At 60.6% G+C, this 57,671-nt stretch carries 48 protein-coding genes, 1 tRNA gene and 3 pseudogenes (2 of these 52 only partly in view); 38 read left to right on the forward strand and 14 right to left on the reverse strand.

Annotated features, from left to right (window positions below; translation table 11 throughout):
• The 3 genes from BREU_RS07375 to BREU_RS07380 form a co-directional block, all read left to right on the forward strand.
• Nucleotides 1-162 carry the 3' end of an HAD-IIA family hydrolase gene (locus tag BREU_RS07375; protein ID WP_044088716.1) on the forward strand. 885 nt of this gene lie to the left of the window's left edge, so the window shows 162 of its 1,047 coding nt (coding positions 886-1,047); its start codon lies off the left edge, out of view; its stop codon occupies nucleotides 160-162.
• A complete protein-coding gene (locus tag BREU_RS12165; protein ID WP_169740245.1) occupies nucleotides 159-335 on the forward strand; it encodes a hypothetical protein in 177 nt (58 codons plus the stop codon). The genes BREU_RS07375 and BREU_RS12165 overlap by 4 nt, the downstream gene beginning before the upstream one ends.
• Nucleotides 336-416: 81 nt before the next feature.
• Nucleotides 417-1,208: a TlyA family RNA methyltransferase gene (locus BREU_RS07380; RefSeq protein ID WP_044088577.1), complete on the forward strand. Its 792-nt coding sequence runs from the start codon at nucleotides 417-419 to the stop codon at nucleotides 1,206-1,208.
• A gap of 32 nt (nucleotides 1,209-1,240) precedes the next feature.
• Here BREU_RS07380 and BREU_RS07385 read toward each other — a convergent pair whose 3' ends face one another.
• The 3 genes from BREU_RS07385 to BREU_RS07395 form a co-directional block, all read right to left on the reverse strand.
• The gene (locus BREU_RS07385; RefSeq protein WP_044088576.1) at nucleotides 1,241-1,918 is read right to left on the reverse strand and encodes a bactofilin family protein; all 678 of its coding nucleotides are present in this window, start codon (nucleotides 1,916-1,918) and stop codon (nucleotides 1,241-1,243) included.
• A gap of 173 nt (nucleotides 1,919-2,091) precedes the next feature.
• Entirely contained in the window at nucleotides 2,092-2,754 is a 663-nt protein-coding gene (locus BREU_RS07390; protein ID WP_044088575.1) for a potassium channel family protein, read from the reverse strand.
• Nucleotides 2,755-2,817: 63 nt separating this feature from the next.
• Nucleotides 2,818-4,296 (reverse strand): TrkH family potassium uptake protein, encoded by a 1,479-nt coding sequence (locus tag BREU_RS07395; protein WP_044088574.1) that lies wholly within the window; start codon nucleotides 4,294-4,296, stop codon nucleotides 2,818-2,820.
• 182 nt (nucleotides 4,297-4,478) lie between these two features.
• Between BREU_RS07395 and BREU_RS07400 the strand changes: the two genes are divergently transcribed.
• Genes BREU_RS07400 through BREU_RS07410 form a run of 3 tightly spaced genes read left to right on the forward strand, consistent with a single transcriptional unit; the run spans nucleotide 4,479 to nucleotide 7,905 of the window.
• A complete protein-coding gene (locus tag BREU_RS07400; RefSeq protein WP_044088715.1) occupies nucleotides 4,479-5,474 on the forward strand; it encodes an NAD kinase in 996 nt (331 codons plus the stop codon).
• Nucleotides 5,474-7,237, forward strand: a complete 1,764-nt coding sequence (recN, locus tag BREU_RS07405) for a DNA repair protein RecN (RefSeq protein ID WP_044088572.1) — start codon at nucleotides 5,474-5,476, stop codon at nucleotides 7,235-7,237. Before BREU_RS07400 ends, recN begins: the two co-directional genes overlap by 1 nt.
• An 8-nt stretch (nucleotides 7,238-7,245) precedes the next feature.
• The gene (locus BREU_RS07410; protein WP_044088571.1) at nucleotides 7,246-7,905 is read left to right on the forward strand and encodes an HAD family hydrolase; all 660 of its coding nucleotides are present in this window, start codon (nucleotides 7,246-7,248) and stop codon (nucleotides 7,903-7,905) included.
• Nucleotides 7,906-7,973: 68 nt separating this feature from the next.
• Here the strand turns inward: BREU_RS07410 and BREU_RS07415 are convergent, their stop codons facing one another.
• The gene (locus tag BREU_RS07415; RefSeq protein WP_081886606.1) at nucleotides 7,974-8,594 is read right to left on the reverse strand and encodes a GNAT family N-acetyltransferase; all 621 of its coding nucleotides are present in this window, start codon (nucleotides 8,592-8,594) and stop codon (nucleotides 7,974-7,976) included.
• Between the two features lie 246 nt (nucleotides 8,595-8,840).
• On the opposite strand from BREU_RS07415, the gene BREU_RS07420 reads away from it, so the two are divergent.
• The 8 genes from BREU_RS07420 (at nucleotide 8,841) to BREU_RS07455 (ending at nucleotide 17,004) form a co-directional block, all read left to right on the forward strand.
• Entirely contained in the window at nucleotides 8,841-10,892 is a 2,052-nt protein-coding gene (locus BREU_RS07420) for a cation:proton antiporter (protein WP_044088570.1), read from the forward strand.
• Nucleotides 10,893-11,002: 110 nt separating this feature from the next.
• Nucleotides 11,003-12,124: an ABC transporter ATP-binding protein gene (locus BREU_RS07425; RefSeq protein ID WP_202962224.1), complete on the forward strand. Its 1,122-nt coding sequence runs from the start codon at nucleotides 11,003-11,005 to the stop codon at nucleotides 12,122-12,124.
• The gene (locus BREU_RS07430) at nucleotides 12,124-12,933 is read left to right on the forward strand and encodes an ABC transporter permease (RefSeq protein ID WP_044088569.1); all 810 of its coding nucleotides are present in this window, start codon (nucleotides 12,124-12,126) and stop codon (nucleotides 12,931-12,933) included. The genes BREU_RS07425 and BREU_RS07430 overlap by 1 nt, the downstream gene beginning before the upstream one ends.
• Before the next feature lie 12 nt (nucleotides 12,934-12,945).
• Nucleotides 12,946-13,776: an ABC transporter permease subunit gene (locus BREU_RS07435; protein WP_044088568.1), complete on the forward strand. Its 831-nt coding sequence runs from the start codon at nucleotides 12,946-12,948 to the stop codon at nucleotides 13,774-13,776.
• A gap of 425 nt (nucleotides 13,777-14,201) precedes the next feature.
• Nucleotides 14,202-14,576, forward strand: a complete 375-nt coding sequence (locus BREU_RS07440; RefSeq protein ID WP_044088567.1) for a GntR family transcriptional regulator — start codon at nucleotides 14,202-14,204, stop codon at nucleotides 14,574-14,576.
• A gap of 45 nt (nucleotides 14,577-14,621) precedes the next feature.
• Nucleotides 14,622-15,545 carry an ABC transporter ATP-binding protein gene (locus BREU_RS07445; protein WP_414133021.1) on the forward strand — a complete coding sequence of 308 codons (924 nt, stop codon included), beginning with the start codon at nucleotides 14,622-14,624 and terminating at the stop codon, nucleotides 15,543-15,545.
• Nucleotides 15,545-16,261, forward strand: a complete 717-nt coding sequence (locus BREU_RS07450) for an ABC-2 transporter permease (protein WP_044088564.1) — start codon at nucleotides 15,545-15,547, stop codon at nucleotides 16,259-16,261. The genes BREU_RS07445 and BREU_RS07450 overlap by 1 nt, the downstream gene beginning before the upstream one ends.
• Before the next feature lie 5 nt (nucleotides 16,262-16,266).
• On the forward strand, nucleotides 16,267-17,004 hold the full coding sequence (locus tag BREU_RS07455; RefSeq protein ID WP_044088712.1) for an ABC-2 transporter permease: 738 nt from the start codon (nucleotides 16,267-16,269) through the stop codon (nucleotides 17,002-17,004).
• Nucleotides 17,005-17,301: 297 nt separating this feature from the next.
• Here BREU_RS07455 and thrC read toward each other — a convergent pair whose 3' ends face one another.
• Complete coding sequence (thrC, locus tag BREU_RS07460; RefSeq protein ID WP_044088563.1) at nucleotides 17,302-18,792, reverse strand: threonine synthase; 1,491 nt, start codon at nucleotides 18,790-18,792, stop codon at nucleotides 17,302-17,304.
• Nucleotides 18,793-19,148: 356 nt separating this feature from the next.
• Between thrC and glyA the strand changes: the two genes are divergently transcribed.
• The 14 genes and pseudogenes from glyA to BREU_RS07525 all read left to right on the forward strand — a co-directional run bounded on the left by glyA (nucleotide 19,149) and on the right by BREU_RS07525 (nucleotide 37,123).
• On the forward strand, nucleotides 19,149-20,456 hold the full coding sequence (glyA, locus tag BREU_RS07465; protein WP_044088562.1) for a serine hydroxymethyltransferase: 1,308 nt from the start codon (nucleotides 19,149-19,151) through the stop codon (nucleotides 20,454-20,456).
• Between the two features lie 195 nt (nucleotides 20,457-20,651).
• Nucleotides 20,652-22,037, forward strand: a complete 1,386-nt coding sequence (locus BREU_RS07470; RefSeq protein ID WP_258184886.1) for a glutamate-5-semialdehyde dehydrogenase — start codon at nucleotides 20,652-20,654, stop codon at nucleotides 22,035-22,037.
• A gap of 20 nt (nucleotides 22,038-22,057) precedes the next feature.
• A complete protein-coding gene (locus tag BREU_RS07475; RefSeq protein ID WP_044088710.1) occupies nucleotides 22,058-22,603 on the forward strand; it encodes a hypothetical protein in 546 nt (181 codons plus the stop codon).
• A 56-nt stretch (nucleotides 22,604-22,659) separates the two neighbouring features.
• A complete protein-coding gene (gene nadD, locus BREU_RS07480) occupies nucleotides 22,660-23,322 on the forward strand; it encodes a nicotinate-nucleotide adenylyltransferase (RefSeq protein ID WP_375137533.1) in 663 nt (220 codons plus the stop codon).
• Nucleotides 23,323-23,559: 237 nt separating this feature from the next.
• On the forward strand, nucleotides 23,560-26,808 hold the full coding sequence (locus BREU_RS07485) for a UPF0182 family membrane protein (protein ID WP_044088559.1): 3,249 nt from the start codon (nucleotides 23,560-23,562) through the stop codon (nucleotides 26,806-26,808).
• Nucleotides 26,809-27,035: 227 nt separating this feature from the next.
• Nucleotides 27,036-27,215, forward strand: a pseudogene (locus BREU_RS11585) (N-acetyltransferase family protein); the annotation flags it as partial.
• A gap of 210 nt (nucleotides 27,216-27,425) precedes the next feature.
• A pseudogene (locus BREU_RS11590) lies at nucleotides 27,426-27,737 on the forward strand (N-acetyltransferase family protein); the annotation flags it as partial.
• A gap of 165 nt (nucleotides 27,738-27,902) precedes the next feature.
• Entirely contained in the window at nucleotides 27,903-28,502 is a 600-nt protein-coding gene (pth, locus tag BREU_RS07495; RefSeq protein WP_044088556.1) for an aminoacyl-tRNA hydrolase, read from the forward strand.
• A gap of 16 nt (nucleotides 28,503-28,518) precedes the next feature.
• Nucleotides 28,519-32,106, forward strand: a complete 3,588-nt coding sequence (gene mfd, locus BREU_RS07500) for a transcription-repair coupling factor (RefSeq protein WP_044088709.1) — start codon at nucleotides 28,519-28,521, stop codon at nucleotides 32,104-32,106.
• Between the two features lie 169 nt (nucleotides 32,107-32,275).
• Entirely contained in the window at nucleotides 32,276-33,205 is a 930-nt protein-coding gene (locus tag BREU_RS07505; protein ID WP_044088555.1) for an aldo/keto reductase, read from the forward strand.
• 303 nt (nucleotides 33,206-33,508) lie between these two features.
• Nucleotides 33,509-34,807, forward strand: coding sequence for a phosphopyruvate hydratase (gene eno, locus BREU_RS07510; RefSeq protein ID WP_044088553.1), 1,299 nt, complete (start codon nucleotides 33,509-33,511; stop codon nucleotides 34,805-34,807).
• 88 nt (nucleotides 34,808-34,895) lie between these two features.
• On the forward strand, nucleotides 34,896-35,513 hold the full coding sequence (locus BREU_RS07515) for an FtsB family cell division protein (RefSeq protein WP_044088552.1): 618 nt from the start codon (nucleotides 34,896-34,898) through the stop codon (nucleotides 35,511-35,513).
• The gene (locus BREU_RS07520) at nucleotides 35,510-36,076 is read left to right on the forward strand and encodes a DUF501 domain-containing protein (RefSeq protein ID WP_044088551.1); all 567 of its coding nucleotides are present in this window, start codon (nucleotides 35,510-35,512) and stop codon (nucleotides 36,074-36,076) included. The genes BREU_RS07515 and BREU_RS07520 overlap by 4 nt, the downstream gene beginning before the upstream one ends.
• Before the next feature lie 42 nt (nucleotides 36,077-36,118).
• Nucleotides 36,119-37,123 carry a Ppx/GppA phosphatase family protein gene (locus BREU_RS07525; protein WP_044088550.1) on the forward strand — a complete coding sequence of 335 codons (1,005 nt, stop codon included), beginning with the start codon at nucleotides 36,119-36,121 and terminating at the stop codon, nucleotides 37,121-37,123.
• Between the two features lie 102 nt (nucleotides 37,124-37,225).
• On the opposite strand, the gene BREU_RS07530 is transcribed toward BREU_RS07525, so the two are convergent.
• Nucleotides 37,226-37,305 (reverse strand) — tRNA-Leu (locus BREU_RS07530).
• Between the two features lie 178 nt (nucleotides 37,306-37,483).
• Between BREU_RS07530 and BREU_RS07535 the strand changes: the two genes are divergently transcribed.
• The 4 genes from BREU_RS07535 (at nucleotide 37,484) to BREU_RS07550 (ending at nucleotide 40,818) form a co-directional block, all read left to right on the forward strand.
• Entirely contained in the window at nucleotides 37,484-38,077 is a 594-nt protein-coding gene (locus BREU_RS07535; RefSeq protein WP_044088549.1) for a hypothetical protein, read from the forward strand.
• Between the two features lie 127 nt (nucleotides 38,078-38,204).
• A complete protein-coding gene (locus BREU_RS07540; protein WP_044088548.1) occupies nucleotides 38,205-39,665 on the forward strand; it encodes an L-serine ammonia-lyase in 1,461 nt (486 codons plus the stop codon).
• A gap of 170 nt (nucleotides 39,666-39,835) precedes the next feature.
• Nucleotides 39,836-40,243 (forward strand): FKBP-type peptidyl-prolyl cis-trans isomerase, encoded by a 408-nt coding sequence (locus tag BREU_RS07545; RefSeq protein ID WP_044088547.1) that lies wholly within the window; start codon nucleotides 39,836-39,838, stop codon nucleotides 40,241-40,243.
• 95 nt (nucleotides 40,244-40,338) lie between these two features.
• Complete coding sequence (locus BREU_RS07550) at nucleotides 40,339-40,818, forward strand: GreA/GreB family elongation factor (RefSeq protein WP_044088546.1); 480 nt, start codon at nucleotides 40,339-40,341, stop codon at nucleotides 40,816-40,818.
• Between the two features lie 272 nt (nucleotides 40,819-41,090).
• Here BREU_RS07550 and trhA read toward each other — a convergent pair whose 3' ends face one another.
• A complete protein-coding gene (trhA, locus tag BREU_RS07555) occupies nucleotides 41,091-42,005 on the reverse strand; it encodes a PAQR family membrane homeostasis protein TrhA (RefSeq protein WP_044088707.1) in 915 nt (304 codons plus the stop codon).
• A gap of 148 nt (nucleotides 42,006-42,153) precedes the next feature.
• Between trhA and BREU_RS07560 the strand changes: the two genes are divergently transcribed.
• Complete coding sequence (locus tag BREU_RS07560; RefSeq protein WP_044088544.1) at nucleotides 42,154-43,641, forward strand: sensor histidine kinase; 1,488 nt, start codon at nucleotides 42,154-42,156, stop codon at nucleotides 43,639-43,641.
• Nucleotides 43,642-43,736: 95 nt separating this feature from the next.
• Here BREU_RS07560 and BREU_RS07565 read toward each other — a convergent pair whose 3' ends face one another.
• The 3 genes and pseudogenes from BREU_RS07565 to BREU_RS12090 form a co-directional block, all read right to left on the reverse strand.
• Nucleotides 43,737-44,015 (reverse strand): WhiB family transcriptional regulator, encoded by a 279-nt coding sequence (locus BREU_RS07565; RefSeq protein ID WP_003835265.1) that lies wholly within the window; start codon nucleotides 44,013-44,015, stop codon nucleotides 43,737-43,739.
• Nucleotides 44,016-44,165: 150 nt separating this feature from the next.
• Nucleotides 44,166-45,937 (reverse strand): annotated as a pseudogene (locus tag BREU_RS07570) (FtsK/SpoIIIE domain-containing protein); the annotation flags it as partial.
• Between the two features lie 280 nt (nucleotides 45,938-46,217).
• A complete protein-coding gene (locus tag BREU_RS12090) occupies nucleotides 46,218-47,624 on the reverse strand; it encodes an LCP family protein (RefSeq protein WP_081886609.1) in 1,407 nt (468 codons plus the stop codon).
• Between the two features lie 280 nt (nucleotides 47,625-47,904).
• Between BREU_RS12090 and BREU_RS07580 the strand changes: the two genes are divergently transcribed.
• The 3 genes from BREU_RS07580 to BREU_RS07590 all read left to right on the forward strand — a co-directional run bounded on the left by BREU_RS07580 (nucleotide 47,905) and on the right by BREU_RS07590 (nucleotide 52,967).
• Nucleotides 47,905-48,204: a WhiB family transcriptional regulator gene (locus tag BREU_RS07580; RefSeq protein ID WP_044088543.1), complete on the forward strand. Its 300-nt coding sequence runs from the start codon at nucleotides 47,905-47,907 to the stop codon at nucleotides 48,202-48,204.
• A gap of 123 nt (nucleotides 48,205-48,327) precedes the next feature.
• Nucleotides 48,328-51,429, forward strand: coding sequence for a glycosyltransferase family 2 protein (locus tag BREU_RS07585; RefSeq protein ID WP_044088542.1), 3,102 nt, complete (start codon nucleotides 48,328-48,330; stop codon nucleotides 51,427-51,429).
• Nucleotides 51,426-52,967 carry a DUF5719 family protein gene (locus BREU_RS07590; protein WP_044088540.1) on the forward strand — a complete coding sequence of 514 codons (1,542 nt, stop codon included), beginning with the start codon at nucleotides 51,426-51,428 and terminating at the stop codon, nucleotides 52,965-52,967. Before BREU_RS07585 ends, BREU_RS07590 begins: the two co-directional genes overlap by 4 nt.
• A 98-nt stretch (nucleotides 52,968-53,065) precedes the next feature.
• Here BREU_RS07590 and BREU_RS07595 read toward each other — a convergent pair whose 3' ends face one another.
• Nucleotides 53,066-53,494, reverse strand: a complete 429-nt coding sequence (locus BREU_RS07595) for a metallopeptidase family protein (RefSeq protein ID WP_044088538.1) — start codon at nucleotides 53,492-53,494, stop codon at nucleotides 53,066-53,068.
• A gap of 86 nt (nucleotides 53,495-53,580) precedes the next feature.
• Between BREU_RS07595 and BREU_RS07600 the strand changes: the two genes are divergently transcribed.
• Both BREU_RS07600 and BREU_RS07605 read left to right on the forward strand, forming a co-directional pair.
• A complete protein-coding gene (locus BREU_RS07600) occupies nucleotides 53,581-54,384 on the forward strand; it encodes an HAD-IIB family hydrolase (RefSeq protein ID WP_044088537.1) in 804 nt (267 codons plus the stop codon).
• A gap of 86 nt (nucleotides 54,385-54,470) precedes the next feature.
• Complete coding sequence (locus BREU_RS07605; protein WP_044088704.1) at nucleotides 54,471-55,211, forward strand: ComF family protein; 741 nt, start codon at nucleotides 54,471-54,473, stop codon at nucleotides 55,209-55,211.
• On the opposite strand, the gene BREU_RS07610 is transcribed toward BREU_RS07605, so the two are convergent.
• The 3 genes in view from BREU_RS07610 to glgB are tightly spaced (at most 30 nt apart) and all read right to left on the reverse strand, a layout consistent with a single transcriptional unit that may run on beyond the window.
• The gene (locus BREU_RS07610) at nucleotides 55,186-56,268 is read right to left on the reverse strand and encodes a sensor histidine kinase (protein ID WP_044088536.1); all 1,083 of its coding nucleotides are present in this window, start codon (nucleotides 56,266-56,268) and stop codon (nucleotides 55,186-55,188) included. The genes BREU_RS07605 and BREU_RS07610 overlap by 26 nt on opposite strands.
• Nucleotides 56,268-56,990, reverse strand: coding sequence for a response regulator transcription factor (locus BREU_RS07615; RefSeq protein WP_044088535.1), 723 nt, complete (start codon nucleotides 56,988-56,990; stop codon nucleotides 56,268-56,270). Before BREU_RS07615 ends, BREU_RS07610 begins: the two co-directional genes overlap by 1 nt.
• Before the next feature lie 30 nt (nucleotides 56,991-57,020).
• Nucleotides 57,021-57,671 carry the 3' end of a 1,4-alpha-glucan branching protein GlgB gene (gene glgB / locus BREU_RS07620; RefSeq protein WP_044088534.1) on the reverse strand. 1,602 nt of this gene lie beyond the right edge of the window, so 651 of the gene's 2,253 nt are visible here — the last part of the coding sequence; its start codon lies beyond the right edge, outside the window — the gene reads right to left on this strand; its stop codon occupies nucleotides 57,021-57,023.

Consider the following 57,671-nt stretch of genomic DNA (forward strand, 5'->3'; position numbering starts at 1 on the left):
AACGCCTGCGCCTGGTTCGAGAATGGTGCCGTGCACGCAAGCGACACCACCAGTATGGATGCATTACGTGCGGCCATGTGCGCGGCATGGGAAGCCGAGGACAAGGGCGCGATGCTCGAGCCGAGCACCGTGCCTGCATTCGAGTTCAGGCGAGGGCAATGAACGGGCCGTCCAACGACACGGATGAGGGTACGGATACGAAGGATGACGCGCCGATTGTGCAACGGTATCCCGAGCTTGCCGACATCGATCGATTGAGCGATGACCGCAAGCTCGAGGTGTACCGTTCGGTGCTCGAATCACTGCAGCGCGAACTTGACTCCAGCCGCGAGTAACGGCCGCGGAACAAAGGAGCAAAAGAATCGTATCGGCTGGATCGCTGACTGCCGCTGGCGGAAGCGGTGAAAGGATGAGCTATGGTCACGCAGCCCATTGACCCTGCGACGCCGCTTGATCGTCTTGACATGATGCTGGTGGCTTCCGGGCTGGTCGAATCACGCGCCAAGGCGCAGCGACTCATCAAGGGCGGTCATGTACGTGTCGATGGCATGACGGTCACCAAACCGTCGTATATGGTCAAAGCCGGACATGAGGAACTCGCCGTAGACAAAGGTGACGACTACGTCTCCCGTGGCGCGTACAAGTTGCTGGGCGCGTTCCAGGCCTTTGCGGCCCAAGGACTTACTGGTCCCCGTGGCCTGCGTTGCCTGGACATCGGTGCCTCCACCGGAGGGTTCACCGATGTGCTGTTGCGTGGGGGAGCCGCCGCAGTCGTGGCGCTTGATGTCGGCCACGGACAGCTCGACCCCCGCATATCCGCCGATGCCCGCGTTACGGAGATGAGCGGCGTCAACATTCGTGACGTCGAGGCAGATGATCTGCCATGGCGTCCCCAGATGATCGTATCCGATGTCTCGTTCATCTCACTGACCTATGTGATCCCGGTGATCGCCCGCATAGCCGCACCGGATGCCCATGTGGTGCTTCTGGTCAAACCGCAGTTTGAAGTCGGCCGCACCGGTCTGGGCAAGAACGGCATCGTCGAAGACCCGGCATTGCGCAAGCAGGCGCTCGATACGGTCGTCGATTGCGCCAATCGCCATAGGCTTGCCGTGAGGGCCACCGCCGACAGCCCCATCGAAGGTACGCACGGCAATGCCGAATACCTGCTGTATGCGGTTGCAGGCAATGGTCCGCGACCGTTATAAGTCGGCAGGCATAGCGCATGGCGCGAATGGAGTCAGGAGACAGCCCTGAGATGGGTTCTCCGGCAGGCTCCGGTCAGCAGCAGCACGCTTGATGTGCGGTCTATGCCCAACGAAGTCGAACAGGCGGCACTTTCCACGGAAGTGCCGTTCCTCAGCGTCGCGGTGTCAACCGTCATCGTTCTGCATGTCAGCCGTGAAGCATCCACATTGCTGACACTGATGGCGTCCGCGTGGCTGCGTGCCTGATAATCCGGCATACCGAACCTCGAGAACATGGTGCTGTGCAGAGGACGGACGGTGAAGGAACGGCCATCGATGTCGTTGCCATGCAGCACGCCGCTGAGTTGCATCTCATCGGCGGTGATGCGATGCGCATTGCTGAGAGTGCCGGTCATCTCCATATTTCCGGAGCAGTAGATGTTGCCGTCGGAAACCAGGCTGCCGGTCAATTGGATGCTGTCACAGACGATATCGCCTTTGACCTCGAGCGTCCCGCATCCGGCTATGCGTTTGACACGTATTTTGCCTGAACATCGCACTACGCCTTTGTTGATGATGAGGTTCTCACCTTGGATGTTCGGTGCCTGCAGGCTCCCTTCCACCATCGTGGTGCGGAATCTGACCGCGTCGGCGAATGTGGCGTTATGCTCCACATCGATGAGGTCGTAGTCGCCGTTGTGTATCAATGAGCAGTCCGTGGACTTATGCATGGTAATACCCCCTTCCGGGACTCTCAGGGTTCAGCCTAGGCGCAGATTACCTGGCCGGGGAGCCGATGTCCGCAGAGTAGCGGGGGTATGTGCGAACAGGGGGTGTTCTTATGGTTGCCGATTTTCTGAGGGATTGATGCGGTCCGCCTCGCTAGTGGTTTGTCTTTCACGCATCATCCCTGAATGAAGTGGTCGATCTGGTCCTGCTTGCCCATGATGATGAGTTCGTCATTGCGGTGCATGACCAATTCCCGTGAGCCGTATTGGAACTCCTTGCCGGGGGCCTTGATGCCCACCACGGTCACACCGTATTTGTCATGCACCTGCACTTCCTCGATGGAGCGTCCGACCGCATAGAGCGGCGTGTGGATCTTCACGACCGTGTACGGGCCATCGATCTCGATGTAATCCAGGTAATTGCCGGCCACCAGATGTCCTACACGTTTGCCGGCGTCGGTCTCCGCGTTGATGATGTGCCGTGCGCCGATGCGCTGCAGGATGCGGGCGTGCTCCTGGGACACGGATTTCGCCCATAGGTCGGAGATGCCCGCGTCGAGCAGGTTGCCGGTGATGATCACGGACGCTTCGATGCTGTCGCCTATGGCCACGACAGCGGTGTCGAATTGTGCCGCGTCGATTTGCTCGATGGCCATCACATCAGTCATATCGGCCTGGATGGTGGGAAGATGGGCGGACCAGCGCGCCACGATCTCGGGGTTCTTGTCCACCGCCAGCACATCCTGTCCCATGGCATCCAGCGTGGATGCCACAGCCCCGCCGAATCGTCCGAGACCGATGACCAGTACGCTTTTGCCGCTGTTCGATTTTGATGCCATGATGACCCTTTCCTGAAATGTCAATGGTAGTTGGATTGGACGTATGCATGTGGATTGGATGTGTCAGCCGACGATGATGTTCTCCTGCGGATATCGGATGGGCTCCGGCGCCATCGGCCTGCTGATGGAATAGGCGATGGTCAACGGGCCGAGCCGTCCGACGATCATCTCAGCCGAGAGTATGAACAGGCTCGCCGGATTGCCGGCGCTTGCCACGCCGACCGAATACCCGCCCAGCGAGAACGCCGAGGACGCTTCGAATATGGCGTCCACGAAATCGCACCCGGTGACGAACATCAGCGCCACGGCACCGATCAATACCAGCGCGGAGCACGCCGTGGTCACCGATACGGCTGTCATCTGGATGCGTCGGGGGATGCGTCGCCGGAACACGGTCACATCCCTATGGCCGGTGAACGACGCCGCGCAGATCAGCACGATCACCGCGAACGTGGTCACGCGTATGCCTCCTGCGGTGGAGGATGAGCCGGCGCCGATGAACATGAGCAGGCTCATGAACACCTTGGTCTCATTGCTGACATCCGGCACCCAGGAGATGTCGAATCCGGCCGAGCGAGGCATGACGGCGGCGGACAGGGCCCGGCGCAGCTTCATGCTTGCGTCGTCGGCGGGAAACAGTGTGGCGTTGTCCCATTCGACCGCCAGAAACCAGATCAGGGAGGCCACGACCAGTATCGCAGTGGTGGCCAGAGTGAGTTTGGTGTGCAACGTCCAACGCTTCGGACTGATGCGCCGGTATGCGCATTGCACGACATTCAGGACCACGGGGAAGCCGAGGGTGCCGACGAATGCGCTGAGCAGAATGGGCAGTCCCACGCCCCAACGGTTGATATGCAGTCCGGTGGCGTCCGGCGTGAATCCTGTGTTGTTATACGCGGACACTGCGTAGAACAGGGCCTGCCAGAGAGTGCGGCCGACCTGTCCGTTGTTGATGCGGAACAATTCTGGCAAGAGGAGCGCGAAGGTGAGCACCTCCGCGATGACGAACGTGCCGATGGCCACGGACAGCACGCTTTTGATTTCCGAAAGCTTGGTGGTGCCCAGTTCGCTGGCGGTGAGGATGCGTTGGGAGACCTTGAGTCTGCGGGATGCGCCGAGCGCCACCATGGATGCGAAGGTCATCACGCCGAGGCCGCCGAACTGAATGGACAACAGGATGACCACCTGCCCGAACATGGACCAGTATTCGCCGGTGTTCACCACCGGAATGCCGCAGGTGGACAACGCGGAGACGGCGGTGAAGAACGCTACGGGGAAGTTGGTGAACACCCAGCTCCGGGTGGAGATCGGCAGCAGCAACAAGCCGGTGACCACCACGATAAGCACGAGGAAGTAGAGGATGGACAGCCGTCCGGGATGATTCAGCAGCCGATCGGTCAGACTGATGCGGCGGATACGGCGTGCCTTGCGCATGCCCTCCTTGTCCCGCTCATTCGCGCCAGTCGAAAAGTTGGCGAACCACCAGGACAGGCCTTGCGAGGATTTCCGGTTGAGGAAGGATTCATCGAAGTCGTTGGACATGGTTCCCGTGCTTCCTCAAACTGCTCGTCGTCACTGGTTCATCCGCCGCGGCTGGAAGGCGAATCAGGGCCATTGTAGGACGTTTTGCCGGGATATGCGATTCCCAATGGCGTGCATGGCGGTTAGGATGGTCAATGGTGCAGTGCGAATGCGATGCATCAGCCGGCGAACAGGAGGATGGCATGGCCAAGCGCAATGCGGTTGTGGTGACGCATACCAGGCTCAGGCAGTCCGGGACCGTGGTGTCCGAAGCGGTCAGCCAGCTTCGTGTGGCAGGGTTTGCGGTCTCCATCATCGACAACACGGAAGCACCGGATTTCGGCGTGCAGCCGCCGTGCGTGCCGGATGATACGGAGATAGTGGTGGTTCTGGGAGGCGACGGCACCATTCTGAGGGCCGCGGAACTGGTGCATTGCACGCAGGTGCCTATTCTCGGCGTGAACATGGGGCATGTGGGATTCCTCGCCGAATTCGAGAGCTTCCAGATCGATGAGGCTATTCGCAGGGTCGCCGAGCATGATTACTCCATTGACGAACGCATGATCGCCCATGTCGATGTCTGGCTGCCTGGCGCCAGCGCCCCGCTCGAGGATTGGGCGCTGAACGACATCACCCTTGAGCGGGCCGATCGCGGCAAGATGGTGGAACTGTCCATCCAGGTGGATGGCGTCGAGATGAACTCGTTCGGCGCCGATGGAGTGATCGTCTCCACGCCCACCGGTTCCACGGCGTATGCGTTCTCGGCAGGGGGTCCGGTCATATGGCCGAACGTCAAGGCATTGCAGCTGATTCCATTGGCCGCACATGCCCTGTTCGCCCGTCCGCTAATCATCGGTGCCGGCTCCACATTCACCATTGATATTCTGGACGAATCGATGTCCGAAGGCTGGATCTGCTGCGATGGCCGCAGGCAACGCGCGCTGCCGCAGGGGACCCGTGTGATCGTCCGCGAATCGCGTGACACGCTACGTCTGGCACGGCTGTCGGGTGTGCCGTTCACCAACCGTCTGGTTTCCAAATTCGATCTTCCGGTAGTCGGGTGGCGCGAGCATGCACGTGCGGAATCCACAGGCCAGGCCACGGAGCATCATCCCGGTACCGCCGCATCCGGTACCGTCGCATCCGGTACCACCGCATCGTCAGCTGAGGCCATGCGACCCGGCGAGGTGGCCCGCTGATGCTGGAGGAACTCGATATCCGCAATCTTGGCCCCATCCACGAGGCCACCATCACACCGGCGTCGGGCATGACCGCCATCACCGGCGAGACCGGTGCCGGCAAATCCATGCTGTTGTCAGCATTGAGCCTCATTTCCGGAGGACCGGCGGATGCCGGTCGCGTGACCGTCGGCGCCGACGAGGCCTGGGCGCAGGGCATCTTCGCCGTCGCCGATGATGCAGTCGCTGCGGGCGTGGCGCACGAGGCCGGTGTGGATGTGGAAGACGGGGAACTGTTCCTTGCCCGTACCGTCAAGGCGGCCGGCAGGTCGCGTGCGGTACTCGGCGGCAAAAGCGTGCCCAAATCCGTGCTTGCGAACGTCGCCTCCGCATTGGTCACCATCCATGGCCAGGCCGAGCAGCTCAACATCGCATCGGCGTCGCGGCAGCGGGAGTTCCTCGACCATGCATCGGACGACGGGGAACAGCTGGAGGCCTACCATGCGGCATGGCGCGCATTGCGTGACATGGATGACCGGTTGGAGCGTCTGCGCTCCCAGGAATCCTCGGCGCGTCAGCGCGCAGACTATCTGCGTGAATCGGTGGGGCGCATCAACGAGGTCGACCCGCACCCCGGTGAGGACGAGGACCTCAAGGTCAAACGCGACCGGATTGAAAACGCGGCGGATATCGCCGAAGGCGTATCGCACGCGCTCGCGGCGTTGGATTCGTCGCAATTGGAATTCGACGCCTCCACCGAGACCACCGGTGCGTCCGACCTGCTGTTGCAAGCCGCCCAGGCGTTGCGTGGCATCCATGCAGCCGGCGAATTCCAGGAGCTCGCCGACCGTCTCGAATCGTTGAACGCCGAACTGCAGGATGTGGTATTCGCCTTGTCCAAACATCTTGATGAGGACTTCGGCGATGCGGATCTCGACACATTGAACGCCCGCATCCATGAACTCTCAGAGTTGACCCGCAGATGGGGGCCCACGTTGGCGGATGTCCTCGAATGGCGGGACAAGGCATCATTCGAAATCGAGGATCTGGACGCCTCGCCGGAAAAGATCGCCGAACTCGAAGCCGAGCGCGAAGGCCTGTATCGCAAGGCCGTGGCAGCGGCGGATGAGCTCACCGAGGCGAGGTCCAGGGCTGCGGCGACACTTGCGGGCAAGGTCACCGCCGAGTTGGAGTCCTTGGCCATGCCCGGAGCGTCATTGGAGATCCGGGTGACGCGCCGAAGCGGCGAATCTGAAGACGCGCTGGACGCCAATGGCGGCGATGACATCGCCTTCCTGTTCACTCCATATGAGGGGTCCGCCCAATTGCCGATGGGCAAAAGCGCCTCAGGCGGTGAACTGAGCCGTCTGATGCTCGCGTTGGAGCTGTCTGCCGCGGATATGCATGCCGGTGAATCGTCGCAGGGCCAGCAGGATGCGGAATCCGGCATGACCTTCATCTTCGATGAGGTGGATGCCGGTGTGGGCGGCAAGGCGGCAGTCGAACTCGGCAGACGGCTGGCCCGTCTGGCGCGTACGTCGCAGGTCATCGTCGTCACGCATCTGGCTCAAGTGGCTTCCTGGGCGGACAGTCAGTTTGTGGTGACGAAGATTCCGCCGGATGCCGATGACGATGCCGTGGGTGTGATTACGACGGTGCAGCAGGTGCGGGATGATGCCCGTATCCGGGAGGTGGCACGCATGCTGTCTGGTTCGGAATCCGAAGCGTCGCTCGACCATGCGCGCGAGCTGCTGGCCGATTCTCGCTTGAATGCCGGTGAGTGAGGAGCAAGATGGTAGTGAGTCCCGTCAAAGCCGCCATTTTCGATCTGGATGGCACGTTGCTTGATTCCATGGGCGTGTGGAACCAGATCGACATCGATTTTTTGGGTAGGCGGGGCATCGCCGTGCCTGATGACTATATGTCCACTGTGGCGTCGATGCAGTTCAGGCAGATTGCCGAATACACCATCGCACGGTTTGCATTGCAGGAGACGCCCGAACAGGTCATGGCCGAATGGGATGAGATGGCGCACGCCGCCTACGCCACCCAGGTCATGCCGAAAGCTGGGGCCATCGCTTATCTCAACGAGCTGAAACGATCCGGTGTGAAGCTCGGCGTGGCTACGACGCTATTGCCGAAACTGCGTGAAGCGGCACTCGCACATCTCGGTATCGCTGAATGCTTCGATGCCGTGGTTTCGGTGGACGATGCAGGTGGCGTGGGCAAAAGCAAGCCGGACGTATACCTGCTGGCCGCCCGTCGTCTGGGTGCAGAACCCTCTGATTGCATAGTGTTCGAGGATCTTCTGGTCGGCATTCGTTCGGCCAAGTCGGCGGGCATGCGTGTGTGGGCCATGTATGATGATTCGTCAAGCGCGGATTGGCCCGAAATCGAACGCCTCGCCGACGGTGCCCTCCATGACTTCCATGAAGCCCCGCGCAACTGGTGATGCCGCTGCGTGGGACTTCACTAAAGCGAACACGGAGCAAACACGGTGGATTCTGATCTGAAGAGGATTCAGAAGACCGAGAGCAGGTCGGCGGAACGATTCGATGCGAACCGCTGCCGTTCCAACTCCTCGCCTTCCCGGCGCTCCACCTCTTCGGAGGATATGCGCTGCAGCAGCACCTCCACGGGTGCGCGGTAGGTCACTTCATCGAACGAATGTCCATCGCGTTCCACGGCGTCGCTGCGACGGGAAACCTCCTTCAGCCCGAAGGATTCCGCCATATGGCGTGCACGCAGGTTGAACGACCATACGTTGACGGTGATCGTTGACGCGCGCAACTGCTCGACCGCGAGTGTGATGCCGAGCTTCATCGCCTGATTGCCGAAGCCCAAACCCTGATAATAAGGACCGATGAGCAGGGCCATCGTCGCGTCGCGTTCCGGATCCGTGCAGCCCCAGGCGGCGAGGTGGCCGATGGGCTGGCCGTGCTGGTCGAGCACGGTGCGACCGAACTGATGGTCGTCGTCCGTATCGCTGGCATTGTGGAACAATGTATCGATCTGACCGTTGGTCAATGTTTCCAAGGTGTTTCGGCATGCGTCAGCTATGGTGTCTGTATTCCACCAGATCTCGAAATACCGGTAGTCATCGGGTTCGGTGATGCGCAATGTAACGGCGTTGTCGGGCATGGCTGCTCCCTTCCATCTGCATTATAGGCATGGAGGATGTTACGGCTTATCGCAGCGGCGGGATTCGGCTGCGTTGTTCGTCTGAAGTTCATCCAAGCTGCTTTGCCATGAGGCCATGCATGAGAAAATCGTTAGGGAAACGCCGTCGTGCGCAGAGAAAGCCGTATGTCTTTCGTAAGGGATGGTTGCGGCGTGAGGTCGGCTGATTACATTCAATTCCATATAGACTGGGGGAAGGCGGCAACGATGGAGAACGCGATACTGGTCACGGAGATTCTGTTCGCGATTCTCATCTCCTCGTTCCTGAGCCGGTTCCTGCCGAAGATCTCCACGCCGCTCATCCAGATAGCCTTCGGCGTCGCATGGTATTTCACCCCTGGATTGCGCAACATCCAGTTCGAGCCGGACATGTTCATGCTGCTGTTCATCGTCCCGCTGTTCTACCTTGAGGCGCGCAACATCGACCGCAAGGCGCTGCGCAAGGACCTGAGCCTCTCGTTGTCTCTGGCGGTGGGCCTGGTCATGGTCACGATGGCGCTGAGCGGAGTGGCCCTGCATGAATTGTGGCCGGCCATTCCGATGATGGCGGCAGTGGCGATGGGCGCGATCATCAGCCCCACCGATGCGGTGTCCGTGGCGCAGCTGGGTGGCGTCGTCAAACTGACGCCGAGACAGCAGTCGGTGCTGCAAAGCGAAAGCCTGCTCAATGATCCCGTCAGCCTGGTCGGTTTCCAGACCATGCTGGTGGCGCTCGCCACGGGTCATTTCTCGCCTGCGGGGTTTGGCTGGCAGGTGCTGATGAGCTTCGTGCTGGGCACCCTGATCGGTGCCGTGGTGGGTTGGCTGTTCGACCGTCTGGTCCTGTTCATGCGCAAGCATAACTTCGAGGACGTCACCACGCGCATGCTGATGGAATGCTTCCTGCCGTTCGGCGTATACCTGCTCTCCGAACATGTGGGTATCTCCGGCCTGCTGGCCGTGGTGGCATGTGGCGTGGTCATCACGTTCCCCCGCACCGGCGTGGGCGGGGATGTGGCGCGCGTCAATCTGGTCTCGAACTCCGTATGGCATTTCGTGGACTTCACACTGAACGGCATGGTGTTCGTGCTGCTCGGTATCGAACTGCCGATCGCGATGCGTGCGATCTGGGATGATCCACGTGTCGATTTGGGAGCGATGATCGGTCTGGTGCTGTTGCTGACGCTGCTGACGTTGGTGCTTCGATTCATCTGGTGCGTGGGCACGTTGCGGTGGGCCAAGGATCTGGCCACGGGCAAGCGCCGCAAGATGACGCGTGAACGCTGGCATTCGGCGGTGGTGATGACCTTCGGCGGACCGAAGGGCGCGATTTCGCTGGCCATGGCGTTCTCGCTGCCGTATTCAGTGGACAATGGCGCCTCGGTGCCGGTGCGCAACATCATATTGTTCATCGTCTCCGGCTACATCGTGCTGTCCATCGTGATTTCGAATGTCATGCTTCCGTTGCTGTCGCCGAAGCCTGCCGACACGTCGAAGGAGGAGTGGGCCAAGCGCGATATCGAGATGCTGCGTCGCACCATCGCCAAGATTGTGGACAACGAGACGCCCGAGACCCATGCCGCCGTGACGCGCGTGCTCAAAAGCTATAATGACCGCATCGAACGTGTGGAGGCGAACATGCCGTCCGCGTCTCCTCGCGAGGCGAACGAGCTGCGGATCCGCACGCTCAGGTGGGAGAGGGACTGGCTCAACAAGGCGATTGCCACCCGTGAGAACGTCGTCAATCCCGATCAGGAGACCATCACCCAGCTCACAGGTGCACGCTACCTGCTCGAACATGTCGAAAGCGTGTTGGAGCGATTGACTCCTGAGGGGGGTTCCGGGCACGGGCTCAGATTCAATATGGCCAAATTGCGCCGTCGTTTCATGCCTGTCATCCGGCGGTTCTGGGAAGGCATCGCACGCCGCACGCCGGGTCTGGAAGCCGAGCGCACACGTGCAATCCGGGCGGTGCAGGTGCCGCTGTACAACGACATCATGGAACGGCTGCAGGATCTCATCCTCGACCATGTCTACGATGCCGAGCTGGTGGCCGAGCTGCTCATCGAATACCGCAGGGCGCTGAACCAGATCCTCGACAACTCCATGTCCCCTCTGCATGCGGCTGACAGCTCGAAGGTCGAGGCAGTGCGCGCCAATGCGCTGCGTATGGAGTTGGACACCATACGAGAAATGCTCGAGGCCAAGGAGATCACCCGTGAGGATGCTCGCCTGATGCGCTCGAACGTGTACCTCATGCAGGCCGAATCGGTGGTCTAGTGATGTGCGTGCGCATCCGGGGTCTGGCCGGCGCGCCCGCAGTGGAGCCGGGCACATGGTGATGTGTGATGACGGATGTGAGCGTATCCGAGAACAGATGAGGGGAGAGAATGATGATGACAGGGGCTGACAGGAGCGATGCAACTGCGCGCGACGGCCATGGCGGTGAACATGAGTCTGCGATTGTCACTCGTCATTTGACCAAACGTTACGGCAAAGCGAGAGGCATCACTGATGTGGACCTCGTCGTGAAGAGGGGAGAGATCTTCGGCTTCGTCGGTCCCAACGGCGCAGGCAAATCCACGACCATCCGTTGTCTGCTGGGCCTGATCCGTCCGACGAGCGGCTCTGCATCGATTTTCGGGCTCGACAGCATGCGCGACCGGGTGCGGATTCTCGAGAACGTGGGGTATCTGCCCAGCGAGGTGTTCTACTACGAGGGCATGCGCGCCCGCGACCTGCTCGCCTATGCTGCGAGTTTCTATCACAGGGACTGCTCCGCCCGCATCATTGAACTCGCGCAACGGCTTGACCTGAACCTCGACCAGAAGATTGAGGACATGTCGCTCGGCAACCGCAAAAAGGTCGGCATCGTGCAGGGACTGCTACATTCGCCGAAGCTGGTGATACTCGACGAGCCGACCAGCGGCCTTGACCCGTTGGCGCAACGCGCGTTCTTCGATCTCATCCGCGAAGAGAATCGCGAGCATGGCGTCACTGTGCTGTTCTCCTCACATATCCTTTCCGAAGTGCAGCGCATGTGCGACCGCGTGGCAATCATCCGCGAGGGCCGGATTGTGGCGGTGAAGGATGTCGCAGAGCTGCGCCGCTCGTCGGTCAAACGGGTGTCGCTGGTACTGGGTGGATGCGGTGCGCGCGCCGATGGCGATGACGGCACCCGATCGGTGGGCGTCCCCGGTGCGAGTCGAGATGAGCATGCTGATGCCGTGTCCGCCCGTATCGAGGAGATGCTGTCCGGCCTTCCGGGCGTGCGTTCGCTGACGGTGGGTGACAGCTCGTCCGAGGACGTGAGTTTCCTGTTCGAAGGCGACTGTAATGCACTGCTCGACACGCTCGCCGGTCTCGACCTCGCCGATGTATCGATCACCGAGCCGACGCTCGAAGAGGTGTTCATGCACTACTATCAGCCGGATGCGTCGGGGGAGTCTGAATCATCGGGCGTCGCGAGTGATGCGGATGTGTCGACGGCGCCGCGAGGGAAGCGGGACTGATGAACGTCTACCGTTTTGAGTTCGGTCGCCAGTTGCGCGGGTTTCTCGTAGGCGAGGCGGTGCTGCTGGGTGTTGCCGTGCTGCTCATGGTGGGAGCCTATCCGATCTATCGCGACGCCAAGGAGGCGGTCGAACAGGTGCTCGAGGGGTTCCCTCCGCAGTTCGCCGCGCTGTTCGGGGTCTCCGACGGCATGTTCTCCTTCGGTGGCTTCTACCGATTCTGCTCGCTGTATTTCATGCTCATCGTGGCGATTATGTCCTGTGCATGGGGATTGTCGGTATTCGGTCGCGAACGGCGTACCAAGTCGTCCGATTTCCTGTTTGTCATGCCGATTGGTCGGATGCGCCTGTATGCGGAGAAACTCGCCGTGTGCCTCACGATGGTAGCGGCCACTGGTGCGCTGTTCACGGCGGTCATGGCGATGATCTACCGGGGGTACGGCGATGACCCCACTGCGGCCTCCATCCCGTTGCCGAGGATATTGCTCGCCGCATGCTCGCTGGTCGGCGTGCAAATGGTATTCCTCGCATTCGGTGTACTCATCGCGGTGCTGTCACGGCGTGCCATCGGGGTCTCCGGCACGTCCACGATGGTCGGCATATTGGGGTTCGTGCTGGTCTCGCTGCCTGAAATGACCGGGGAGGACGGTTGGCGGCTTGTCTCCCCGTTCACCTGGTTCAATGTGGACGAGGCCTTGAACCATGGTCGTTATGAGGTCGGGTATTCGATGCTGGCGATGATCGTTGCCGCGGTTTGCTTGGCAGCCGCTGCGGTGGTGTACGCACACGCCGACGTGCGCAATAGGTGAGGGGGGCTGGCGATGAATATTCTGATTCGGGAATTGAAATCGAATGCCAAGCCACTGGTGATATGGAGCCTGGTCGTCATCCTGTTCAACGTGGCGGGCGTGATGAAGTTCGAAGGCATCGCCGGCGGCGATCCGCAATCCGTCCGCCAGCTGACCGAGGCATTCCCTAAGGTGGCGCTTGCGGTCATGGGCATCTCCGATTTGGATATGACGACATTTGCCGGATATTACGCGGTGCTGATGTTCTACGTGGGCATCATGGCTGCGGTGTATGCGGTCGCGCTTGCGGTCCATGCGGTGTCTCGCGAGATGATGGACGGCACCTATGAGTTCCTGTTCGTCCGTCCGGTGTCTCGGGCAGTCATCCTCACCTGCAAGCTGGTTGCGGCACTGATTGATGCCGTGATCTTCACGGTTGTCGATCTTGTCTCGGCTCTGTTGTGCCTGCCCATGCTGGATGGCTTGTCCGATGTGTCCGGCAGCGCGATGGTGATCGTCCGATTCGCCATATGGATGCTGGCGATGATGCTGGTGTTCGGCGCGCTCGCAGCCTGTGCGTGTGCCGTATGTTTGGGCGCGGAGCATGGCCTGGAACGCGGCTCTCTGATTGGCAACTCCGCCGTGGTGGTGGCCTATTGCGCGGGTGTGGCCTATGACATGTTCTCCGACCATGACGCGTCGGTGGTCGCCCGCGTACTGTCGCCCTTCCGGTATGCCACCCCGCAGGACGTGATCGACGGGCGGATCCCGGTGCCGTTCGCCATACTGGGCGTGGTGATTGTTGTGGTCTGTTTTGCGGTGTCTTATATCGCATTCCTTCGCCGTGACCTTACGTCCCGGTGACGTGCCTTCGGCTCCCCAGCCAGCTTTTCTGACACGCAGTTATGTATCCCTCCCTCCCTGCTGAGAGAGTCGGACAGGGTGGGTGGTGTCCCTTCGGCTCCCCTCTCTGAGGGGAGCTGGGCGGATGGGGTGGTCGCCGATCCGCAGGCGTGGGCATCCTCTCATCAGGAATGAAAAGCAGGTGTGGCGACCTGCCCCTTCGGCTCCCCTCTCTGAGGGGAGCTGTCAGCGGAGCTGACTGAGGGGAGCGGTTCGTCGCTATATCTCCCTGTTCTACCAAATCACCAACCGCTGCACTACTGTTCAACTGTTATGCAACACACCTTGACAGTTTTGCCAAACAGTTATACTGTTATATATAACAGCTGAACAACCGACGGGTGGGGAGGCTGGAACCCAATCAATAACCATCGAAAGGGGCATAGATGAAACTGATCATCTCATCCGTGTCCGGTGAACCGATCTACGAGCAGATCAAAACCCAGATCCGCACCGCCGTGCTGGATGGCGACCTCAAGGCCGGCGAGGCGTTGCCCTCGCTGCGCAAACTCGCCAAGGAACTGCGCATCTCCGTACTCACCGTCACCAGGGCGTACAACGAACTGGCCGACGAGGGCGTGGTGCAGAACATCCAAGGCAAGGGCACGTTCGTGATGGACAAGGGCAACGAGCTCATGAAACAGCAGCTCGAGGCCCAGGTTCGCACGAATCTCGCGGAGGCCAGCCGCGCCGCCAAGGCCGCAGACATGCCGCTGGAGCGGTTGGGGGAGATGCTCGTCGAAGAGTACCGAGCGAACTGATGCATACGCCTGATCGGCATATGCAATGCAACAGGCGAAAGGAGTATGGCGATGACCGCCTTCACACCGCAATCCACGCCGACGGCACTGTCCGTCACTGGCGTGACCAAGCATTACGATTCCGGCTTCACATTGGAGGACGTGACCTTCGACCTGCCGGCCGGATACATCATGGGTCTCATCGGTCCAAACGGCGCCGGCAAATCCACGCTCATCAAGCTCATCCTCAACATGATCCGCCGCGACGCCGGCGACATCCATGTGCTAGGTCTTGACAACCTTGAGGACGAGGAAGCCGTCAAGGAACAGCTGGGCGTGGTGTTCGACTCCAGTTATCTCTACGAGCAGTGGAAGGTGAAAGACGTAGAGAGGATCGTCGCACCGCTGTACCCCACGTGGAACCATGATCTGTACCAGCGTCGGCTTGTCGACTTCGGGCTTGCCGGCAAGGAAAACGGCAGCAAGCGCATCAAGTCGCTCTCCCGCGGCATGCAGATGAAGCTCATGCTCGCGATAGCCCTGAGCCATGACGCCAAGCTGCTCATCCTGGATGAGCCGACCAGCGGATTGGACGTGCTGGCCCGCGACGAGCTCATGGACCTGCTCCATGCCTATATCGAGGATGGCGAGCATTCGGTGCTCTTCTCCACGCATATCACCGCCGATCTTGAGCGCGCCGCCGACTTCATCACCTACATCACCGGTGGTCGGCTGTACTTCACCGGCCCCAAGGATGAGTTCGAGGAATCGTTCAAGCTGGTCAAAGGCGGTCCGGACGAACTCGCGCAGTTGCCGGCGGACATGGTGCTCGGCTCGCATGTCTATGAGACCGGCTTCGATGCACTGGTCCGTGGCGAGAACCTTGCGACAGTCATGCGGGCCGTGCCGGGGCTCGCCGTGGAACGTGCATCCATCGACGACATCATCCGCCTGACCAATACCCGCCATGACAACAAGGGGGTGCTGTGATGAGCAGCGTGGCTCGCGGCGCTCGTGCCGACATGCAATCCCGGGGACATGCGCTGATATCGGCGATGCGTCTTGATCTCGTCTACCTGTTCGCCGAAGGTGTCTTTCAATATCCACTCATCATCCTGATGCCGTTCGTGTTCCTCTTGGCGTTCCGGAACGACTTCGGGTATATGCTCAGCGTCTCGATGGAAACGTATTCGTTTGGCGCGCTGATCGTCACGATGGCGGTCGTCGATGTGCAGAGCGGCTATCGTCTGCGGGCGCTGATGCCGGTTGCTCGACATATCCAGGTGCTGTCGCGATATGTCTTGGGCTTGATGATGGCGTTGATCGCGTCCGTGATGGTTGCATTGCTCAATCTCGTGCAGTCGTTGGCGGTGTCTGACTGGTCGTTGGCGGCCAACATGCCGATGACAGTGGGCGCGCTGCTCATTGTGCTGGCCATCGTGACGATATGGATACCGCTCGGGTATCGTTCGAACAGCGTCAACGGATTGCAGGTAGGGCTTCTCGTGGTGTATGTCATATTCCTTGCGGTGCTCCTGATGTGGAGCGAGCTGCCGCACGGATTCACTGCCAGTGTGCTTGGCGTGTTCGCTGTTCTGGGCTCCCATGCGGTTCCGGTTGCTGTGGTGGGTTTGGCGATTGCGGTGGCGCTCTATGCGGTGTCCTATGCAATCAGTGCACGTATCTATCAACGGAAGGAATGGTGAGCATCATGGGCAAGGATGTTCTGGTCTCCCGACGGACTGTATGGCGGTCGTCATTGGCTCAGATGCGATTCGATGTCGCCCGTGGCTCGTCCGATTTGGGCTATGAGCTGGTCATGGGGGCAGTGCTCCTGTTCTCCGTAGTGGTCGGCGTGCTGGTGCGATTTGTCGGCATGGATGCCAGAATGGCTGGCGGGTTGATGGGCGGTATCACCGGGTTGGCCGTGGTGGCTGGATGGATGATGGCATTGGTTCCGTCCATGATGGAGGATCAGGACGGTCATCGCGCGATGGCGGGGCTTGTCCCGATTGCCCGCACGCCGCAGGTGGTCGGCAGGTTCCTGTATCTGCTGGCCTCGGCGGTGGCGTGGAGCGTGGAGGTGGTTGTGTGCCGCATCGTCTTCAACGTGCTTGCCGATGGCGTCGTGGATGGCATTGGAGTCGCCGCCGTAGCTGCGACAGTGTTCGCGATGTCGATGATTGTCGGGTCCGTCATGCTGGCCTGCACTTATCGGTTCGGCATCCGCCAGCTGATGATCGTGTTCGCCGTCATGATGGGCGCGCTGTATCTGCTGGCTGCGCTGGTCTCCTTCCTGCCGATTCCGTGGGAGCCGATTATCCTGACGGTCTTCGAGTTCCTGTCGGTGCCCTGGCGCAGCGTATTGGTCGGTGCGGCGTTCTGCTTCGCTGTATACGGCGTGTCCATGGGCATCGCCGTCCGCATCTTCAATGCCAAGGAGCTGTGACACCGTCGGTATATGCGTCGCCGGCTATGGCACAGGGTGGGAAACGGGTCGAAACATAACTAAACGACGATGTCGGGTTATGGTTCGACCCGTTCTGCATATATGAAACGGGTCGAAACATAACCCATTGTCGTGAAATACTTATGTTTCGTCCCATTACCGGACCGATGCAACGTTGATCGGATCTGTAGATCAGACCGTCGGCACGACGAAACAGGGGGTGATGGCAGGCAGCCATCACCCCCTGTTATGGTTCCCCAGAGTATTTCTATTCCCCAGAGGATGCCTGACGGAACGTTACAGCGATTCGGCGGCATTCGCCACGAAACGTTCCATGCCGTCGATCGGCACGACGCTCGCGAACCGCACTTCAGCGGTCTCCAGCCCGCGCAGGGCGGCCGGAGCGGTGGTGCCGGTCTCGCGGGAGAGCACGTCCATGCATTCGAAGTCGGTACCGGTGGCGTCGAAGCCCAACGCCTCGTTCACCACGCGCGGGAACTTGTAGGGGCTCGCGGTAGAGAGCAGCACGCGCGGGGTCAGCGGGTCGCGCGGCATCTGCTCAAGCAGGTAGTAGCCGCAGGCGGTGTGCGGGTCGATGACGTAGTGGTTCTCATCCCAGCAGTGTTTGATGGACTCGCGCACCTGATCTTCGTCGGCCCAGCCGGTACCGAAGATCTGGCGGATCTTGGCCAGCAGCTCCTCCGGAACCTCATACGTGCCCCACTTGTTGAGGTCGTTCATGAGCATGGCGATCAGTCGTGTATCACCCTCGGAGAAGTAATACAGCATGCGCTCGAGGTTCGAGGAGATGAGGATGTCCATCGACGGCGAGATCGTCTGGAAGAACGGGCGCTGACGGTTGTAGGTGCCGGTGGTGAGGAAGTCGAACAGCACGTTGTTCTTGTCGGAGGCCACCACGAGGTGCTTGACCGGCAGACCCAGCAGCTTGGCGTAGTAGCCGGCAAGGATATCGCCGAAGTTGCCGGTCGGAACCACGAACTCCACTTCGTCGCCCACATTGATGACCTGCTGCTCCAGCAGCTGCGCGTACGCGGAGAAGTAGTAGACGACCTGCGGCACCAGACGGCCCACGTTTATTGAGTTCGCGGAGGAGAGCACCACATGTGAGTCGGCGGCGAGCTTCTTGGCGAGCACTTTATCGCCGAAAATTCGCTTGACCGCGGACTGGGCGTCGTCGAAATTGCCCTCGACGGCGGCGACGTTCACATTCGAACCGGTCTGCGTGGTCATCTGCAGTTCCTGGACCTGGCTCACCTTGCCTTCCGGGTAGAAGACGGTGATGGCGGTGCCCGGGGCGTCCGCGAAACCGGCCAGCGCAGCCTTGCCGGTGTCGCCCGAGGTGGCGGTCAGGATCATGATCTTCTCGTCCGCATCGCCATCGGCCGGAGTGGTGTGAGCCATGAAACGCGGCAGAATCTGCAGCGCCACGTCCTTGAAGGCGGAGGTCGGACCGTTGAACAGTTCGAGGATATAGTCGTCGCCCAACGGCTTGAGCGGCGTGATGCGTTCGTCGGACCACTGCGGGCCATAGGCATCAGCGATGCACTGGTTCAGTTCTTCGGCGGTGAAGTCCGGCAGCAGCGCGCTCAGCACATCCGCGGCGATCTGCTGGTAGGTCTTGCCGGCCAGTTCGCCGATTTCCACCTTGGTCTTGCCCAGGTCGTCCGAGACGAACAGTCCGCCGTCATCGGCGATGCCCTTGCGAATCGCCTGCTTGGCGGTCAGCGAGTCGGTGGTGGAACGGGTGGAATGGAAGGTGGTAGCCACGGTTGAAATCCTTAGTCTGTGAATGACGAACGGCCTTATCGAGGGGTGAATCGAGTCCCCACCATTCTAGCGTCCGGCATGGGCGTAGGCGGTGCGACGTCTCGCATGACAGATTGTTCGACATGTCGTTCGACAGATCGGCATCGAAGACACGTTTCGCGAATCGGGGAGATGCGTGGTCAAGCCCATGCGGTCAAGTCCATATCTCGAGACGGCATGTCCCGTGGTTTTCTGCCAATCATCGGGAAAATTCGTTCGATTCGGCGTATGAAGGAAACAGCACGGCCACAAACACGTCGTACACTCGACGCCCAAACGGCATGCCAGTCGTTGCCCGCACCGACAAAGGAGCACAGATGACCGCTTCATCACTCGCCCAGACCCCAACCGATGTCTTCAACTCGCCCATAAGCGAGACCGATCCCGAGATCGCCGCACTGCTCGACGACGAACTGCATCGCCAGCAGGGCGGTCTGGAAATGATCGCATCAGAGAACTTCGTGCCGCGAGCCGTACTGCAATGCCAAGGTTCCGTGCTCACCAACAAGTACGCCGAGGGCTACCCCGGACGCCGCTACTACGGCGGCTGCGAATACGTGGACCAGATCGAGACCATCGCCCGGGAACGCGCGAAGGCCCTGTTCGGCGCCGAATACGCCAACGTGCAGCCGCACTCCGGCGCACAGGCCAACGCCGCCGTCTATCAGGCGCTCGTCAAGCCCGGCGACACCGTGCTCGGTCTTGCGCTTGACCATGGCGGCCATCTGACCCACGGCATGAAGATCAACTTCTCCGGTCGCTTCTACCACGCCGAAGCCTACGGTGTGAATCCCGAGACCTTCCGCATCGACCCGGAAATCATCCGCCATCGCGCGCTCGAAACCCACCCTGCCATGATCATCGGAGGCTGGTCCGCCTACCCGCGCATCGAGGACTTCAAGGCCATGAAGGAGATCGCCGACGAGGTCGGCGCCAAGTTCTGGGTCGACATGGCCCACTTCGCCGGTCTTGTCGCTGCGGGCCTGCATCCGAGCCCTGTGCCGTATGCGGACGTGGTCTCGTCGACGGCCCACAAGACGCTCGGCGGCCCGCGTTCCGGCTTCATCCTGGCCAAGCAGGAGTACGCCAAGAAACTCAACTCCTCGGTGTTCCCTGGCCAGCAGGGTGGCCCACTCATGCACGTGGTGGCAGGCAAGGCCGTGAGCTTCAAGGTCGCCGGCACCCCCGAGTTCAAGGACCGCATGCAGCGTACGCTTGACGGCGCGAAGATCCTCGCCGACCGTCTTCTCGCTGACGACGTCAAGGCGAACGGCATCACCGTGCTCACCGGCGGCACCGACGTGCATCTGGTCATGGTCGACCTGCGCAACTCCGAGATGGACGGCAAGCAGGGGGAGGACCTGCTCGCCGCCTGCGGCATCACCATCAACCGCAACACCGTGCCGTTCGACCCGCGTCCGGCCTCGGTCGCCTCGGGCCTTCGCATCGGCACCTCCGCGCTCGCCACGCGCGGTTTCGGGCCGAAGGAATACGAGGAGGTCGCCGACATCATCGGCACCGCGCTCGCCGCCGGCCCTTCCGCCGACGTGACCGCGCTCAAAGCCCGCGTGGACAAGCTCGTCGAGGACTTCCCGCTCTACCCGGACCTCGACCAGATCCACTGACCGATTCGCCGATCGGCCCCGCGCATCGACTCATGCGGCCGGTTTGATGCCGGATTGGAGCGGCGGCCCCTCGATAATGAGGAGCCGCCGTATTTGGTTGGATCGCCGGTATAAGTCAGGCTGCTCGTTGTGCAGAGCCTTTCCAGAGCTGACCTCCACGGATTGTATGCTAGCGGCGAGCATTAGGACCCATGTATGGACGCCGCTGCGGTCGCGCTATTATTTGTGCCGCAAAATCGAGTCGTGGCAAGAATTGCGCCGTGTTCTGAGCTACCCTTGACTGTTATGAGCGATGCTTTGAATCCGGAGATATTCCGCGCCGTCTGCGATCAGGCCGATCATGCCTCCCGCGCGCAGGAGGCGCTGGCCCGTGCGAACACCGAGTCCAAGAACGAACTGCTGCTCGCCATCGCCGATGCGCTTGACGAGCATGCCGGTGACATCGAAGCGGCGAACGGCCTCGATATGCTCGAAGCCAAGGAAAGCGGCATGGATGCAGGCAAGCTCGACCGCCTGCTGTTCAATGTGCCGCGGGTGGCCGCAGCCGCGCAAGGAGTACGGCATGTGGCCACGCTGCCTGATCCGGTGGGGCAGATCGTGCGGGGCTACAACCTGCCGAATGGATTGCGCCTGACGCAGACCCGCGTGCCGATGGGAGTCATCGGCATGATCTACGAAGCCCGGCCGAACGTCACCGTCGACGTGGCCAGCCTATGTCTGAAATCCGGCAACGCCGCGCTGCTCAGAGGCGGCCATGCGGCGGAACGCACCAATGCCGCCACGCTCAGTGTTATCGCCCCCGTACTGGAAGCGCATGGTTTCGATGCCGCCTTGGTTCAATCGGTCGACCAATACGGCCGGCCCGGCGCCACCGCCATGATGGAGGCGCGTGGCCATATCGATGTGTTGGTGCCGCGTGGCGGAGCGGGTCTGATTCAAGCGGTGGTACGGAACTCGAAAGTCCCCGTCATTGAGACCGGTGCCGGAAACGTGCACATCTACATCGACAGGTCCGGTGACCTCGCCAAGGCGATTCCCATCATTCTCAACGCCAAAACGCAGCGTGTCGGCGTATGCAATGCAGCCGAAAAACTGCTGGTGCACAAGGATGTGGCCGCCGAGTTCCTGCCCGCCATCGCCACGGCCCTTGCGCAGGCGAACGTGGTGCTGCAGGCGGATGCCGTCTCCTATGACATCATCGAAGGCGCCGCGATTGAAGGCGTCGCGCTCAACCACGCCACCGACGAGGATTGGGACACCGAATACCTGGCGCTCAAAATGGGCGTCAAAGTCGTGGACTCCCTTGATGATGCCATCGCGCATATCAACCGCCACTCCACGGGACACACCGAATCGATCATTGCCGAAGACTACGAAGCCATCGAGACCTTCACCAAGCGTATAGACTCGGCAGTGGTCATGGTCAACGCCTCCACCCGCTTTACCGACGGCGGCGTGTTCGGCTTCGGCGCCGAACTCGGCATCTCCACCCAGAAGATGCATGCCCGAGGGCCGATGGGATTGCAGGAGATGACCACCACCAAGTGGATCGGCTACGGAACAGGACAGGTGCGTGCATGAGCGAGAACGCCGAGAATACCATGAACGATGCCATTTCCGGCTCGAATGACGGTTCGAAGGCCGATGATTGGCAGATCGGGCTGAAGATCGCCGCAGAACGTCTGAGCATTGTACGCTACGTATTTCTGGTGCAGATCGAAGATGGCATAGCCTCCGCCGCTCAACGCGCCTCACTGGAATATGCCGATGCGGTGCTGATCGGGTGGCCCGAAATCGATTCGCCTGAAGTGGTCGAGCTCACCGAAGCCCAGGCGAAGGTGGTTCGCGAGCACATGGAGCTCATGGAGAGCTACATCGCCAAGTTCAGCCAGATGGAGCATGACGGCGACATCGATGGCATGACCGATACGCTGATCCGCATTACCGAACGCGTGGCGGAAGTGCGCAGACTGTATCAGCCGGAGTTTCCTCTCCCCACTTTCGCGGAGATTCGCCGCGTGGTGCAGGAGGAATGGGATGAGGACATGGGTAAGATCGATCCGCAGGAAAGCGATCCCACTGCAGACGAAATCGAACGGGAGACGGAAAGCGCCGATGATGCCTCAGGCGAAGGCGGTCAGGCATGAGCGGCAATGAACCCACCGATCTCATCGCGATTTCGCATGAGGAACAAACTCGGCGCATGTCGGATCTGTCCGACCGGTTCACCGGGACCCGTGGCCATGATCGGCTCTCCGCGCGTGGCAACTGGCACACCCGCCCTCGTATCGGCATCATGGGCGGAACGTTCGACCCGATTCACAACGGCCACTTGGTGGCGGCATCCGAAGTCGCATGGGTGTACGATCTGGACGAAGTGATCTTCGTGCCCACCGGCCGGCCCGTGTTCAAGCTCGACAAACATGTCACCAACGCCGAAGACCGGTATCTCATGACGGTCATCGCCACGGCATCGAACCCCAAATTCACCGTATCGCGGGTGGACATCGACCGGCCCGGCGTGACCTACACCATCGACACGCTGAAAGACATCCGCAGCCAACATCCCGATGCCGAACTGTTCTTCATCACCGGCGCCGACGCAGTGGCGGAGATCATGCAATGGAAGGATGCCGAACAGATGTGGGACCTCGCCCACTTCGTCGCCGTGACCCGTCCCGGGTACTCAAGCCCTGAAGGGGTGAGGCTGCCGGAAGGCAAAGTGGATACGTTGGAGATTCCCGCCTTGGCCATATCCTCGACCGACGTGCGTCGCCGCGCCGAGCATAACGAGCCGGTCTGGTACCTCGTGCCGGACGGCGTGGTCCAATACATCGGCAAACATGGCCTCTACTCGCGCGGTTAGTTTTCCGCTGCTCTTCCTCAAATGACAATGAAACCGCTACCGCCTTGTGCGGTCCATCCTGGGAGTCCTTCTCTGAAGGGAGCTCCCGAGCGGTACGCGGCTGAGGGGAGCAAGCCCCAATCAGGTACCTAATGATCCGTCTCGTAATGTAAGAGGCAGACCACCAAGATGTCCTGACGGCTCCCTGTGCGCTGGCGGCATAACTCCCGTTCGTGGCCTGTCTGTACGCTGGGAGCCATGTCTTTCAACGATCCTTTTTCCATTTTTTTCGGCAATGGCGACGCAGATGGTCGCGCCCGCAAACAGTCGGACGACGATCCGATCATCCTTGACGTTCAGGCCGATGGGGACGGCCCCGCTTCAGGCAATGGCGCGCCACATGCCTCCAATGGGGGAGGTCGTCCGCCGCGCGGGCCGGCCGGTCCGCGACTGACGTCCCGCCCGGACTCCGGCGCTGCTGGAGGTTCGCGCGGCACCAGGATCATGATCGGCGTGGTGCTCGCGGTGGTTGTTGTCGTCGGATTGTTCTTCGGCCTGTCCCAGTTCATTACCGATCTGATGTGGTACGGACAGCTTGGATTCCAGTCCGTGGTCTGGGTGCAGTTGGGAGTCAAGGTCGGATTGTGGGTGGCATATGCGTTGCTCATGGCATTGACGGGATTCGTGGCCGCATGGTTGGCCATCCGGGCACGGCCCGACTCCTCCGACGGCTCCACGATCCGCATCAACGGTGACGTGGTGGAAGTCGGCAAGTCGTTCAGCTCGAAGACCGCACGCCGTGTGGCGGTGGTGGTATCGCTGATCGTCGGCGCGATTTTCGGTGCACAGTTCAATGCCAACTGGAGCGAGATCCTGCTCATGTTCCATGCGCAGAGCTTCGACACTGTGGATCCCCAGTTCGGTCTTGACAACGGGTTCTATGTGTTCGTGCTGCCTGGCCTCAAACTTGTGCTCGCCGCGATTTCCATGTTGCTGGGTGTGGGGATCGTGTTCTCGCTGATTACCCATGTGCTCATGGGCGGCATTCGAATCACGATGCCGGTCAATGGCCGTGGACTGTTCACCATCACCAAGCGCACCCGCCGCCAGCTGGGTATCTGGCTGATACTCAACATGCTCGCATGGTCGGCGCGTCAGGTGCTGGGCGTCTTCGATCAGCTCACCGTGCAGGGCTCCCGCATCACCGGCGCTTCATACACGGCGGTCCACGCCAACATCCCGGTCACGTTCATCATGGCCGCGCTCACCGCCATCCTCGGCGTGGTGCTCGGCGTATGGCTCATGCGCTCCCATGCGCTTGAGGGGCCGGCTTCCCTGGGCGTGCGCGCCTCGGCGGCGCTGAAGGCATGGCGTATCCCCGTTATCTCCATCTCCGCCACGGTGGTCGTCGCGCTGGTGCTCACTGTGGCATGGCCGGTGCTGCTGCAGCGGTTCCGCGTCAATCCGAACGCCCAGGAGATGGAATCCACGTACATCCAGCGCAACATCGACGCCACACGTGCGGCCTATGGCCTCAACAAGCTCAAGACCGAGCAATATGAGGTCACCAGCAAGGGCGAGCAGGGCGCGCTGGCCAAAGAGGCGGACACCACCGCGCAGATTCGTCTGCTCGACCCGCAGGTCGTCAGCCCCACGTTCAAGCAGCTGCAGCAATCCAAGCAGTACTACACATTCGCGGATACGCTCGCAGTCGACAAGTATGAGATCGATGGCGTCTCCCAGGATACGGTGATCGCCGCACGTGAGCTCGACCTCGATGGCAACGACAACCGCAACTGGGTCAACGACCACACCGTGTACACCCACGGATATGGCGTCGTTGCCGCCTACGGCAACAAGGTCACGGCCGATGGCCAACCGGAATTCTTCGAATACGGCATCCCGACACAAGGCAAGCTCACCGAAACCCAGAAATACGAGCCGCGCATCTACTTCTCGCCGAACGCCACCGAATACTCCATCGTCGGCGCCCCCGAGGGCACCAAGTCGTGGGAGTTCGACTATCCGACCGGTTCGGAAGGCGCCCTGACCACCTTCAAGGGCGACGGCGGCCCCTCGGTGGGCAACCTGTTCTCCCGTATCCTCTATGCGATTCGCTTCGGTTCCGACCAGATTCTGTTCTCCGACCGAGTGACGTCGGCCTCGCAGATCCTCTATGACCGCTCCCCGAAGGAACGTGTGGCCAAGGTCGCGCCGTATCTGACACTCGACGGCCGCGTCTATCCGGCCGTGGTCGATGGTCGCGTCAAGTGGATCGTGGACGGATACACCACATCCGACGCCTACCCGTATTCGCAGATGACCAACCTCGGCACCTCCACGCAGGATTCCACCACGGTCTCCTCCTCGACGGTCTCCTCGCTGGGAGCCAAGCAGGCCAACTACATCCGCAATTCGGTCAAGGCCACCGTGGACGCCTACGACGGTTCCGTGGATCTCTATGTCTGGGACACCTCCGATCCGGTCATCAAGGCATGGGAGCAGATCTTCCCCGGCCAATACCATCAGCTCAGCGAGATCTCCGGCGACCTGATGAGCCACATGCGCTATCCGGAAGGCTTGTTCAAGGTGCAGCGCGAACTGCTGTCCAAGTACCATGTGACCTCCGCCAACCAGTACTACTCAGGTGAGGATTTCTGGCAGACCCCGGTCGATCCGACCGAATCCCAGGCCCAGCAGGATCAGGATATTCTCCAGCCACCGTACTATCTGACATTGCAGACCGGAGGCACTGAGGAACCCATCTTCTCCCTGACCTCCACCTATATCCCGGCAGGCCAATCCACGCGTGAGATTCTCACCGGATTCCTTTCGGTCGATTCCGACGCCGGCAACCAGAAAGGTGAGATCGGTTCCAACTACGGCACCATCAGGCTGCAGGAATTGCCCAAGGACTCCAATGTCCCAGGCCCCGGTCAGGCGCAGAACAACTTCAACGCGAACGCCGATGTCTCCAAGGAGCTCAACCTGTTGCAATCCGGAGACACCAATGTGGTGCGCGGCAACCTGCTCACACTGCCGCTCGGTGGCGGCTTGGTCTACGTGCAGCCCGTATACGTCAAGTCCAGCGGCGCCACATCCTTCCCGCTGCTGAAGAAGACCCTGGTGGCCTTCGGCGATCAGGTCGGTTTCGCGGACACGCTTGATGAGGCGCTCGACCAGGTGTTTGGTGGTGATTCCGGCGCCAACGCCGGAGACGCCGCCAACGCCGATGGCTCGGATGCCTCCGACTCCGCAAAGACCGACAACAAGGGGACTACCGATAACTCGGCAGGCTCCGACCAGTCCGATCAGCCCGGTCAGTCCGATTCCGGCACTCAGTCCGGCACTGCGCGCAGTCCTGAACTCCAGCAGGCGCTGAACGATGCCGCACAGGCCATGAAGGACAGTCAGACCGCCATGAAGAACGGCGACTGGACTGCCTACGGCGAGGCGCAAAAGCGACTCGAGGACGCCCTCAACAAGGCCATCGAGCTCGACAAGTAGCTCCAGAGACCCAAGCCCGACTTCATGGAATTCTGGGCATAATCGGGCCGGTTATTCTGGGCATGCACGGTCCTTATACGACATTCTGGGCATATGCGTGTCAGATACAGGCGATTTTTGAGCCATATCTGACACGCATATGCCCAGAACCGTTATTTGGCGTCGGTACATGGCCGGTATATGCCCAGAACCGACCTCTTCGCGCGCGGCGATGCTAGGCTGTGCGCATGTCCTATACGTATATGTTCCGACCGGCCGTCGAATCGGACCTTCAGGCCATCACCGACATCTACAACGCCTCTGTCATCGCCGGTGGGTCCACCGCCGACCTCACCCCGCGCAGCCTCGACCAGCGCCGGACATGGGTCGAATCGCATCAGCCTCCTTACGGCGTCTTCGTGGTGGAGGCATCGACGACCGAAAGCGGTGACGCGGCGGGCAGCGGCGGCGAAGCGGGGAACGGCGTCGGTTCCGAAGGCATCGCATCGAAAGTCGTTGTCGATTCCGGAGACGATACCGGGGCGACGCCGTCGGTGGCCGAAGACCGCGGCGGGATGGATGACGATGCCAACCCCGAGGACAGCACCGATTCCGAAGAGGGCACGGGTGACGGAACGGAGGTCGTCGGGTTCGGTGCGTTATCGGTCTTCTACGACCGTGCCGGCTATGACGGCGTCACTGATCTGGCGTATTACATCGACACCGACTGGCAGGGCAGGGGAGCGGGCACCTTCCTGCTTGAACAGCTGCTCGACGAGGCCCGGGCCCGTCATATGCGCAAGGCCTGCGGCATCATCTTCGCCGACAACGCCGGCTCCATAGCGCTGATGAACCGCTTCGGCTTCACCCGGTTCGGGCTGATGCCGGCGGCCGCTACCGACTCCACCGGCACCATGCGGGACATGTCCTACTGGTACCTCGACCTGTAGGCCGTTACGGGTCGCCGTGGTCCGTGCCTGTGCGCGGCGAAGTACCGTGGTGAAGTCGAGGTGGGCCGAGTACAATTCTGAAGGTTGATTTGCCGCCCCGCCACATGCCGATTGCGCGACGCCGGGTACGGCAACGGAAGTGCGTGAGAAGCAGCGAGGAGCGACATGGCATCGGATTTTTGGCTGATTGCAGGACTGGGCAATCCCGGCAAGAAGTATGAAGGCACCCGTCACAACATGGGCTTCATGGTGGCGGATGTGCTCGCCGAACGATGGTCGGTGAACTTCGCCGACCACAAGGGCCTGGCCATGCTGGGCAAAAGCACGATGAACCTCGACGGACGCACCGTCAAGTTCTTTCTGGCCAAGCCCTTGACATTCATGAACGAGTCGGGCAATGCCGTGGCCTCCATCGCCGCCTACTACCAGATCGAACCGGATCATATCGTGGTGGTCCACGACGACATGGATCTTGAATTCGGCCGCATCAAAGTCAAGGCGGGCGGCTCCGCAGGCGGACATAACGGCATCAAATCCATAGACCGTTCGCTCGGCACGCCGAAATACGCCCGCGTACGCATGGGTGTCGGCCACGCCAAGCGAGGCCCCAATGCGCACGACAACACCGTGAACTGGGTGCTCGGAGGATTCGGTCCCGATCAGCGCAAGCAGCTGCCTGAATTCCTTGCGGATGGCGCCGACGCCGCCGAAGACATCATCTTCAAGGGGCTCGCCAAGACGCAGGAGCAGTTCAATGGCCGCTGACGCCGCGAAATCGTCCATGACCTCCGCATCCTCCGCAGCCGCTGCGTCCAACGGGCAGCCCGTTGACGGATCCCTTGTCGGATTGCTGGACGAGCTGAATCGGGACCCGAATTTCCTCGCCCTCGCCGCAGGCGAGATCGACCCCGATGCGGCTGCCGCGGATCCGTCCGTATTGGCCGGAATGCCGGAAGGACTGCGGCCGGCGTTGGTCGCGGCCATCGCACAGGGCGTACGCGGCAACCCAGGCAAGCCGGTGGTCATGGTCGTGGCCTCCGGACGAGAGGCCGAGGAGACCGTGGGAGCGCTGCGCTCCTGGTATGACGGTGACCCGAATGACATTGCACAGCTGGAAGCCTGGGAGACTCTGCCACACGAACGTCTGAGCCCGCGCGCCGATACCGTGGCCAGCCGCATGGCCGTATTCCGCAGGCTCAAGCATCCTGATGCCGACAACCCGATGTTCGGCCCGATTCGCATTCTGGTGATGCCGATCCGCTCGCTGATACAGCCGGTGGTCACCGGTTTGGGCGATGTGGATCCACTTGTGTTCACCGTGGGGGAGGAGCTTGCCCTCGATGAGGCAGCCAAGCGATTGATCGAGAACGCCTACACGCGCGTCGAGTTGGTAATGGACCGTGGCGAATTCGCCGTGCGTGGCGGCATTCTCGACGTGTTCCCGCCCACTGCACCGCATCCGGTGCGTATCGAGTTCTTCGGCGACGAGATCGACTCCATCAAGGAGTTCCATGCCTCCGACCAGCGCACGTATGGCAACGGCATGCACACCATCTGGGCCACGGCATGTCGTGAGCTGCAGCTGACCGATGACGTGCGGGCGCGGGCCAAGTCGTTGATCGGTTCGATCCCCAACGCCGAGGACATGCTGGAATCCATCGCCAACGCCATTCCCGTGGAAGGCATGGAATCCCTGATGCCGGCTTTGGTGGATCATCTGGAGCCGGTCGCCTCCATGCTGCCCAAGCATGCGGTGGTCGTGCTGAGCGACCCGGAGAAGTTGCGCCGATCCGCCGAAGACCTCGCCAAGACCGCCAATGAGTTCCTCGCCGCCAGCTGGCATGTGGCGGCCGCCGGGCACGGCGCCGGTGCGCCCATCAGCTTCGACGAGGCAAGCTTCCTTGACTATGCGGAGACCATCAGTTCGCTTGAGTATTCCGAACATGATGTGATTCGTCTGACCAGCTTCGGTGTGGACGCCACGCTTCCGGGCCATGTGCAGCTCGATGCGCAGAACCCGGCCGAGTTCCGCGGCGACGAATCCAAAGCGGCACGTGGCATCGAAGGACTGATCGACGCCGGCTTCCAGGTGACGATCACGGCTGCGGCCGCCGGCACCTTGGCCAGACTCAAACGTGCGGTCAACACCACGGGCGTCGCCTCATTCGACACCATCCGGTCGCAAGCCATCGACGGTTTCGTCGACGGCGCCGCAAAGGTCGCGCTGCTGACCGAACGCGACCTGACCGGTCGCACGTCGGCCGTGGCCGTTGCCAAGACGCCGAAACGCCGGCGCAAGGCCATCGACCTCGTGGAGCTCAAAAAAGGCGATTATGTGGTTCACGAGCAGCACGGCATCGGACGATTCGTCGAAATGCGCCAACGCACCATCGGCACCGGGGCGAACAAGACCACGCGCGAATATCTGGTCATCGAGTACGCGCCATCCAAGCGGGGCGCCCCGGCCGACAAACTGTTCATTCCCACCGACCAGCTCGATCAGGTCAGCAAATACATCGGCGCGGAAACGCCGAAGCTCAACAAGCTCGGCGGTTCCGACTGGGCGGCGACCAAGGCCAAGGCCAGGAAGCACGTCCATGAGATCGCCGACGATCTGATCAAGCTGTATTCGGCACGTCAGCGCGCCAAGGGATTCGCCTTCAGCCCTGACACCCCATGGCAGAAGGAACTGGAGGACGCGTTTCCGTATCAGGAGACCGCCGACCAGCTCACCACCATCGACGAGGTCAAGGCCGACATGGAGAAGCCGGTCCCCATGGACCGGCTGATATGCGGCGACGTGGGCTTCGGCAAAACCGAAATCGCCGTACGCGCCGCCTTCAAGGCCGTACAGGACGGCAAGCAGGTGGCGGTGCTCGTACCCACCACGTTGCTTGTGCAGCAGCATTACGAGACCTTCACCGAACGTTTCGAAGGTTTTCCGGTCGATGTCGCAGCCATGAGCCGGTTCCAGACCGCGAAGGAGACCAACGCCACCATCGAGGGACTGGCGGCAGGCTCGGTGGACGTGGTCATCGGCACCCATAAGCTGTTGAACCCGAAAATCAGGTTCAAGGACCTGGGACTTGTCATCATCGACGAGGAGCAGCGCTTCGGCGTGGAACATAAGGAGACACTGAAGGCCCTCCGCACCAATGTGGATGTGCTCTCGCTGTCCGCGACGCCTATCCCACGCACGCTGGAGATGGCTGTCACCGGCATCCGCGAGATGTCCACGCTCGCCACCCCGCCCGAGGACCGTCTTCCCGTGCTCACCTATGTGGGCGCCTATGAGGACGCGCAGATCACCGCCGCCGTACGCCGCGAGCTGCTGCGCGGCGGCCAGGTGTTCTATGTACACAACCGCGTGCAGGATATCTCCCACATCGCGGATAAGATCCATACGCTTGTGCCCGAAGCCCGTGTGGGCATCGCGCACGGCAAGATGGGGGAGAAGCAGCTCGATCAGATCATCCGCGACTTCTGGCATCGGGACATCGACGTATTGGTGTGCACCACCATCATTGAAACCGGCCTTGATATCTCCAATGCCAATACGCTGATCGTGGATCATGCCGACCGGTTCGGCCTCTCCCAACTCCATCAGCTGCGCGGTCGAGTCGGCCGCGGCCGCGAACGCGCCTACGCATACTTCCTGTATGACCCGTCGAAGCCGATGACCGAACAGTCGCATGACAGGCTCGCCACCATCGCTCAGAATACGGCGCTTGGCTCCGGCTTCGACGTGGCCATGAAGGATCTGGAATTGCGAGGCACCGGCAACCTGCTGGGAGACGAGCAGTCCGGACATATCGAAGGTGTCGGCTTCGACCTCTACGTGCGCATGGTCTCCGAAGCCGTCGAGAAATACAAGGAACCCGAGGAGACCGTCGAGCCGATCGCGGTATCCGTCGACCTGCCCATCGAGGCCTCCATCCCGGTGGAGTACATCGATTCGGACAAGCTGCGGCTCGAAGCCTACCGCAAGCTTGCCTCCGCACGGAACGAAGCCGATCTCAAGGACCTGCAGGAGGAGCTTACCGACCGTTACGGCAAGCCGCCGGTGGAATTCGAGACGCTGTTCGACGTGGCCCGCCTCAAGTTCAAGGCCCGCAAGCTTGGCATCTCGGAGATCCTCGCCCAATCGAACCGTGTGCGCATCGGCCGCATCGACCCACCCGAATCCGTCCAGATGCGCATGGCCAGGATCTACAAGGGCACTCAGTACCGTCCCGTCACCCATCAGCTGCTGGTTCCGGCACCATTCAACGGGTCTCTTGGACAGCAACCCATGACCTCCGACCAGATTGTGCTATGGGCGAACCAGCTCCTTGACGATCTGGCTTGGAGGCCGGGGCATCAACACTGAGCCGCGCGGTGGACGACAATGCGCCGGATGGCGCGCATGTCCGGAATCGTCCGGGTCTTTCGCCAAGGCATGGAGCTACTCCTCGATCAAGGGATACGACGAGCTCCATGCCGAACCCTGCGGAGCGATGCACTCTGCTCTGTCCAACCCCAAGGATTAAGTGACGGCTATGAGCGATGAATCCCTGAATCCGACTAATATCGGCACTCTTGCAGGCCATACCATTCCACGTCTCGGCATGGGTACGATGGCGCTCGCCATCGAAGGCCGTCCGGAAAGCCGGGAGCAAGCCATCGAGACGATCCATGCCGGGCTGGACGCAGGCGTGCGCTATCTCGATACCGCCTGGTCCTACTACCTTCCCAGCAAGCCAGGCACTGGGGAACCGGAGGACATGGGGTATGGCGAATACCTGGTGCGAGATGCGCTCGCCACGTGGAAAGGGCCACGGGAAGACGTGCTGGTGGCCACCAAAACCGGCTGGCTGCGCACGTTGGACAACGATGGCAAGTATGGCTGGCAAGCTGACGCACGGCCTGAAACGATGATCGCCAACGCCAAGGAATCAGCCCGCAGACTCGGCGTCGAGACGCTTGACCTGCTGTATTCGCATTGCAACGATCCTCAAGTGCCATATGTCGAGCAGATGGAAGCCCTGAAGCAGCTGGTGGACGAGGGGGTGGCCAAAACCGTCGGCATCTCCCGCATCGGGGTCGAAGAGATCGAACTGGCCAGGACCATTCTGGGAGACAGCCTCGTGGCGGTGCAGAACCAATTCTCCCCAGTGCATCGCGACCCCGATCATACGATGGAGGTCTGCAAGCGTTTGGGACTCGCGTTCGTGTGCTGGTCGCCGCTTGGCGGATTCCTCGATCCATTCGACCGGTGCCTGTTCGACAGGTTCCGCGAAGTGGCGCAACGGCATCAATGCTCATATCAGCGCGTCACGCTTGCCTGGGAGCTGTCTCGATACGACGGCCTGTTCACCATTCCTTCCGCAAGGAATCCGCAGGAGATCGAGGATTCGTTCCAGGCCGTGGCGCTGAAGCTGAGTGCGGACGAGCTCGCCTATCTCGACGAGGAGACTCCGGAACTGTGACGTTACGGGCACTGTGAGGATGCCGGCGCTGCGCACGCTGATTTCGTGGAGCCGTCCTGCTCCCAGTAGAGCCTTGTCTCCCGGCGATATCCGCGGATGAGGGAGGGATGATGATGATGAGTGGCATCCTTGTCGTCATCCGTGATTCACCGTCAGTTGTGCAAGGATTCCGTCAGTGTTTCATTAGCGTTCCGTCAGGAATGTGAGCGCTCACACCATTTTTGGGCGTGTCGTTCACAACGTCCACAAATCGCACTAGTCTTAGGACTGTCATTAGATACACAACCGTTTTAAGGAGTAGTTGTGGCAGCAATTGAAAGCGTGTACGCGCGCCAGATTCTCGATTCCCGTGGCAACCCGACCGTCGAGGTCGTCCTCGACACCGAAGACGGCGCTGAGGGCCGCGGCCTGGTTCCGTCCGGTGCTTCCACCGGTGAGGCTGAGGCTTGGGAGCGTCGCGATGGCGACAAGTCCGTCTACGGCGGCAAGGGCGTTCTGAACGCCGTCAAGGCCGTCAACGAGGAGATTGCTCCGAAGGTCATCGGTATGGATGCCTCCGACCAGCGCGCTCTCGATGACCTGATGATCGAGCTCGACGGCACCCCGAACAAGGGCCGTCTGGGCGCCAACGCCATCCTGGGCGTCTCCCTGGCTGCCCTGTACGCCTCCGCCGAGTCCGCAGGCCTGCCGCTGTACCGCTACATCGGCGGCACCAACGGCCACATCCTGCCGGTCCCGAACATGAACATCATGAACGGTGGCGCCCACGCTGACTTCGCCACCGACATCCAGGAGTACATGATTTCCCCGTACGGCTTCGACACCTTCCACGAGGCTCTGCGCGCCGGCGTCGAGGTCTACCACACCCTGAAGAACGTCCTGAAGAAGGAAGGCCTGAACACTGGCCTCGGCGACGAGGGCGGCTTCGCCCCGAAGCTGAAGTCCAACAAGGACTCCCTGAACTACATCGTGGACGCCATCTCCGCCGCCGGCTACGAGCCCGGCAAGCAGATCGGCATCTGCCTCGACGTGGCCTCCTCCGAGTTCTACAACAAGGAGACCGGCCTGTACCACTTCGAGGGTGGCGAGCGTGACGCCGAGTACATGCTCAACTTCTACGAGCAGCTCATCGACGAGTACCCGATCGTCTCCATCGAGGATCCGTACCAGGAAGAGGGCTGGGAAGACTGGGCCAAGATTACCGCGAAGCTCGGCGACCGTCTGCAGTTCGTCGGCGACGACCTCCTGGTCACCAACCCGAAGCGCCTGCAGAAGGGCATCGACATGGGTGCCGCCAACTCCCTGCTGGTCAAGCTGAACCAGATCGGTTCCGTCACCGAGACCCTCGACGCCATCGAGCTGGCCACCGCCAACGGCTTCACCTCCATGGTCTCCCACCGTTCCGGCGAGACCCCGGACACCACCATCTCCGATCTGGCCGTCGCCAAGAACACCCGTCAGATCAAGACCGGTGCCCCGGCCCGTGGCGAGCGCGTTGCCAAGTACAACCGCCTGCTCGAGATCGAGGAGGAGCTCGGCTCCACCGCTCAGTACGCCGGCTACAGCGCCTTCAAGGCCTGCAAGAAGTACCTGGCCAAGTGAATCGAAACGCCTGTGAAGGCGTGACATTCAGCTGAAGCTCGATACCCGTCGCATTCGCCAAGTCGAATGACGGGTATTTTCTTGGAATATGAACAAGACGTCCCGTGCCACCGACAACGGCAAAGCCAAAGGCAAAAACAAGGCTAAAGCCAAGAAAAGCAATGCAACGGGACCTATTGCGTTCTTCGTCTCCCTGTTCATCATTGCCCTTGGCGCCATCCAATTGGTGTCCACTTTCCACACGTACGCCTTGAACCTTGCCGAGCTCAACAGTCTGAAGCGTGAGGAAGCCTCACTCGTCGCCAAGAAGCAGGAGCTTGAAAACAATATCAAGCGTTGGGATGACAAGGCCTATGTGACCGCGCAGGCACGAGAGCGTCTCGGCTTTGTATTCCCGGATGAACAGGCCGTCCGCGTGCTGCATCCGGAAGCGGTGACCGGTGACGAAACGCCATCGGACCAAAGCGACACCAGTAAGACGACCTCCAAAAAGGTGCTTCCCTGGTACAGCGAGCTTGCGTACTCGTTCAAGAAGGCCGATGAACCGGTCAGCGAACAGTCCACCGGACAGACATCAGGCTCCGCCGACTCGTCAGACTCGGATAATGCGAATCAGGAGCAGGGCACCGACGGCAATTCATCTGCGTCTTCATCATCCGACGCCACCAATGATCAGAACACCACAGGGGAGGGAACCCAGCAGTGACCATCGACATCACATCCACAGCCAAGACCTTGGTCGACAACGTACTGTCCCAGCCGGCCACCGAAGAGAGTATCGCTGTGGTGCAACGTCAGCTCGGGCGCTACCCGCGAGGCATGGTCGCCGTGGGCGCACGTTGCGTATGCGGTCGGCCCCTTGCCGTGATCACGCGCCCGGTGCTGCCCGGCGGCATCCCATTCCCCACAACCTGCTATCTCACCAGCCCGGAGGCGGTCAAGGCGGCATCCCATGTGGAGGCGGCCGGTGTGATGCAGCAGTATAACGAGATGCTTGCCGCCGATGAGCAGCTCAGGGCTTCCTATGAAACAGCGCATCAGCTGTATCTGGCATTCCGCCACGAGTTGGCGGTACGGCTGGGGGACAGCGAGGAACATATCGAGGGTACGTCTGCCGGGGGCATGCCTGTACGCGTCAAATGCCTGCACGCATTGCTGGCGCAGTCCTTGGTGATGGGATCCGGTACCAATCCCATAGGGGATATGGTGCTTTCGCGCATAGAAGACGAGTTCAGCCCCACGGTCTGCCGCTGCGCAGTGGAAGACTAGCGGAATCTGTATTTGCAGACGCTGATTGGCAAGGAGAAGGACATGAGTGAGAAATCCGTTACCGTCGCGGGCATCGATTGCGGCACCAATTCCATCCGCCTGAAAGTGGCGCGTGTCGATGCGGACGGCATGCATGAAGTGGTACCGCGAATACTTCGTGTCATCCGTCTTGGCCAGGATGTGGACAAGACGCATCGTTTCGCCGATGAGGCTTTGGAACGTGCGTATGCTGCGGCCAGGGAATTCGCCGACGTGCTCGCCGAGCATCCCATCGACGGCTTGCGCTTCGTGGCCACTTCCGCCACGCGTGATGCCGAGAACCGTGAGGAATTCGAGGATGGCATCGAGCGCATTCTCGGTGTACGGCCCGAAGTGATTCCGGGCACCGAAGAAGCCGACTTGAGTTTCCTGGGCGCAACCTCCGTGGTGAACCGTGACGATCTTGAAGCGCCCTATGTGGTCGTGGATTTGGGCGGTGGATCCACCGAGTTGGTCATCGGCGGTGATGGTGACACCAAGCCGACCACCCAAGTGCAGGGCGCGTTCTCGATGAATATCGGTTCCGTGCGCATGACCGAACGTCATCTGCACACGGACCCACCCACTGAAGAGGAGATCGCTCAGGCCGTGGCCGACATCGACGAGCACATCGATGAGGCATTCCGGCATGTGGATGCAGGCAAGGCACGTACGATCATCGGCGTGTCCGGCACGGTGACCACGATGACCGCTTTGGCGATCGGATTGAAGGAATACGACCATACCGTGGTCGATGGATACCGTCTGGGGCTCGAGGAGGCGTACGCAGTGGACGACCGGTTCCTGAGGATGAGCCGCGCCGAGCGTCGTGAATACAAAACCATCCATCCCGGGCGTATCGATGTGGTCGGCGGCGGTGCAGTGGTGTGGAACCGTGTACTAGCGCGCATCAGCGAAGCCGCGCGACGCGATCACGGTACGCCGATCGATTCATACGTGGCCAGCGAGCACGGTCTGCTGGACGGCATAGTCCTTGACTATGGACGCCGCCTGCTCGCCCAGCGCTGAATTCCGGCGGATAGCTCCTTCAGCCCCCTGTTGAGGGAGCCGAAGAAGCTGTCAAGACACGGTTGAGAGATACTCTCAGCGGGATGATTCACAGGACTAAGGTGCCTCCAGCGGGACTCGAACCCGCAAGCCGAAGCGATCGATTTTAAGTCGACTGCGTATACCGATTTCGCCATGGAGGCGCTGGCTGAAAGCCAACCGTACCATTGTACGTCATGTTGTGACGTATATCTGCCTGACGAGGGAGTCGGCAAGGTTATTCGCATGGCGCCTGATGATGTTCAGGGCGTTTTCCTGAAACAAATGCTCGTTAGGCTGTGTGACGTTGTGTTGGCAGAATGAATGAAACGAGGCAGCCATATGGTTTCACGTTGGACCGCAGTCGATCGCGTCGAGCAGGGCGCACTGCCCACCATGTTCGTCCAGGCCGTCATCGTAGGTACGGTGCTGACCATTGGCGCCATCGCCTGCTCGGGCCTCTATATCGGCATGACGGCCGATCCCAAGACGGGTGCGCCGATTGTGGCCTTGGTGCCCTGGATGGCGGTGAGCGTGCTGATCGCCGTTGTATTCACCTATATCGTCGGATTCGCCTTGCTCTGGTGCGCCGAAGCATTCACCACGCATATGCGCGAGCCATTCAAACCATGGGCCTACGCCGTGGTGGGATTGATTGGATATGCCATCTGGGGCCTGTTCGTGATGGGTTCCACGATGAATTCGCTTGATCAGGCAGTCAACGGCGTGGTGCTTGCCAATGCCGATATGATCGCTCTGACCTTCAACTATGCCGTGCTCGGATTCATCGCCATGCTCATTGCCAAGTGGTACGCCCCCAAGCTGGCGGTGAGAAGAACAGCGGCCATCGTTCTGTTCGTCGTGCAGATAGTACTTGCCGTACTCGGGATCATTGTGGCGGTGATGCTGTTCGGTCAGATTGCCGCTGCGGCATAATGTCCGACACAGTCGCAGTAAGACGGCGACATTGATCCGCCTGACATCTGTGCCGCAGGCGGAGATGAGCCAGAGACATGGCGTGTAAGGTGAATCAGTACTGTAGTGGTCTGCGTAAGGAGCGGTCATGTTCAGCGTACTTGATATGTTCACCGTCGGTGTGGGTCCTTCATCGTCGCATACCGTCGGCCCAATGGCTGCAGCCCATGCGTTTGCCACGTTCCTCGAAGACAACGATCTCCTCGCCCGCACCGCACGGGTCAAGACCACGCTGTACGGCTCCCTGGCGTTGACCGGCTTGGGGCATGGCACCGACCGCGCCGTGATGGCCGGTCTGGAAGGCAATCTTCCCTCCACGGTGGATACGCGATATATGCTGCATATCCGTCAGACATGTGCGCTGGACGATACGTTGAATCTTGCTGGCGTTGTGCGTATTCATTTCGAGTACGACCGGGATGTGGTGTTCGAACAGTGGAAGCGTATGGCTGCGCATCCCAATGGCATGCGTTTCCAGGCGTTCGATGCCGCGGGCTCATTGGTCGATGAACAGGTGTGGTATTCCATCGGTGGCGGTTTCATCCGTCAAGGCTCGCCTGATGACGCTGTGATCGGCATCCATGACCGGCCGCCTGAGGGGACTTCCTTCGCTGACGATGATGAGTCGTCATCCACCGATTTCGGCCCTGAGACTCCTTATCCGTTCGCATCATGTGCCGAGCTGGTCGCGTTATGCCACGAACACCATATGAGCATCGCCGAACTGGTTTGGAAAAACGAGACGGCCAGCCGCTCGGCCGTGCAGGTGCGTTCGATCATCGACAATATCTGGCGGGTGATGCGCGAATGCGTCAACAATGGATGCAGCTGCACTGAACCGACGTTGCCGGGAGGCCTCGATGTGCCCAGGCGCGCACCGAAGATGTACCGGCGCCTCGCATCCAACTCCGACGTGTTGCGCAATGATCGGCGGCGCAGGGATGCTGTCTTGGAATCATCGGATGCGGCGTGGGTGGATCTGTTCGCCTTGGCAGTGTCAGAGGAGAACGCCGGGGGAGGCCGTATCGTCACCGCCCCCACCAACGGTTCGGCAGGCATCATTCCTGCGGTACTGCATTATTACTGGCATTTCGTCGATGACGCCAATGAGCAGGGAGTGATTACCTTCCTGTTGACAGCCGGTGCGATCGGGTATCTGTTCAAGCGCAACGCCTCGATCTCGGGTGCCGAGGTCGGATGCCAAGGTGAGGTCGGTTCCGCGTGTTCGATGGCTGCGGCAGGTTTGGCGGCGGTGATGGGCGGGACCCCCGAGCAGGTGGAGAATGCGGCGGAGATCGGCATCGAGCACAATCTTGGACTGACCTGCGATCCGGTGGGCGGATTGGTGCAGATCCCGTGCATCGAACGCAATGCGATGGCGGCCAATACCGCCATCAATGCGGTGCGCATGGCCATGCTGGGAGATGGTTCCCATATCGTCACGCTTGATCAGGCGATTGCGACCATGAAACAGACCGGCGAGGATATGATGGCCAAATACAAGGAGACCTCCAAAGGAGGCCTCGCCGTCAACGTCGTCGAATGCTGATGGCTGTTTCCGCTCTCCGGCTCCCTCGGTGAGGGAGCCGGCCGGTCAATGTGGGCAGAGGGGAGTCGGAAATAAGTACGGGAACTCATATATCGCAACCGGAGAACAGACTTCCGCCAATGCCCGGGTGGTGCTATTCTAGTGCGCATTGTGTCTGACAAGGAGGACGTATGGCAGAGCAGATGCCCAAGGTGAATGCCGAATTCGGCTCCACGCCTGTGATCGAGTTCCCGACGCCTGAGGCGCCGAAGGGGCTCAAGGCCATTGAGCTGACCGAAGGTGATGGCCCGATGGTGCGTCGTGGTGACACGGTCACCGTGAACTACCACGGAGTGGTGTGGGGCAAGGACACGCCGTTCGATTCCAGCTTCGACCGTCATCAGCCTGCCAGCTTCGGCATTGGCGTGGGACAGGTCATCAAGGGTTGGGACCAGACCGTTCCGGGACATAACGTGGGCTCCCGTCTCGTGGTTTCCATTCCGCCGGAGTACGGCTATGGTTCCCGTGGCGTCCCGCAGGCAGGCATTGGCGGTGATGACACCCTGGTGTTTGTCATTGACATCATTTCCACTCGCTGACCTTTCAGCGCAACGGAACGCCGGTGTCATAGCCGGCGTTTTGCTATTCAAAGCGTCAATTCAACCAGTATTTCGTTAGAGTTCAGGAGGACAACATGGCTGAAGACAAGGTCTACCTGCTGACGCAGGAAGCATACGACAAGATGAAGGAGGAGCTCGCCCACCGTGAAGGCGAGCTGCGCGAGGAGATCGCCCATAAGATCGCCGTGGCGCGTGCCGAAGGCGACCTTTCCGAAAACGGCGGCTATCAGGCTGCGCGCGAGGCGCAGAGCAAGAACGAGGGGCGCATCACCGAGCTCACCGTCAAGCTGCGCGACTCCAAGATCATCGAGAACGCCCCGGAAGGCACCGTGGGCAACGGTTCCGTGGTGACCATCGAGCTCAATGGCAATGAGATGACCTATGTGCTCGGCACGCGAGACATCGTCTCCGGTACCGACTACGACATCATGACTCCGGATTCCCCGATCGGCAAGGCCATCGAAGGTGCCAAGGTCGGTGACACGGTGACCTACACCGCTCCGAACGGCCGTGAGCTGTCCGTGGTGGTCAAGGCGTCCAAGCCGCTTGCCTGACGCACGTGTTTCAGCCGCTTCTGTGCCGCACCGCGTAACATCACAGACAGACGGTGTGTGACGTCATATTGCGCGACATGGTGACGTAACACCGCACATCAGCCCCTCCTCCCATGTGGGATGGAGGGGCTTGCCATATGTGCTATATGCTATGTGCGTTTGCGATGGCGGTTCCCGTCAAGGCTTCCGTTGTGGGTGGCTCTCGTTGTGGGTGGCTCCCACTATAGAGACGATGCGGAGCGACACGTCAACGGTGACGTGTCGCTCCGCGATCAGCTCCAGAGCGACACGATCACCATATAAATTGCCACCATATGGCAGGCGTACCCCGCCACGGTACCGCAGTGGAAGATCTCATGGAACCCGAAGACCCGAGGCCACGGATCGGGCTTGCGCAGCGCATACACGATGGCGCCCAGGATGTAGCAGGCGCCGCCTGCGCACAGCAGGACCACCACTGCAGGGCCCGCATGTGGCGATTTCCAGAACAAGGCCATGAATGCCAGACCGTAGATGCCGAAGACGATGTACACCACCGTATACAGCCATCGTGGTGCGTTGATCCAGATCACGTGGATGATCAGCGCCACCAAGGTACATGCCCACATCGAAATGATGATGAAATTACGCCAGAATGGTTGCAGGGCGAAGGAGACCGGCGTATAGGTGCCGGCGATGAGCAGGAAGATATTGACATGGTCGATGCGGCGCAGCACATCGGTCACCCGCGGGGTCCAGTCTCCCAGATGATAGCAGGCGGAATTGGTGAACAGGACGAGCGATGCGGTCATGAATACGGCGCAAGCCCATTTGAGTCCGGCACCTTGTGCCAGGCAGATGAGCACGATGCCGGCAGCCAGAGACAGGGGAGCGGCCACCGCGTGAATCCATCCGCGCATCGCAGGCTTGGGGCGGCCATGCACGTCCAATCTGATTTTGCGTTCCACTTCAGCGGGGGCGATGCCCTCGATTTTCAGGGCGCGGTTCTCGGCCTTGGCGAGCTTTCTGCGGGCTTTTTCCTCGGCTTTGGCGCGGATGGACTCCGCCTTGAACTGAGCTTTGGCTCGTACGGCGTCGGCCTTGGCCTGCAGGGCCTGTTCGCGCGCCTTGATGGCTGCGGCGCGCTTGTGCTCGATGGTGGAGTCAAGTCGCCGCGTGTCTGAGGTGTCATCGTGTTCCAGTGCCATAGTGCCCCCATCATAGTCGATGACCATCTAAGCCTTACGTTACCGTAACCTACGTTAACGTAAGTTATTGGATTGTCAATACCAACCCGCGGAACATGCGCGACGACGGGATGGGCGCGATGCGCGGCCATTGCGTATGATGGTGTGCATGGCTGATTTTTCACATATTCTTGCGACACGACCGGATTTCGATGACGACGACCGCGAATGGCTGCATCACCTCGTGGCTGACTGGCAGGTGGTCGCCGATCTGAGTTTCGCGGACCTGCTGCTGCTGGTCCAGAACGGTGACGGCAAATATGTGGTCGCCGAGCAATGCCGCCCCTCGACGGTGATGACATTACGCGGTGAGGATGTGGTCGGTGACGTCATGCCCGACGATATGACCGGTGAGCTCGACGCCGCCATGCAGTCGAACGTGGTGTTCCGCTCCACCGTGCTTCGGTCCGTCGGCAAGGCAACGGTATGCAACGTGTATGCGCCGGTACGCCGCAACGGCAAGACGTTGGGCCTGGTGGTGCGGGAGACCAATATGGCCACGCGTGAATCCAACGGACGGTATGAATCCGAAAGCATCAACGCCGGCAAACAGCTCTATGAGATGATTCCACGCGGACAGTTCCCCTATCAGGATTCGGTGATGAGTCAGCGCCATATCGCCAGGGTCGCCGACGGCTTCATCATCCTGACGTTCGACGGTGTGGTGCGCTATGCTTCCCCCAACGCCATCAGCTGCTTCAGAAGACTGGGCTTGCTCAGCACCATGCCTGGCCAGTATCTCAGCGAATTGGGCACCCAGCTGCTCAGAGAGAACGATCCGGTGCCGGAGACACTGCCGTTGGTGCTGTCAGGCAAGGCCGCAGTCGATTCCGAACTCAACGCGAACAGGTCGGCGGTGTCCATGCGGTCGTTGCCGCTGTACGACAACAATGGCAGGGTCGGCGCCATCATCCTGTGCCGCGATGTCACCGAGCTGCGTCGCCGTGAGAAGGAGCTGCAGACCAAGAACGCCACCATCTCCGAGATCCACCACCGCGTCAAGAACAATCTGCAGGCGGTATCGGCGTTGCTGAGGTTGCAGGCGCGCAAGACCAAGTCCGAAGAGGTGAAGAAGGAGCTTCAAGAGGCGCAGCGCCGTGTACAGACCATTGCTATGGTGCACGAGGGGTTGAGTCAGACCGCCGACGAGATCGTGGACTTCGACAAGGTGATCTCCAACTTGCTGCATATGGCCGTGGACCTGGCCACCATGAAGGATCAGGTGATCAATGTCAACTTTGTGGGTAAATTCGGCATGATGCCGGCACAGGACGCCACGCCGCTCTCCCTGGTGCTGACGGAACTCATCACGAACTCCGTGGAACATGGGTTCGAGGGGCGCAAGGAAGGCAGCATCATCATTTCGGTGGGACGTTCCGGCTCCAACCTCAATGTGGTGGTCGAGGATGACGGCACTGGTCTGGGCTCCGAGGAACAAGGCGGCATGGCACGGTCTTCCGGCTCCGGCTTGGGCACTCAGATCATCAATACGTTCGTGACCAATGATTTCGGGGGATCCGTGCATTGGGAGCCCCGCCGTGAAGGCGGCACGCGCGTGGTGCTCAATATGAAGCTGCGCGCCGCGCAGGATGAATGATGAATGACGTTCGGTACGGTGTCAGGAGACGATGACACCTCCGATACAGGAAAACCCTCCCGGTTGGGAGGGTTTTCCTGACATTGCGCGAAAAATCAGATCTGCATCTGCATGGCCTGCGAACGGCGGGCGCGCATGGCGCGACGCTTCAGAGCCCGGCGTTCATCCTCGCTCAAGCCGCCCCATACGCCGTAGTCCTGATTGGTGTCCAATGCGCACTTCAGACACGCGTCAATCACCTTGCAGGTGCGGCATACGGCCTTGGCCTCTTCGATCTGCTGATATGCTGCGCCGGTGTTGCCCACCGGGAAGAACAGTTCCGGATCCTTATCGCGACATGCGGCCTTGGCTCGCCAATCAAAAGCGCTGCTCATTGCTTGCCTCCCTTAAAAGCCACGTGGCTGATTGTTGTTCCTTGACTTCATACTAGGTAACCACGAACCGTATTGTTTTTCAAGAGGTTTCACCCAGAAAGTACCGACTATTTCACGATGAGCACTGTACAAGCCGTGCCGAGGATCCCGTGATGAGCACTGTACAAGCCGTGCCGAGGATCCCGTGATGAGCACCGCTCTGCCGGGCGTGTCGATATCGTGTTGGGTCATGGTCGCGAGCAGCGGGGACGGGATGCCGGCCATCATATCGTTGGTCTTTTCGCCGCTGGGGAACACGATTCTGATGGAGCAGTGCTCAGGTATCCGGATGTGGCGCATGGATGACGCCGCGAACAGTACGGTGATGTTCGGGTCCGCCAATGCCTGCCGGAATCGCAGGGCCTGCTCTTCGGTGAGGAACGGGTCGAACAGTGGATCGGCATCGTCGACCAGCCATATCATCCGAGGCGGCTCAGGCGCAGGAACGTCGGCAAGGGCATGACTGATGACTCCGGCATGGCGTATGGTGCGTGTGCTCCAGACGCCATGTTCGCATCGGCTGATGCGTACCATGATGCCGTCAATGGCTTGGCATTGGACGGCAAGGGCGTCGAGCAGGGTGCTCTTGCCCCTTCCGTGCCCTCCGATGATGCCGATATTGCCGCGGTTCAGAGGCACGAGGCATCGCTCAACGATATGCCGTCATCTTGGATGCCGAACCAGACATGTTCCTGGTCGGATCTGGACACGGAAGGTCGATTCGGCGAAATGTGCGAAGGCAGGGGAGCGGAGAACAGTGCCGGTGCCTGGTCCATGCCCATGAACCGTGCGGTCAGCATGATCTGCCGACGGATCCGTGTGAGGTTGTTCGCAGGCGAGCATCGCAGGGCGGTCACCAGCTCGGAATCATTGCAGTAGGCCGCGCCCGGCATCGTCGGACTGATGCGTGCGGCGCGGCCGTCTCCCAGCAGTTCCGATGATTGCATGTCATCGCGGACACGAAGGCATATGTTCACCGCCATATTCGCTTTCATGTCCGTGTTGACCTGCCCCAGAGGATTCTGTGTGCAAGCGATGAGATGCATGCCCAATGAACGCCCCAGGGAGGCGATGCGCACCAGTCGATTGATGTAATCCGGCAACTGGTCCTTCAGGGCGTGGAATTCATCGATAACCACCATCAGCCGAGGCGGAGGGTGCGGTACATCATCGATATGCGAGGTGCGATACTCGGCTGTGAGCCGTTCCCGTCGTGTCAGTTCGGCTTCAAGGGCGCGCAACGCCCGTGCCGCATGGGGCAGATTCAGGTCGCAGACACTGCCCACGCTGTGCGGCAGCTGCTCGAGATCCCTGAATGCGGAACCGCCCTTGAAATCAAGGAATACAAAATTCAGCCGGTCCGGTCCGTTGTAGGTGGCCAGCGCAAGACACCAGCTCTGCAGCAACACCGATTTGCCTGAGCCGGTGGTCCCCGCGACAAGAGCGTGCGGTCCGGACCGGCACAGATCCAGACGATACGGTTCGTTGCCCGCCGCCATGCCTATCGGCACATTCCATTGAGCGGATGCGAGCCAGCGATGCACCATGGTCCGCCATGGCGTCGTCCCGAGATCGAGCAGTTGCTCCAGAGCGATGCCGTCGATGTCGGGGAATGCAGGGATGGCGGGTATGGCGGAAGACTCGGCAGGGGTGCATGCGTCGGAACCTTCTGCATGGATGTGCGTCGCGGATCCGAACATGTGCGGGGAATCCGTGGCGGCACCGGCATGCTGACGGAATGAAGGCGAGGCAATCAGCAATGATGCCAGACACCCGAATGCGCCGGGAAGGATCATGAGCGCATACATCCATTGCCCTTGGACCATCATGACGACGACCATCATAAGCTGTGCCGCTAGGGGCGCTGCCATGGCGCAGACCATGATATAAGGCCGCGCCATGACCATTCGCCGGACGGTGCGTGTGCGGCGTCGCTGCCGGTTGCGGGTATGGCCCATATGCGCCGATGGGCCGTAATGTGATCTGGTGCGTGCCATGCATCCAGCGTGAAGGACGTCTGGGCATATCCGCAAGCCGAAACGGGTTATGTGGTTCTAGCTTGCGGAGTTATCCACAATGGCTGCATGGGCGTGCCAGCAAGGGTCTGTGGCAAGGAACGGCGCGATGACGGATGACGCTGATGACGTCCGAATCCGCACCGCCTCAGCCTTCGGCAAGCGTACCGACCACTCCACTGGCATGCGTGCCGGCAGCCAGCTCCGAGAACAAGGCGGTGTTCCTCTCATCGTCCAGCAGCACCGATGATCCGACGCCATCCACGTAATAATCAGGGTCGGTCCAATACACACTGCCGGAAATACCGTGCGATCCGGTCGAGTCCTTGAAAGCGAGAGCCATGTTGAACAGGCTCAACGGCGAGGCCTGTTCGTCGACGGTCAACGCGCTGAGACCTGCTTCGCCAACGGCCATCACTGTTGCCGGATTGGACAGGGTCTCCCCGCTGGAGGCTTTCTTGATGATGGCTGCGATCACCTGACGCTGACGCACGTTGCGGCCGAAATCGCCATTGGCGTCGGCGTATCGCATGCGCGAGAACGCCAATGCCACGCCGCCGTCGGCATGATGGCACCCGGCCTGCCAGTTGAGCCCTGAATCCGGGTCCTGAACATCCTGGTCATAGCACAGGTCAATGCCGCCGAGGGCGTCCACCACCTGCTGCAGTCCGCCGAACTTGATCTGCGCCACATGGTCGATCTTCTGGCCGGTGATGTCCTCGACCTGTGCGACCAGCGTTTTGCGTCCCAGCAGCTGTGAGACGGCGTTGATCTTCATGTACTGGTCATCCACTTGCATCAGGGAGTCACGCGGAATGGAAATCAGTGAACTGGGGCCGCTCTTGGGTTTGGTGAGCACCAGAATCGTATCGGTTCGATATCCGGTGACGTCGCTTGATCCATCACGTTCGTCGGAACCCAATATCAGCCATGTCGAGGCAGGGGTATCGGCATGATTGGTCAGATAGTCCGTTTTGTTCAGGCGGCCGTCCACCCAATGCCATGCGCCGAACACTGCCAATGCCAGAGCCGACAGGATGATGGCGATTGCATAGAGTGCGATGCGTCCGGCACGATGCCGCTTCGCCGGGGGACGTACGGCTGCGGATGCCGCAGATGGTTGCGTGAATGCCGCAAACCGCTGTTGCGAATCAGACCGGGAACGGCCGTTCGCGGACAACGCCGGCGATGCCGGTCGGGATGCATTCTGGGATGAGCCGGAGGAGCGACGCGCGCGCGTCGGGGAGCCGCTGCGCGGGTCCGCCGTCCGGGCGGTAGACCCTGATGACTGCCGTCTTCCGGTATCGGGGGAGAAGCTGGGCGGAACGGCGGCAGGGCCCGCCGAACCTGCCGCCGTTCCGGATCGCCGCGATGCCGACGGCGCAAACGATGCCGGGGCGGATATGGGGCGCTGCAGATGATACTGCGGCAGCGGCGCCTGCGAAGGTGTGGAGGAGCTGGGAATCTGGCCCGACGGCCTGGTTCGGCGGCCCGCGGGAGGGGCGAAGCTTGGCGGATTGACGTGCTGCCCCGCTTCACCTGATTCCTGCGTCATGCAAAATCCTCCTGATGTTGTCACGTGTCTGTTGACACTTTGGCACAGCTCATGCCTGTGTCGGCGGGGGGATGTCGTTCCTCCCCAGTAACGGCACATACATGGTTTATCCGACGATGGCGGACGAATGATGTGGTGTCTATTCGCTCGCCGCAGGCACATGTTCTTATAGCACATCATTGGGTGAATACAGGTATTGACACGAGATGGAATTTGACAAAACGCGAGTATCATGTGTGTAATTTAGGCGTATGAAAAAATCAGGGGCAGGGAGGATCGCATGTGGGGTGTGATCGACGATTCCTCCGATGAGCCGATGCAGAATCTGTGGGGACTGTTCCGACCTGATGGCGATGTCTCTTGGCAGCACAAAGCGTTGTGTGCGCAGACCGATCCTGAGGCATTCTTTCCGGAAAAAGGCGGCTCCACGCGTGATGCCAAGCGCGTATGTGCCAAATGTGAGGTGCGCGAGCAGTGCCTGAAGTGGGCCATCGAGCATGATGAGCGGTTCGGCATTTGGGGTGGCATGAGCGAGCGCGAACGCCGTCGGTATAAAAAGGAGCATAGGGAGCAGGCGTAGGCGTATATATGGTTCACGCCATGTGCCACATGGGCCTGCGGGAAACATGAGGCCTATGCCGAACGCGTGTAGGGACGTGTGTGCACACGGCCCTTTCAAGGTTGTTGCGTACACTGGGGGTTTATGAGTCCAACAGCGAATGACGATATCCATAATGCATTGGCCAATGCCATGGCTGCGCGACCATACACGCATCGACAGGATGTGGATGCCGGGGTGGCGGCCGTGGTCACGGTGGAGGATGACACGCGGTTTCTTGAGGCGACTCTTCATTCGCTGCTGATTCAGAGCGTATTGCCTGGTGTCATTGTTATCGCGGATGCCACCGGACGCACTGGCCAGTCGTTGAAGACCTCGTTTGAGGTGATTCCATCGCCTTCGGGCCCTGTGATCGAAGTGCCGCAGGCGAAACAGGTGAGCATCCAGATTGTGAAGGCCAATGGGGCCCGTTCCTTCGGCGATGCGGTGAGCAAAGCCGTCAAAGCCGCGGAGCTGGGTGTTTCGACGCGCGCCTTGTGGCTGCTCCATGACGATTCACGTCCGTCGGACGCCGTGTGCCTGGAGCATCTGCTGGAAGCCTGGCGCAACACGCCCGGGGCGAGCATCCTGGGATGCAAGCAGTGCGATTGGGAAGGCGGGCATCTGCATGACGTCGGCATGTATGCCGGCTCGCATGCCGTGCATTCCCTGGTGGTGGATGGCGAACCAGACCAGGAGCAATATGATGGCCGTCGGGATGTGTTCGCGGTATCCCTGGCTGGTGCTCTGGTGTCTTTTGACGAATACAAACGGTTCGGCATCAACCCGTGGCACACCACGTACGGCGAATCGATCGATTTTTGCCGTCGTATTTGTCTAGGCGGCGGGCGTGTGGTCGTTGTGCCGCAAGCGGAGATCGCGCATCGTCGTGCACGGTTCGAGGGTATCCGCACGCGCGGAGGCGAACCATTGGAACATGCGCGTACCCGCGGCCCTGTCATGGGCGTGGCGCGCACACAGCAACGTTATCTGTATACCGATGTCGGCATGTCGTTGTGGATTGTGTTGTGGCTGTGGCGTCTGATACGGGGTTTCGGTATGGCCATCGCCATGCTGTTCCGCAAGAAGCCGTATGAGGCTTTAGTCCAGCTGTGTCTGCCGTGGCTCGCGTTGACCGCCATTCCGGGAGCGGTCCGTTCCCGGAGACTGGTCTCCCGGCAGAGTAGCGTGTCCATGGCTTCGCTTCGCGTCTTACAGGCCGATCGCAGGCAGATCAAGCAGTTCCACGACCGCCGTGACGCCTTTGAGGCCCAGAAGAACATGATGCTGCTCAGCCCATTGGAACGCGCGCATCTGCGGATTCGTCTGGCTCAACGGTGGGCTGCTGCTGCAGGCATGGCCTTGGTGTGTTTCCTGACTGTCATGGTGGCGTATTGGCCGGTATTCAGACAGGTGATCTCGGACGGCTCGTTGGCTTCGAATCGGCTGCTGCCCACTGGCGCCAGCTTCCGTCAGCTGGTCCAGTCCGCCACGACGCCGTGGGTGTTCGGTTCGGGATCGGGTGTTCCCGCGCCTCCCACGCCGTGGCTGTTGGTGCTGATGGCGGTTTCGGTCGTGACCGCCGGCCATGTGGCTGCGGCCCTGTCGGTCATACTGTTCACCGCGGCGCCGTTGAGCGCACTTTCGTTCTGGGCGTTGGCCGGCATCTTCACCCGGTCCGATGCGGTTCGTGTCCTGGGCGGATTGCTGTGGGCCTCAACCGGCGTGATGTTCGGATGGTATGCGCAGGCGAATATGCCGATGCTCACGGTTCTGGTGTTTTTGCCTGCAGCGTTCGCCTTCGTGTTCCGCGCGGTGGGCATGTACCATACCGAGGATCCGTTGAAGCCGCACACGTCCGTGCAGGCGGCCGCCATCTCGGCGTTGTGCTTTGTGCCGGTCATCGCTGCGGAACCGCAATTGCTGCTGGCGTTGGTCGTCGCATTCGTCGCGTTCCTGCTGTTCGTCAAACGCAAACGTCTGGCGCTGCTGCTCATTCCGGTGCCTGCGGCCTTCGCCGTGGCCCCGACTCTGGTCAATTCGATTCGATATGCGCATGAAGGTGCGTGGCGTCAGGTGTTCGGCGACATCATGGTGCCGACCACTGCGGCGAATGGGTCGCCCGCCGCACTGAGCCTGTTCTCTTCGACGCAGCGTGCGCTGGGATGGGACCCCATGTCCGGAAAGCCGGCTGATATCGCGTTGGCCGCCCTGTTCATCGTCGTCACGCTGTTGGCCGTCATCGCACTGGTGCTGCCGTTCGCCTTGCGGACATCCCGCCTGATGTGGGTGCTCGTCGTCTGCGGTGCCGCGCTGGCCATGGTGTCCAGCCGCATCGCCATCGCGGTGGATGCCGATGGCGTAGTGGCGGGCTCTGCCGAGCCTGGTATCATACTGATGATCATGGGCTTCCTCTCATGCGCCTGCCTGGTCGCGGGCGGCGCCGTGAAACGGTTCCATCCGTTGCATGTCTCCGCCGAGCATCTTGATGCGCGATACGATGCCGGCCGTGTTGGACGATATGTGGTGGCCGGGCGTCTCGTACTCGCTGTGGTGCTTGCTGCGTGTGTGGTGATTCAATGTTGGTATGGCTTCGAACGCCATAGTGATGAGGGGCTTGAGATGTCCCGATCGGGCCTTCCCATGGTGACCGTCGATTATCTGGCATCCGGTGCCGACCATCGTGTACTGGCCATCAGCGCGCCGACCCGTAACTCCATCGATTATTCGGTGATGCGTACCTCGAGGGGTGATCTTATCGACAGTTCGCCGATCACCCGAGTCCGGTTGCTTGACGGCTCCCACGATGACATCGACACGAAACTCGCCCAAGCGGGTGCGTCATTGCTTGCCAATCCTGATGCCCAGGCCATCCAGACGATCAGCGACCTCGGTTTTGGCGGCATCTACGTGGCTGCCAACGGACAGGCGGAAACGGCAGGTTCCCCCTATGAGCAACTGAGCGCCAACATCGCCGCATCCAATGGCACCCAGTCATTGGTCGCCACGGAACAGGGCAGCTATTATCGTCTGACTCTGCAGAACACCGACACGCAGAACGTGGATACATCCTGGCAAAGACGAACGCAGCAAAGCGTCTGGCGCCATGCGTGGCTCATTTGTCTCGGTGTGATTATGGTCATCTATTGCCTGGTCGCTGTTCCGAGGAGGAAACTGTCGTCCGGATTGGAGGAGGAAGCAGCATGAGCAGACGCATCACTTCGGGCGCAAGACACGTCACCAATATCGTGCTCGGCGTCATCACCACCATTCTGCTCGTGGCGGCATTGACGGCACTGTTCGTGATTCCCGGCCCGCAATCCTGGACGGATACGGTCGCCGCCACCGACGACGCCATAGACCAATCAGTGAGTCCCACTCAATCCGAACTCTATTGCCCCGCTCCCATGGGCTTGGCCGACACGGGTACCTACGGCGACAGCGCGTTCCAATCCTCGGTCGGCAATCTGAGCACCCAGGCAAGGTACGCCGCGTTCGGCTCCGTGTACACCTCGATGGTGTCCGCATTCGGGGGAAGCGCCAGCACAAGTGATGTGACGCTGAAAGACCGTGATCTCACCGATGACGCCGATGTGAAGACCGGCGCACAGCAGGTGACGGATTCTGCTCTTATGGATACCCGCATGCTGCAGGCTGCCGAAGGAACGGGAAGCACAGGTACCATTGCATCCTGGGCGGATGATGGCGATCTCAAAGGCGTGTCCGCCGCGTCATGCATACCTACATCACTGAGCCAGTCGTTCCTGTTGACCGGCAGTATGACAGGAACCACGCAGCAGCTCATCGTCGCCAATCCCTCCACGAAGCCGACATCGGTGGATCTGGCGATCTGGGGTTCTCACCAATCAGGGAAGCTGGCGTTGTCCACGCAATCCGCGCTATCGGTGCCGGCGGGAGGCGAGGCCTCGCTGGATCTGTCCGCCGCGGTTTCCGACCAGGATGGTCTGTATGTCACGGTATCCAGCAAGGAGACCCCCATCGCCGCTGTGGTGCGAACCGTCACCATGGATGGGTTGACGTCGAAAGGTTCCGATTTCGCATTGCCGCTGTCAGGCATGTCGAATGCCTCCGTATCACCTTCGGTGGAAGCGGGGGATGAGGTGACCGCCTACCTGTACACCCATGCGGATACTGCCACCGAACTGTCTTGGATCACCTCGCATGGTCTGGTACAGGCAGAAAAGGCGACCCTGACTGATGGGCAGGTGAGTGTCGTGGATTTGGGGAAGGCTCCTGATGGGGCGCTGGGTGTGATGTCCACTGCGGAAGACAAGTTGGCGATGAGCATCAAGACTGTCCGCGCCGGCGACGGACAGCAGACGGATTTCGCGCTGGTGAACGCCGCCGCTCCTGTACGCCGTTCCGGTGTCGTCGTGCCTGATGGGGTGACCGCGACATTGACGGTGGCGAACACCTCGAACCTCGAACAGACGGTAACTGTGCATGCGTACAACGCCGATGGCGACGCGTTGGACAGCAAGGACATCACCATCGGCGCGAATTCCGCAGAACGCATTGCAGCCAAGGATTTCAACAAGGATGGCTCCTCGGCCACGATTTTCATGATGACCGACGATTCGCACAAGGTGGCGTGGAACGCTCGTCTTACCCGTGACGAACTCGGTGACGGGAAGATTGCAGGCATCTCGTCGGTGGAATCCGTGTCGTTGATGCCGATGACCGCCCATGTCTGGGCGCACAGCAACGCGGGCATCGTCCGGTGATCATTTTGGTGATTATCGGACGATGATAGCCGGCGTGGAACGGAATTCGCTCGCCGGACAGGGTGTCGGACAGGATGCATGCGGCTTCAGATGAGCGATTACAGACCCCAATCGGGGTCTATTTCCTCCGGGCGGCGACCATAGAGTTCCGCAACGCGTGAAACCACTTCATCACGGATGGCCAGCTGCAATTCCAGCTTGGTCGGCGCCTCCGTCTGGAGAGGCATGCGGTACAGCATCACGCGTGCGGGAATCCCATGCGATGCCGGGAAACACTGCGACGTCAGGTTCGGTTCGATCTGCCAGGGAACCGGATCAGATGGCGGCACGTCTTCCACCGCGAATTGCAATGGACGGATCAGCTCGGGCCATGCGTCATTCAATCGGCGGATCTGCGCCGCCACCATATCGTCGAACATGCCGGTACGCGTACGGTATCGCGGCATACGAATGCCGAACATCGGGGTGCGCGTGCCCCGTCCATGACGGTTGCGGTAGACTCTGGCGTTCCATGGTGGCTGAAGCATGTATTCCACCATAGGACAAGGCGAAGGCAACATGCGCTAGGATTGGTGCAGTGATAGCAATCTCGTCAGCGAGGAGGGCACGACGAATGCCTGTGCAATCGTGGACCGAACTTGATTTGGATGAACTTTGCGCGCAGGCGCACCTCTTCGGATTCGACCTGGATAATACGCTGGCCAGTTCCAAGCAGCCGATGGAACCTGCCATGGTGGAACGATTCAGCGAACTCACCGCCCGTTGCCAGGTGGCTCTTATTTCTGGTGGCAGCATGGCTGTAGTGACCATGCAGGTGTTGGATGTGCTCAATGATCGAGCCAATCGGGACAATCTTCACGTCATGCCCACTTCAGGCTCCCGGTATTATCGTTGGCGCGGCAACGAGTGGACCCTGATCTACGCGCACGATCTGGATGAGCCGGTGGCGAAGGCCATCACATCCAGCTTTGAACGACACGCGAAGGAACTCGATCTATGGGAGGACCGGGTATGGGGGCCACGCATCGAGAACCGAGGAAGCCAGATCACGTTCTCGGCGCTGGGCCAGTACGCCCCAGTAGCGGCCAAACGGCAATGGGATCCTGACGACAGCAGAAAACAGGCATTGGCCGCGCTGGTCAAACAGGATTTCCCTGATCTGAAAGTTCGTGCGGGAGGATACTCCAGTGTGGACGTCAGTGAGCATGGCATCGACAAGTCCTATGCGGTTCGCACCATCGCCGGTCTGCTTGACATTCCGGTGTCGAGCATCGTCTTCGTCGGCGACCGCATGACGCCGGAGGGGAACGATTACCCTGCAGTCGAGGCAGGTGCGGTCGGGGTGAAGGTGCGTAATCCCGAGGATGCCTTGGGACTGCTGGATGCGCTGTTGGCCAGAATACCGGCGCAATCGTAAGGGCCGATCCCATGAACGGGCCGCAGACGCCGGCGGCATGCATGATTCATGCCGACAATGATGGGGTGGCACATGCCTCGCCATACATGTCCTATGCCGGCAGCCTGGTGAATCGATCATGGCGAACGGTGCGCGATCTGCTGTTTCCCCGCGGATGCGCCGGCTGTGACCGGCCTGATGCCGTATTATGCCCGCAGTGTGCCGCGCTGTTCGCCCAATGCCGGCGCCGCGAGCTCATAGGTGGCGCTACGCTCGGGGGAGCGCCGGATACCAGAGGCGTTCCGGTCTGGTCGGCTGCCGTGTATCAAGGCACTGTTCGACATGCGATTCTGGAATGGAAGGATCATGATGATGTGGAGCTTGACGCCGTGTTCGCTGGCATCATGGATATGCTGACGGTTCGTGCCGCAGTGGCTGGTCGATGCCCGGCAGACAGGCCGCTGCTGGTGGTCCCTGCGCCATCGTCATTGCAATCGATGCGCAGACGTGGACGCAGGCATACCTTGCCTTTGGCACGTGCGGTGGCCAGGTCGTTGCGTGCACAGGGGATCCGGGCGGAAGTGTCACCCCTATTGACCAGCAACGCGTCCGGTGGCCGTTCCGTGCAACAGACATCATCCGCGCAACGCGCGAAGCGCATCGGAGGCCGAATCGTGATTCGGGAAAAGGCGTTGCAACGGGAAGCCCCGGTGGTGCTGGTGGATGACATCATCACCACCGGAGCCACGTTGCGCCAATGCGTGAAGGCTCTGGAACTCGGGGGAGCGAACGTGGTCGGTGCACTGACGCTCGCATCCGCGGTCATGCGGGATTTCGATCTTCGCTGATGTGATATTTGGGCAGCGTGATTTCGAAATCAGCCCCACGGTCGTCGTCGACGACCTTGACGTTGCCGCCGTGCAGTTGGGCGGCCCACCGGGCGATGGAAAGACCGAGTCCGGTACCGCCGGATTCGGTGCCGGGGCCGGACTTGCCTTTGACGAAGCGACGGAAGATGGCGGACCGATCCTCCGGGGGAATCTGAGAACCGAAATTCACGACATTGGTCACGATGGTGCCGTTGTTGGCATCCTCATGTGCATCGATCAGCACGGTGGTACCATCCGGGGAATGCTTGAGGGCATTGGCGATGATATTGGTGAACAGCTGGCGGAGACGATCCTGATCGCCTTCCATCGTGATATCCGGGTTCACATGCAGCTGGATATCATGCGCATGCCCGCCATCGGTGATTTCCAAAGGTTCGATGGTTTCATCCAGGAACTGCGCGACGTTGAACCGTTCGATGTTCAGGCTTGCGGCCCCCGCCTCCATACGGCTCAGGTCTAGCAGGAATGCGATGAGATCGGACAGACGCTGGGTCTGTGTGAGGATGCTTTCCATATTGGCCGGAGTGGGTTCCGTGACGCCATCGGCCATATTTTCGACCATGGCTTGCAGTGCGGAGACAGGAGTGCGCAGCTCATGGCTGACATTGGCGATCATGTCAAGGCGCATCTTATCGGCATGCTCGAGCTCTTCGGCCATTTCGTTGAAGGAGCGCGCCAGCTGTCCCACTTCATCATGCCGGTCGGGATCGATGGTCACCCGCACCGTGTAATCGCCGTCGGCCATTGACTCGGCCACGTCACGCATCTGACGCAGGGGAGCGGTGATGCCACGTGAGAAGAAATAGGTGATGCCCAGGGCCACCACCAAGGTCAATGGCATGGCAATCCAACCGGACCAGCCGTATTTCAGCAGGAACCAGCACATTATGAAAGCGATGGCGGTGGCGCATACTATGAGCGCGCTGAGTTCCAGCTTCAACGAGGAGAACAAATCAACCGGCTTGACGCCTATGACGCCAAGCCGGGATTGCTTGCGTTTCGCAGTCGGTGTCATCACTCGGTCGGAGGTTCGAATGCGTATCCCACGCCGTGCACCGTACGAATCATATCTGCGCCGAGCTTGTGACGCAGCGCCTTGACATGGCTGTCCACGGTTCGCGTGCCGGACGCGTCCACCCAGTCCCATACCTCCTCAAGAAGCTTTTCGCGGGTGAGCACGGACTTCGGTCTGCGCGCCAGTGTGGCAAGCAGATCGAACTCGGTGGGGGTCAGATGCACCTGTTCGCCGTTCAGTGTGACGATGCGTTGCGCCGGATCGATAATCATGGCGCCGAAATCGAGGATCTTCTCGTTCTCGGCGTTCTTGGCGATTACCTTGGCGCGTTCCACACGGCGAAGCAATGCCTTGCAACGGGCGATGAGCTCGCGCATGGAGAATGGCTTGGTCATGTAATCGTCCGCGCCGGCACCCAGCCCTATGACCTTGTCGGTTTCGTCATCGCGTGCGGTGAGGATCAACACCGGCACCGGGCGTTCGGCGACAATGCGCTTGGTTGCCTCGAGCCCATCCATCACCGGCAGCATGATGTCCATGATGACCAGATCCGGTCTGAGCTGCGAGGCCGCCTGCACTGCCGAGGCGCCGTCACCGGCAACGCGTGCGCTCCAGCCTTCGGCGGTGATGCGCTGGGCGATGGCGGTGGCGAGCGTCGGTTCGTCCTCCACCACCAGCACCGTGCGCGCAGCAGTGTTCTGACGTGCTGTGGTATTGAGCATAAACAGTTACCTTTCAGCCTGATGGCTAGTTCAGTCTTCTGGCTTCAAGAATACAACCCCCAATGCAGGTACGGTGATTTTCGCGGAGAACGGGCGGGAATGGTATTCGCCCTTCTCTGCCTCGAACGTGCCGTTGTGGATATCGGACCCTCCGTATTGGGCGTCGTCCGTGGTGAATACCTCTGTCCACTTGCCGCCGGTGGGCAGAGCCACCTGATAATCGGACCATGCCTCTCCGGAGAAGTTGACCACTACGGCCAGAGTCTCCCCCTTGGAGCCGATGCGCAGGAAGCTCAGCGTGTTGTGATCGGCATCGTCACTGGTGAGCCACTGGAAGCCAGCCGGATCGAAATCCTGGCTCCACAGTGCCGGATTCGCCTTGTAGAAGGCATTGAGGTCGCTGACGAAATGCTGAATCTGGCGATGCTCCTGCCAGTTGAGGCAATCCCAGTCGATGGAGGCGTCGTGGTTCCATTCGCCCCATTGCGCCAGCTCATTGCCCATGAAGGACAGCTTCTTGCCCGGGTGTGCCCATTGGTAGGCGAACAGGGAGCGCACGCCGGCCAGTTTCTGCCAGCCGTCGCCCGGCATCTTCCCGTAGACGGAGCCTTTGCCGTAGACCACCTCATCATGGCTGATGGGCAGCACGTAATGCTCCGAATAGGCGTACACCATCGAGAA

The organism is Bifidobacterium reuteri DSM 23975 (assembly GCF_000741695.1).
Classification (GTDB): domain Bacteria; phylum Actinomycetota; class Actinomycetes; order Actinomycetales; family Bifidobacteriaceae; genus Bifidobacterium; species Bifidobacterium reuteri.

Bases quoted from the DNA above. Each gene is read 5' to 3' on its own strand.
- BREU_RS12165 (WP_169740245.1), top strand. From the start codon at position 159: ATGAACGGGCCGTCCAACGACACGGATGAGGGTACGGATACGAAGGAT.
- BREU_RS07380 (WP_044088577.1), top strand. From the start codon at position 417: ATGGTCACGCAGCCCATTGACCCTGCGACGCCGCTTGATCGTCTTGAC.
- BREU_RS07385 (WP_044088576.1), bottom strand. From the start codon at position 1,918: ATGCATAAGTCCACGGACTGCTCATTGATACACAACGGCGACTACGAC.
- BREU_RS07390 (WP_044088575.1), bottom strand. From the start codon at position 2,754: ATGGCATCAAAATCGAACAGCGGCAAAAGCGTACTGGTCATCGGTCTC.
- BREU_RS07395 (WP_044088574.1), bottom strand. From the start codon at position 4,296: ATGTCCAACGACTTCGATGAATCCTTCCTCAACCGGAAATCCTCGCAA.
- BREU_RS07400 (WP_044088715.1), top strand. From the start codon at position 4,479: ATGGCCAAGCGCAATGCGGTTGTGGTGACGCATACCAGGCTCAGGCAG.
- recN (WP_044088572.1), top strand. From the start codon at position 5,474: ATGCTGGAGGAACTCGATATCCGCAATCTTGGCCCCATCCACGAGGCC.
- BREU_RS07410 (WP_044088571.1), top strand. From the start codon at position 7,246: ATGGTAGTGAGTCCCGTCAAAGCCGCCATTTTCGATCTGGATGGCACG.
- BREU_RS07415 (WP_081886606.1), bottom strand. From the start codon at position 8,594: ATGCCCGACAACGCCGTTACATTGCGCATCACCGAACCCGATGACTAC.
- BREU_RS07420 (WP_044088570.1), top strand. From the start codon at position 8,841: ATGGAGAACGCGATACTGGTCACGGAGATTCTGTTCGCGATTCTCATC.
- BREU_RS07425 (WP_202962224.1), top strand. From the start codon at position 11,003: ATGATGATGACAGGGGCTGACAGGAGCGATGCAACTGCGCGCGACGGC.
- BREU_RS07430 (WP_044088569.1), top strand. From the start codon at position 12,124: ATGAACGTCTACCGTTTTGAGTTCGGTCGCCAGTTGCGCGGGTTTCTC.
- BREU_RS07435 (WP_044088568.1), top strand. From the start codon at position 12,946: ATGAATATTCTGATTCGGGAATTGAAATCGAATGCCAAGCCACTGGTG.
- BREU_RS07440 (WP_044088567.1), top strand. From the start codon at position 14,202: ATGAAACTGATCATCTCATCCGTGTCCGGTGAACCGATCTACGAGCAG.
- BREU_RS07445 (WP_414133021.1), top strand. From the start codon at position 14,622: ATGGCGATGACCGCCTTCACACCGCAATCCACGCCGACGGCACTGTCC.
- BREU_RS07450 (WP_044088564.1), top strand. From the start codon at position 15,545: ATGAGCAGCGTGGCTCGCGGCGCTCGTGCCGACATGCAATCCCGGGGA.
- BREU_RS07455 (WP_044088712.1), top strand. From the start codon at position 16,267: ATGGGCAAGGATGTTCTGGTCTCCCGACGGACTGTATGGCGGTCGTCA.
- glyA (WP_044088562.1), top strand. From the start codon at position 19,149: ATGACCGCTTCATCACTCGCCCAGACCCCAACCGATGTCTTCAACTCG.
- BREU_RS07470 (WP_258184886.1), top strand. From the start codon at position 20,652: ATGGACGCCGCTGCGGTCGCGCTATTATTTGTGCCGCAAAATCGAGTC.
- BREU_RS07475 (WP_044088710.1), top strand. From the start codon at position 22,058: ATGAACGATGCCATTTCCGGCTCGAATGACGGTTCGAAGGCCGATGAT.
- nadD (WP_375137533.1), top strand. From the start codon at position 22,660: ATGTCGGATCTGTCCGACCGGTTCACCGGGACCCGTGGCCATGATCGG.
- BREU_RS07485 (WP_044088559.1), top strand. From the start codon at position 23,560: ATGTCTTTCAACGATCCTTTTTCCATTTTTTTCGGCAATGGCGACGCA.
- pth (WP_044088556.1), top strand. From the start codon at position 27,903: ATGGCATCGGATTTTTGGCTGATTGCAGGACTGGGCAATCCCGGCAAG.
- mfd (WP_044088709.1), top strand. From the start codon at position 28,519: ATGACCTCCGCATCCTCCGCAGCCGCTGCGTCCAACGGGCAGCCCGTT.
- BREU_RS07505 (WP_044088555.1), top strand. From the start codon at position 32,276: ATGAGCGATGAATCCCTGAATCCGACTAATATCGGCACTCTTGCAGGC.
- BREU_RS07515 (WP_044088552.1), top strand. From the start codon at position 34,896: ATGAACAAGACGTCCCGTGCCACCGACAACGGCAAAGCCAAAGGCAAA.
- BREU_RS07525 (WP_044088550.1), top strand. From the start codon at position 36,119: ATGAGTGAGAAATCCGTTACCGTCGCGGGCATCGATTGCGGCACCAAT.
- BREU_RS07535 (WP_044088549.1), top strand. From the start codon at position 37,484: ATGGTTTCACGTTGGACCGCAGTCGATCGCGTCGAGCAGGGCGCACTG.
- BREU_RS07540 (WP_044088548.1), top strand. From the start codon at position 38,205: ATGTTCAGCGTACTTGATATGTTCACCGTCGGTGTGGGTCCTTCATCG.
- BREU_RS07545 (WP_044088547.1), top strand. From the start codon at position 39,836: ATGGCAGAGCAGATGCCCAAGGTGAATGCCGAATTCGGCTCCACGCCT.
- BREU_RS07550 (WP_044088546.1), top strand. From the start codon at position 40,339: ATGGCTGAAGACAAGGTCTACCTGCTGACGCAGGAAGCATACGACAAG.
- trhA (WP_044088707.1), bottom strand. From the start codon at position 42,005: ATGGCACTGGAACACGATGACACCTCAGACACGCGGCGACTTGACTCC.
- BREU_RS07560 (WP_044088544.1), top strand. From the start codon at position 42,154: ATGGCTGATTTTTCACATATTCTTGCGACACGACCGGATTTCGATGAC.
- BREU_RS07565 (WP_003835265.1), bottom strand. From the start codon at position 44,015: ATGAGCAGCGCTTTTGATTGGCGAGCCAAGGCCGCATGTCGCGATAAG.
- BREU_RS12090 (WP_081886609.1), bottom strand. From the start codon at position 47,624: ATGACGCAGGAATCAGGTGAAGCGGGGCAGCACGTCAATCCGCCAAGC.
- BREU_RS07580 (WP_044088543.1), top strand. From the start codon at position 47,905: ATGTGGGGTGTGATCGACGATTCCTCCGATGAGCCGATGCAGAATCTG.
- BREU_RS07585 (WP_044088542.1), top strand. From the start codon at position 48,328: ATGAGTCCAACAGCGAATGACGATATCCATAATGCATTGGCCAATGCC.
- BREU_RS07590 (WP_044088540.1), top strand. From the start codon at position 51,426: ATGAGCAGACGCATCACTTCGGGCGCAAGACACGTCACCAATATCGTG.
- BREU_RS07595 (WP_044088538.1), bottom strand. From the start codon at position 53,494: ATGCTTCAGCCACCATGGAACGCCAGAGTCTACCGCAACCGTCATGGA.
- BREU_RS07600 (WP_044088537.1), top strand. From the start codon at position 53,581: ATGCCTGTGCAATCGTGGACCGAACTTGATTTGGATGAACTTTGCGCG.
- BREU_RS07605 (WP_044088704.1), top strand. From the start codon at position 54,471: ATGTCCTATGCCGGCAGCCTGGTGAATCGATCATGGCGAACGGTGCGC.
- BREU_RS07610 (WP_044088536.1), bottom strand. From the start codon at position 56,268: ATGACACCGACTGCGAAACGCAAGCAATCCCGGCTTGGCGTCATAGGC.
- BREU_RS07615 (WP_044088535.1), bottom strand. From the start codon at position 56,990: ATGCTCAATACCACAGCACGTCAGAACACTGCTGCGCGCACGGTGCTG.